Origin of the sequence: Mycobacterium sp., from assembly GCF_032159765.1 — a bacterium.
Taxonomy (GTDB): Bacteria; Actinomycetota; Actinomycetes; order Mycobacteriales; family Mycobacteriaceae; genus Mycobacterium.
This window is the reverse complement of record NZ_JAVHWM010000059.1, coordinates 1-49,369: the sequence shown is the minus strand read 5'-3', so window position 1 is coordinate 49,369 and position 49,369 is coordinate 1. Positions and strand designations below refer to the sequence as shown.

Below are 49,369 nucleotides of genomic sequence, written 5' to 3'. Positions count from 1 at the left end.
CGACCTCTAGGGAGTAACACTCACGATGACTGATGTCGAACAGACACCCTCCGACGTGCCATCTGCTCAAGCGCGTTCCGATCTTGTCGAACATGCGCGCACCGGCATGCAGGCGCCCGCGCTACAGCGGGCGATCACCGATCATCTGCGCTATTCGGTTGGCCGACCGGCCGCGGCACTGCGGCCCGAGCACTATTACCGAGCGCTTGCGTTGGCAGTGCGGGACCGCATGCAGGACCGTCGGGTCGCCTCGACGCAGGTTTCACTCGACCTCGGCCGCAAGGTGACTTGTTATCTGTCAGCCGAATTCCTGATGGGTCCCCAGCTGGGCAACAACCTGCTGAACCTCGGCATGGAACGGGCCGCGAAGACCGCATTGGCGGCAATGGGCCAGGATCTCAACGAGGTTCTGGCGTGCGAGGAAGAACCGGGACTGGGCAACGGCGGGCTCGGCAGACTTGCCGCCTGCTATCTCGACTCGCTGGCCACCCTCGAGCGCCCGGCGATCGGCTACGGCATCCGCTACGAGTTCGGCATCTTCGATCAGGAGATCCACGACGGATGGCAGGTCGAGAAGACCGACAACTGGCTGGTCAACGGCAACCCGTGGGAGATCCCCAAGCCAGACGTGAACTACCGGGTCAACTGGGGCGGCTACAGCGAGCACTACACCGATGCCAACGGCAACGACTGCGTCCGCTGGGTGCCCGGCCGCGTCCTGAAGGGCGTCGCCTACGACACCCCGATCCAGGGCTACGGCGTGAAGACGTGCAACGTGCTGACGCTGTGGAGCGCACGGGCTGTTGAGTCGTTCGCGCTGGAGGCTTTCAACACGGGCGACTACTACAGGGCCGTCGAGGACGAGGTCAACTCCGAAACCGTCACCAAAGTGCTCTACCCCAACGATGAGCCCGAAGCGGGCAAGCGGCTCCGGCTGCTGCAGCAGTACTTCTTCGTCTCATGCTCGCTGCAGCACGTGCTGCACATCATGGACGACCTCGCCGACAAGTCCGTCAGACAACTTCCGGAGCAATTTGCGTTGCAGCTCAACGACACTCACCCGTCGATCGGCGTCGCGGAATTGATGCGGCTGCTTGTCGACGAACGCCATCTGGACTGGGACGAGGCGTGGGACATCACGGTGCGCACCTTCGGCTACACCAATCACACCCTGCTTCCGGAAGCGCTCGAGAAGTGGCCGCTGGAGATCTTCGGCGAGTCGTTGCCCCGCCATCTCGAAATCATCTACGAGATCAACCGCCGGTTTCTCGATGAGGTTGCCGCGAAATTCCCCGGCGACGACGACCGGCTGCGGCGCATGTCACTCATCGGTGAGGACGGCGGCAAGAGCGTCCGGATGGCCCATCTGGCCACGGTCGGCAGCCACGCGATCAATGGCGTCGCAGCGCTGCACTCCGAACTGCTCAAGGAAAGCGTGCTCAAGGACTTCTACGAGTTGTGGCCCGAGCGCTTCTCCAACAAGACCAACGGCGTCACGCCGCGACGGTTCCTGGCGCTGTCCAATCCAGGCCTGCGGGAACTCCTCGACGAGACGATCGGCGAGGGCTGGATGAGCGACCTATACAAGCTACGCGGGCTCGAGCCCTACGCCGAGGACCCAGCGTTCCGCGCCCAGTGGCGCGCGGTCAAGCGTGCCAACAAGGCGCGCCTCGCCGATTACGTGCGGTCGACGGCGGGCGTGGAACTGAACCCCGACTGGATGTTCGACATTCAGGTCAAGCGAATCCATGAGTACAAGCGCCAACACCTCAACGTGTTGCACATCATCACGCTGTATCACCGCCTGAAGCAGAACCCCGGGCTTCCGATTGCCCCTCGCGCCTTCGTCTTCGGCGGAAAGGCCGCGCCCGGCTACTTCATGGCCAAGCGAATCATCAAGCTGATCAACGCCGTTGGCGAGACGGTGAACAATGATCCTGACGTGAACCAGTTCCTGCGGGTCGCGTTCGTTCCGAACTTCAACGTGCAGAACGCCCACATGATCTACCCGGCTGCCGACCTGTCGGAGCAGATCTCCACCGCGGGCAAGGAGGCGTCGGGCACCGGCAACATGAAGTTCATGATCAACGGGGCGCTGACCATCGGCACTCTCGACGGCGCGAACGTCGAGATGCGCGAGGAGGTCGGCAATGAGAACTTCTTCCTTTTCGGCCTCACGGTCGATGAGGTCGAGGCTCTCAAGCGTGGCGGCTACCGGCCCGACGATTACGTCGCGGCCAACCCGGAACTGGCAGCCGTGCTGGGGCTAATCTCCGAGGGCCGGTTCTCGCACGGTGACACCGAGGTGTTCCGTCCGCTGGTCGACAACCTGCGCTACGACGACCCGTTCCTGGTCCTGGCCGACTACGCGTCGTACATCGCGTGCCAGGAGCGGGTCAGCGCGGCGTGGGGTGACGTCGAGGCGTGGACGCGCAAGTCGATCATGAACACCGCGCGAAGCGGCAAGTTCTCATCCGACCGGGCCATCACGGAGTACTGCGATGACATCTGGGACGTCTTGCCAGTGACGGTGCGGTAGCCGGGCTACGCCGCACACGGCCCTGTTCTTTGATGTCGCCGGTCAGCGGAGATCGTGATCTTTATCGCGCCTATGCCGGGCTTAGATAGGCACGATGTGGGGTATTAACGGGCAATGAAATTGCCACGTATGCGCGTCGCCCCAGTTCGCGCCACGCTGTTGCCGCTGGTAACGGCCGCCAGCGCCGTATTGCTTTTGGCTTCAGGCAACATCGCCTCCGCCGCGGCTCCCTCGGGCGCCATTGCGTCGCTCGACGCCCCAGCTGGACAGGTCGGCGTCGCGGCGCCCGTCACCGTGACCTTCGCGCATCCGGTCACCAACCGCGCCGCCGCCGAACGGGCGATCCACCTCACCACCTCCACCGGTCAGAGTGGTCGGGTTGAGTGGCTGAACAATCAACAGCTGCAATGGAATCCCGTCGGCTTCTGGCCGGCGCACAGCCATATCGAAATCACGGGCGCCGGCTACAAGACCGACGTCACCACCGGCCCCGCCGTGCAGGGAGTGGCCAGCCTTTCCGAGCACACCTTTACGGTGAGCATTGACGGACAGGTCGTCCGTGTCATGCCGGCGTCCATGGGCAAGCCGAGCCGTCCCACTCCACAAGGCAGCTTCACCGTCCTCGACAAAGCCGAGACCGTCGTCATGGACTCCCGCACCATCGGCATCCCGCTGAGTTCGCCGGAGGGCTACAAGATCACCGCGCACTACGCCGAGCGGATCACCAGCGGCGGCGTCTACGTGCACTCGGCACCCTGGTCGGTCGATTCGCAGGGGCACACCAATGTCAGCCACGGCTGCATCAACCTGAGCCCTGACAACGCCGCGTGGTACTACAACAACGTTCACGTGGGCGATCCAGTCGTCGTGAAGGCTTAGCACGACGCTGCGTAATTGACGCTGTGAAATTGTTGTGTAACAGCAGCATTCGGCTGCCGTTTGCCTCCTGCTCACCCGCGTGTCCCTCCAACGCTGCGATATTGAGTAGCTGATGGGCGGCGACACACCCGCGCGCACTCGACGGTCGGAGGCCGGCAATGCCCGAAACGTCCCAGGCATACAACAGTGTCTGGCAGCTTCGCGGGGATGCGTGGTGCCGGCTGGAAGAGGCCGCGGACCGACTCACCCGGACGACGACCACGGGCGAGCTCAAGGAGCGCTACATCGGGATCTGCGGCGAGCTGCTCGCCAGCCTCACCCCCATCGAGCCGTACTGGGCATACCCCGGCTTTCCGTACTTCGCCAGGATGCAGCGGCTGTTCAACTCGGGCAGCTACGACAAGTTCTCGCATGCCGTCGCGCGCATCAACCGGGCACTGACCACCGATTCGTACCGCAGCGGCGACGTCGACACCGCCGGCCTCGACAGCACGGACATGTTCCCGACGTACGCGGAGTTCTGCGTGAGCGCGTAGATCTGCACAGGAACCGCGAAGATCGTCAGGTTCGCACCGATCACAGAGAACACACCACATCCACAGGCGGCGAAAGTCGGGCGTGCGCAGTGGCGTGGTGTCGGCGAGCAGGCTCACGTCGATGAGCCGCTTGCGCGAAGAGCATCGGACGTCGATGAGCCGCTTGCGCGAAGAGCGACGTCCATGGCTAGGGTTGCAGACGTTCGATTCGGCCGTCGGAGAGTCGAATTCGGTTGTGCAACCGGTCTTCTCGGCCCTGCCAGAACTCGACGACCTCGGGCGTCACCAAATAGCCGCCCCAGTTCGGCGGCACCGGGACGTCGACGTCGGCGAAACGCGTGGCGACGTCGTCGAGTTGGCGGAGCAGGTCGGCGCGCGACCCGATGGGTCGTGACTGGTGTGACGCCCAGGCGCCGAGCTGCGAGCCCCGCGGCCGTTTGGTCCAGTAGTCGGCGGTCACCTCCGCGGTGACCTTGCTCACAGGGCCGCGCACGTGCACCTGCCTGCCCAGCGCGTACCACGGGAAGGTCGCCGACGCATAGGGGTTTGCAGCGAGTTCTTCGCCTTTTGCCGAGTCGTAATTGGTGAAGAAAGTGATGCCGGATTCGTCCACGGTTTTGCACAACACTGTGCGGCTCATCGGCCTTCCCGCCGCGTCGACTGTGGCCACCACCATCGCGTTGGGCTCTGCAACACCAGCGCGCTCTGCATCCTCAATCCACTTGCGCAGCAACACAACCCAGCCCTCGGCTAGCCAATCGGCATCGAGGTCGGGGCTGCCGTCCTTTTCCGCCGATCCGTATTCCACGCGCATCCTCGCCAAGCGTTCGTCGCCGGGTTGAGCCATCGTCGCAACGCTACGCCGCTGGTCGCGGGCGAGGTTACCGGCCGGTATAAACCACCGACGCAACGGGTGCGAGAATCAGCCTCATGACAGCAGTGCCCGAGAATTTCGTCGGCGGCCTCGAGGGCGTCGTCGCCTTCACCACGGAGATCGCCGAGCCTGACAAAGACGGCGGCGCACTGCGCTATCGCGGCGTGGACATCGAGGAACTTGTCGATCAGCGGGTCACGTTCGGCGACGTCTGGGCATTGCTGGTGGACGCCAAGTTCGGCCAGGGCCTGCGGCCCGCCGAGCCGTTCCCGCTGCCGATCCACACGGGCGATGTCCGCGTCGACGTGCAGGCGGGTCTTGCGATGCTGGCGCCGATCTGGGGGTACGCGCCGATCCTCGACCTCGACGACCAGACCGCGCGTGACCAGCTGGCGCGCGCGTCGGTCATGGCGCTGTCATACGTCGCACAATCGGCGCGCGGCATCGAGCGGCCCGCCATTCCGCAGCACGAAATCGACAAATGTTCCACTGTGACAGAACGTTTCATGACCCGGTGGAAGGGTGATCCCGACCCGCGCCAGGTCGAAGCCATCGATGCGTACTGGGTGTCGGCCGCCGAGCACGGAATGAATGCGTCGACGTTCACCGCAAGGGTGATCGCGTCCACCGGCGCCGACGTCGCCGCGGCATTGTCAGGCGCAATCGGGGCGATGAGCGGCCCGCTGCACGGCGGCGCACCAGCGCGCGTCATCCCCATGATCGAGGAGGTCGAGCGCGACGACGATGCTCGCGGACTCGTCAAGGGGATTTTGGATCGCAAAGAGAAATTGATGGGCTTCGGTCATCGGGTGTATCGCGCCGAGGACCCACGGGCCCGGGTGCTGCGGTCCACCGCTAAGCGCCTCGAGGCGCCCAGGTACGAGGTGGCGGCTGCCCTCGAGCAGGCCGCGCTGGCCGAGCTGCGTGAGCGACGGCCGGATCGCGCCATCGAGACGAACGTGGAGTTCTGGGCCGCAGTCATCCTCGATTTCGCAGGCGTGCCGGCCAGGATGATGCCCGCGATGTTCACGTGCGGACGTACGGCCGGCTGGTGCGCGCACATCCTCGAACAGAAGCGGCTCGGCAAACTCGTTCGTCCGGCGGCGATCTATGTCGGGCCGGAGCCGCGCAGCGTCGAAACGGTGGAGGGCTGGCCGTCGGTCGCGCACGCGTCCGTGTAACTGTTACTTCTTTTCGTTGTCCGGCAGCGGCATGAGTTGCCGCTGGAAGTACGTGTATTCGAGCGCAGTTGTTTTGGCTTCCTCGTCGATGTTGGTGCCGCTTCCGTGGCCGCCCTGGGTCAACTCGTAGAACAGGTACGGGCTGCCGTACTCGGCCAGCCTCGCCGCGAACTTGCGGGCGTGCTGCGGGCCGACGCGATCGTCCTTCGTCGTGGTCCAGATGAAGGGCACCGGGTACTTCACGCCGCGCTTCAATTGCGCGTAGGGCGAGATGGATTCAAGGAATGCCCGCTCGTCGGGGTTCGCGGCCGAGCCGTACTCGCCCGCCCATGACGCGCCCGCAGCGATCTGCTCGTAGCGCACCATGTCCAACAGTGGGATCGCGATGTCGACCGCGTTCCACAGTTCCGGATGCTGGGTGAACTCAACACCCATGAGCAGGCCACCGTTCGAGCCGCCCTCGATACCGAGATAGCGCGGGCTGGTGATCTTGCGCGCGATCATGTCGCGGGCGACGGCGGCAAGGTCGTCGTATGCTGTCTGCCGCTTGGTTTTCAACGCAGCCTCGTGCCAGCGCGGTCCGTATTCACCGCCTCCGCGGATGTTGGCAATGACGTATGCGCCGCCGTGGGCGAGCCAGAGATTGCCGACGACACCGCTGTAGTTCGGCGTCTCCGAGGAAGCGAAACCGCCATACGCCCACATGATTGTCGGTGTCGTGCCGTCGTACTTCATGTCGGCGGCGTGCACGATGAAGTAGGGAACCTCTGTGCCGTCAGTTGACGTGGCCTTCATTTGCTCGACCACGTACCGAGACGAATCAAACCGCGCCGGTGCGGATTTCACGGGTTCTACGCGGACATCAGCGGCGTCCAGTCGGTACAGGGTGGTCGGGGTGACCATCGTTGATACCGTCAGATAGGCGGTTGTGCCGGAGCTGTCCGCGTCCACGCCACCGACTACCGCATTGTCCGGCAAGGGAACCGGCGCTCCCGACCACGAGCCGTCGGGACGTCGGCTGAACACCGTGGCGCGCCCCTTCACGTCATACAGCGAAGTGACGATCACGTGGTCGCGCGTGGTCATCACGCCCTGCAACGCCTCTTGCGGCCCAGGCGCGTACACGACCGTCGGCCGCAGCCGACCGGGATCGCGCGTCATCTCATCGACATCCAGCGACAGCAGCGAACCGGATTGGTAGGTCGTGCCGTCAACAGTCCAGTTTTCGTCGATCGAAACGAGCACCTGATTGCCGACCATCCCGCTGAAGTTGGACTTCGGCGGTAATGCCAACGGCTCCGAACTGTCACCGATCACCAGTCTGAAGTCGTTCTCGAAGAAGGTCCGTCCGCGCACCACCGCGTTGATCCGGCGTCCGGCGCCGTTGTCGACGAGAACTGCGCGGGTGGGAGTTTCATCCGTTCTCTCGCCGCGCGCTACCTCCACGGCCTGGTCGAGCGGCTGCCCGCGCTTCCATCGTTTGACCACGTAGGGGTACCCGGAAACCGTCATCTCGCCCGGTTGCCATTCCCGTGACACCAACAACGTATCAATGTCCACCCAGGACATACTTTGCTTTCCGCGATCGAGTACGAAGCCGTTGGGCACAAATCGCCCAGTTGCTCTGTCGAATTCGCGGACCGAAACTGCATCCTCACCGCCATCGGAGAGTTGCAGCAGGCAGCGCTTGTGCGTGACGGGGTCGCAACTCATCCCGTCCCACACCCAGTTGCGACTCTCGGTCCGTGCTAGCTCATCGAGGTCCAGCACTGTCTTCCAATTCGGCTGCGGCGAAACGTAATCGGCTTCGGTGGTCTCGCGCCAAATCCCCCGCACATGGTCGGCGTCCTGCCAGAAGTTCCCCACCATGCCATCCCCGAGGAGCGCGGGCAGCACCAACCGGTCCGGCGCGCTCATCAGCTCCTTCGCTTTCGCGAAGTTGGCCGCAAAGCGCGGATCGCTCTCCAGAACCCCGAGCGTCTTGGCGTTCTCGGCCGCGATCCACTTCTGCACCTGCGGACTGTCAGTTTCCTCTAGCCACAGGTAGGGGTCGGCGGCGCTGCTCACCTTGCAACAACTTGCGACCAACACAGCCAGCAAGGTCATGATCAGAAGCTGCCGACCGAACCGCGCACGCACGAAGGCGGTCATCTGGCAGCCTTGGTGATACGTCTCGATCGGAACATTCACGCACAGTACAGCGCTGATCTGTCGCCGTGCTGGGTTAGCAATTACCGCAGCCGCGCTGCCAGTTCACCTGGATGTCGGTACCCGATGGTTGCATGAACTCGTAACGATGAGCCGACACCTACGAGAAGGAGATCACCATGGCGATCGACGTAACACCCGCTGTGCTGCCGCACCTGACTGTCGACGACGGAGCCGCCGCCATCGACTTCTACGTGAAGGCATTCAACGGCGTTGAACTAGGCCGTGTTCCGGGGCCCGACGGCAAGAAGCTGATCCATGGAGCGGTGCAGATCAACGGCTCAACGGTGATGCTCAACGACGACTTTCCCGAGATGAACGACGGAAAGTCCGTCACCCCGCCGGCACTCGGCGGCACGCCGGTGACCATTCACCTCGTCGTCGACGACGTGGACGCCAGGTTCCAGCGCGCAATCGACGCCGGGGCCACCGTCGTGATGCCGGTGGAAGACCAATTCTGGGGAGACCGCTACGGCATGCTGCGCGATCCGTTCGGCCACCAGTGGTCGATGGGACAGCCGGTTCGTGAAGTGAGCCCTGATGAAATCCAGAAGGCGGTCAACCAGCAGTAGGCCCTCGCCCGGTCCCGGCGTTCGCGCGAGAGCAGTTCGGGAGCGCATAGCATCGGCTGTGATGTCGATACCTGATCGCGACGAGCTTCCGCCCCCCGAAGGGTCCTCCGCTCCACGCTCCGTTCCGGCTAACGCGCTGCGGACGGTGATCAAGCCGTTCGCGCGCACGGGTCGCTACTACGCGCGCTCGCGGCGTGACTACCGCTCTGGGGAAGCATCCGAGCTTCCGCTGGTGCGGCCGACTTTCCGGCTTGCCGGTCAGGCGCTGCGCGATGAGGTCGTTCTCGTCGGCCTGCAACTGAGCCGACCCGTCAGCAGCGGCGGAGATTTCGACCGGATCACCCACGAGGTGACTGATGCACTCGACTACTACGGGCAGCGGGGATTCCTGGCCAACCCGAAGGCGTTTTTCGCATCACCTCCGCCTCTGACGGAACTTGACCTGCATCAGGTGCATCGACGGCATCGCAGTTATCAGCGGTTCGTGTTCGACAGCGGATACGCCCCGTACACGGGTGAGCCGGGCCGCGAGCGGTGGCTCGGCTATGCCGCCAACAACCGCGAGTACGGCCTGCTCCTGCGACACCCCGAACCGCGGCCGTGGCTGGTGTGCGTGCACGGTACCGAGATGGGCAGGGCCGGGGTTGACCTGAGGCTTTTCCGGGCCTGGCACCTGCATGAGGACCTTGGCCTCAACGTCGTGCTGCCGGTCCTTCCTCTGCACGGTCCACGTAAGCGGGGCCTGCCCAAGACCGCGACACTCCCCGGCGGCGATGTGATGGACAACGTTCACGCCACCGCACAGGCCGTCTGGGACATCCGCCGGGTGTTGACCTGGATCCGCCTGCAGGAACCGCAGTCGGCGATCGGGCTGACCGGCATGTCGTTGGGCGGCTACATGGCGGCACTTGTCGCCAGCCTCGACGGGGGTCTCACATGCGCGATCCTCGGCGTGCCGGTCGCTGATCTCGTAGATGTCCTCTCGCGCCACTCAGGCCTGAGCAGAGACGACCCCCGTCGCGACACCATCGAGATGGCCAGACCCCTGGGCCGGATGGTGTCGCCGCTGTCGCTCACACCCCGAGTTCGGTTGCAGGGCCGCTTCGTCTACGGGGGTCTAGCTGACCGCGTCGTCCATCCGCGCGAGCAGGTGATCCGGCTGTGGGAGCACTGGGGCAAGCCCGAAATCGTCTGGTACCCAGGCGGTCACACCGGATTCTTTCGGTCTCGGCCCGTTCACGACTTCATCGACACGGCCTTGGCGCGCTCAGGGTTGGTGTCGTCAGCGCTGAAATCCGGCGAGTAGACGGCGCCGCGGTCGGCCGGCGGCTGCCGCGTCGAGCATCTCCGGGATCGACGTGAATTTCTCGCGGGGACGTCCGTGAGCCGCGCCGCGTGTTGTCTCTGCGGCATCGATCGCCCGCCAACCCACCGCGTCGATCACGTCCGGTTGGCGCTGGCGCACCAACCGGTTCAGCCCGCGGGCACCCTCCTGCGGATCGGCAAGGAGGCCGGCGTTGTAATCAGCGACGAGAGCGGCGACCGTCTCCTGTGCGCACGATTTGTTGGTCCCGATGAATCCCGTCGGACCCCGCTTGATCCAGCCCGCGACGTAGGAGCCACGATCCGGCGCGCCCGTCTGCGGATCGACCACTCGGCCCTCGCGATTGGGCACCACAGCGGCGTCGTCGTCAAAGGGCAAGCCGGGCACAGGGCGCCCGCGGTAGCCGATGGAGCTCAGCACCAGGCCGGCCTCGACCTCGCGGACCTCGTCACTGCCCGTCACCACGAACTCGACACCTTCCGCACGGCGATCGCCCAGGACCCGTGACGGCGTCAGATGGTATGCCATTCGGATCGTAGGCGACTCGTCGTGCTCGTCGTAGATGTCCAGCGACGCAAGCAATTCCAACTTGTGCCGGGTCAGCTGATCTCCGCACTCGGCGAGGTCCGCGCGTACCCGCTCGTGGTCTGCGGCGCTCAGCACAACGCGTGAGGAGGCTGTCAGGCCGATCATCTCGGGCAGGGTGAAGGCCGACTGCGCGGGTCCGCGGCGCGCGGCGATGACGACCTCACGCACCTTGCTGTCGCGAAGGGCGGCCAGCGCGCCGTGAGCAATGTCGGTGGCAGCCAGCTGGTCTGGATCGGTCGTCAGAATGCGCGCGACGTCGAGTGCGACGTTGCCGTTGCCGACGATGACGACCCGTTCACGGTCGAGGGGTACCGACATCTGCGCGTAATCGGGGTGGCCGTTGATCCACGCGACGACCTCGGTGGCCGTCGCGGTGCCGGGCACGCCGAAGCTATCGATGTCGAGGCGGCGGTCCGACGACGCACCGACCGCGTACAGCACCGCGTGGTGATGGTGCAGCAGCTCGGCATGCGAAAGGTGTTGGCCGATATCGACATTGAGGTAGAACTCGAAACCGCGGTGGCTCGCCATCCGGTCGAACAGCTGCGTCACCCGCTTGGTGATCTGATGGTCGGGTGCCACTCCGGCGCGCACCAACCCGTAGGGCGTCGGCAACTTCTCGAACACGTTGACGCGCACGCCCGGCTGCGTCAGCAATTCGTCGGCGGCGTACATCGCGGCGGGACCGGACCCGACCACTGCCACGCGCAGCGGACCGCGCCCCGGCCGGGTGATCATCGGCGCCTCGATTACCCGCGCCAGCTTCGATGTAGGCGGTAGCTTTTCGCCTTCGGGCCGCTTGGGATAGAACAGGGCATTGATTTCGACGAACGGCAGCTGCTCGGTGGTCAGCTTCGAGTCGGGTGCGATGGCCCCGACCGGGCAGGCCGACACGCACGCCCCGCAGTCGACGCATGCCACCGGATCGATGTGCAGCATTTCGGCGGTCGCGAATCCAGGCTCGTCCGGTGACGGGTGGATGCAGTTGACCGGACACGAATAGACACAGGACCCGTCGCTACAGCACGACTGGGTGATGACGTGCGGCATCCGAACGCCTAGGCGGCCGGCACCGGGAGGTGCGTACGAGCCGGCTCGCTGCGGTAGCGCGATGGGCGGCCGTCGATCTTGCACATGCGCCAGATCAGCCGCGCCGGGCGGTTCATCAATCCAGTTTCTTCGCACAGCATTCGGACGTCACCGAACATGTCGCTGAGCCATTGCCGTGATTCGGGGGAGTCGAAGAACAACTCTTTGCGCACTGACTTCGGGATGTTGAACTCTTTCCAGAAAGCCTTGGGCGGCACCACGATCGCCGAGCATAGCACCCGCATGATGATCGGTACGTGAAGCGAGAGCCAGAACTTGCGGCGGCGATGCATGCGGGGGACCCGCTTGCGCAGATACTCGTGCGCGAACGAGATGTGGCGCGCTTCCTCAGCCACGTGGATGGCCATCACTTTCTCCATGATCGGATGCAGTGACTTGCCTTCGCGCAGAACATTTTTCTGCGTATGGTCAATTGGCTCCTCGCCGGCGAGCACGCCGAAGAAGAACACTATCGGCAGCGGTCCGGCCGCCAGTGGGATGAACGGCGAGATCCAGCGCAGCAGCCGCGGCATGCCCGGGACGTCCACGCCGATGTGATTCACCATCTCCTGGAACATCAGGGTGTGGTTGCACTCTTCGACGGATTCATGCAGACAGTACCGGTACTCGGGTGATCCGTTCGGTACCCAGAACGTGTACTGCATGAGACCGCGGATGAGGATGCTCTCGAAGTGCAGGCCGACCTTGGCGACGTTGGCCTGCCGCCACATTCCGATCGCGATCTGCTTGTCCAACGGCTGCGCCTGGTACCACGGGTGACGGCCGAGGGGGTCGGTCGAGGGCAGCACCCATCGGGTGTCGTTTTCTGTGACCGCAAATTCGGGCGAATCCCAGTCGATGTCGGTATACGGGTCGAAGTTTCGGCGTACTGAGCCTTCAGAGAGGGTGGTCAGCTTCTCGACGTACTCGTGGTCGTCGGTGACCTCCATGTTGCGCTTCCAGCGCTTGACGATACGCGTCCGAGCCATTCGAAGAACCCTCCTATGGGTTTACATCCATGGGCCTAATGTCTAGCAACGGTACCGTAGGTCCCACCAATTTTCTAGGCTCTGTGCGGGGCTGTGCGCGACGGGCACTTGACGCGTGTCACGTGACGTGGGTCACACTTTCGGGCGGGCCGCGCACACGTCCCGGATCTCGCCAGCAGCCAATTCGACGAGATCGTCAAAGCACTTATCGAACCCCGGAATCGCAGCCACATCCGCGTGATCAGCGACTGTTGGGACGCCGTGTTGGAGAAACTCACTGGCGAGCGTGTACAGCGGACCAGTGAACCGCGTACGGAACCGTTCGCCACACTTGATCAGGTCATAAAGCACAGGGGGTGTGGTGGTCTTACTCGGCTCACCCCAATGCATATCGCCAGCAGGCATCTTCCCGATTTCGTCGGCAGTTTCGTTCTGAAGCGCCCGCAAGTATCCGACGATGTCGACGAAGCACCTTTTGTTCCTTTCGCGGCCCTCTTCGTTCGTTCTGAGATCGAGTGATCGCTTTATCTTCAGCAGAGCAGCCTGACACCCGATGAGTTCGCGCATCTTCTCGGAGTAGGACTGGGTCGAACCCAGGGCCTTGATTGTGAGCCGAGCGGTCTCGGTTCGGAGATATACGTCTCTCAACTCGGCAAGTAGCCGTTCGCGAAGCTCATGTTGCTCTTCACGCTTCTTCTGCTTCTGCTGATACCTGTCGAGCAGAAACTTCAGCCCGCCTCCCAGGACGATTCCTGAGCCCAATGTTACGAGTGCGTTCGCGAGGTCTTGGCCAGAAGGCGGGTTGTCGACCCTCCACCGCCAAATCATCCCGCCAACGAGGACTGAAGCTCCTATAAGAAAAATAGCGGTCAACAGACCACGCTCGGTGTCGCTAACCGGTCTCACGTTCGCTGAGTCGTCCGAATTCGGAGACCGGGGATTCGACTGCGCTAGTTCCTGTTCAGCCATCTGCAAACCCTCCCCCTCGTACGCAAATCGAAGCCGCGCCGTACATCTTGCGCCGATTTCTGCAGGAGGCTGCGATATCTGACGATCCACAGCCCAGGTGCAGATCTCGCGAACCTGCTACTTGGGGATGTAGTCGAATTTGTCCGGGTGCGGGCCCCGGCGGCCGTCCTCGCCGCGGTCGAGTCCCGAGATGGCGACCATGTCGTCGGCGCTGAGCTCGAAGTCGAACAGCTCGAAGTTCTCCCTGACGCGCGCGGTAGTGACCGATTTCGGGAACACGATGTCGCCGCGCTGGATGTGCCACCGGAGCACCACCTGGGCGGCCGACTTGCCCACCGACTCGGCGATCGCGGTGATCACCGGGTCGCCCAGCACATCGCCCTGCGCGATCGGTGACCACGCCTCAGTCGCGATCCCATGCTCCCGGTTGTAGGTGCGTACCTCGTCGTTGGCGAGGTACGGGTGGACCTCGATCTGGTTGACGGCGGGCACGACCGAACACTCCTGGGCCAGCTTCTCCAGATGCGCGGGCTCGAAGTTCGACACCCCGACGCTGCGCGAGCGCCCGTCCTTCTGGAATTCTTCGAGCACCTTCCAGGTTGAGACGAAGTCGCCGCCGTAGAGCGTCGGCAACGGCCAGTGGATGAGGAACAGGTCCACATAGTCGGAGTCGAGTTTGCGCAACGTCTCGTCGAACGCGCGACGAGCGTCGTCGGGCTTGTGATAGCCGTTGTTGAGCTTGCTGGTGATGTAGACGTCGCCGCGGCTGACACCCGCTTCCCGGATTCCGTCGGCGACCTCCTTTTCATTGCCGTACATCTCGGCGGTGTCGATGTGCCGGTAGCCGATATCGAGCGCGGCCTTGACGGCGTCGGCCGTCTCGTCGGGCGGAATCTGGAACACTCCGAAACCCAACTGAGGAATGCGATTGCCGTCGTTGAGATCGATCAGTGGAACCGTGGTCATAGGTTGCTCCTCTCGCATCAGGGAAGCTGTGCCCCTTCGCAGAGCGCCACAAACGCTCACTAGCCTGGTGACCATGGCTGCAGAGCTCACTATCCCCGACTCGATCAAACCAAAAGACGGCAGATTTGGCTCAGGCCCGTCGAAGGTGCGTCACGAGCAACTTCAGGCGCTGGTCACTACGGCGGCACCCCTGTTCGGCACGTCGCACCGGCAGGCGCCGGTGAAGAATCTGGTCGGCCGCGTACGTAAGGGACTGGCGGAACTGTTCTCGTTGCCGGACGGCTACGAGGTGGTGCTAGGCAACGGCGGCGCCACAGCCTTTTGGGACGCCGCTGCGTTCGGGCTGATCGACAAGCGCTCGTTGCATCTCGCCTACGGCGAGTTCAGCTCGAAGTTCGCCAACGGCGTCGACAAGAACCCGTTTGTCGGCGAACCGATCATCGTCAAGTCCGACCCGGGAAGCGCTCCCGAGCCGCGTTCGGACCCGTCGGTCGACGTGATCGCGTGGGCGCACAACGAAACCTCGACGGGTGTGGCCGTTCCGGTCCGGCGGCCCGAAGGCTCCGAGCAGGCGCTGATCGTCATCGACGCAACGTCGGGCGCCGGCGGCCTGCCGGTCGATGTTGCCGACGCAGACGCGTATTACTTTGCGCCGCAAAAGAACTTCGCCAGTGACGGTGGTCTCTGGCTGGCGCTGTTGAGCCCTGCGGCGCTGGCTCGTATCGAGTCGATCGCGTCGTCGGGCCGCTGGGTGCCCGACTTCCTGTCGTTGCCGATCGCTGTCGAGAACAGCCTTAAGGACCAGACATACAACACGCCCGCGATCGGCACGCTGGCGTTGCTGGCCGAGCAGATCGACTGGCTGAACGGCAACGGCGGACTGGACTGGGCGGTCAAGCGCACCGCCGACTCGTCGCAGCGGCTGTACTCGTGGGCGGAGGCGTCGCCGTACGCGACGCCGTTCGTGACCGACGTGGCGTTGCGGTCACAGGTGGTAGGCACCATCGACTTCTCCGACGAGGTCGACGCGACCGCGGTGGCGAAGGTGCTGCGGACCAACGGCATCGTGGACACCGAGCCCTACCGCAAACTGGGGCGCAACCAGTTGCGGGTGGCGATGTTCCCCGCGGTGGAGCCCGACGACGTCAGCGCCTTGATCGAGTGCATCGACTGGGTGGTCGAGAGGCTGTAGACCCGCGTCGATGTGGGGCACCACCCGCTTGCGGGGGACAGCTTGCGCGAAGAGCAACAGGCCAGCGTGTCAGCGCCGTTTTAGCCCTCCGCTGCGTTAAAGTGCGCCGAAGGAGGTCGACATGCGGGAACTCACGGTGGTTGGTCTCGACGTCGACGGCAATCACGTCATCTGCGAGAGCAAGAACTCCTCGGAGCGGTTCCTGCTGCGCGCCGACGAACGGCTGCGCGCCGCCGTTCGCGGGGAATCAGCCCGTAGCCAGGCGCGTGAAGTCGACAATGAGGTCACGAACGTGCTCAGTCCCAAGGAGATTCAAGCCCGGATCAGGGCGGGGGCGTCGGTCGAACAAGTTGCCGAGGCAGCCGGTGCCGACATTTCCCGGGTAGAGCGGTTCGCTCACCCTGTTCTGCTCGAGCGGTCGAGAGCCGCCGAGCTGGCAACTGCGTCCCACCCCGTGCTGGCCGACGGGCCTGCCGTCGCGACGCTGCTCGAAACGGTCGCCGGCGCGTTGCTCGCCCGCGGCCTTGATCACGACGCCACGTCGTGGGACGCGTGGCGGAACGCGGACGGACGCTGGACCGTGCAGCTGACATGGCAAGCGGGTCTGTCGGAAAACGTCGCGCACTTCGGGTTCACGCCTGGCGCGCACGGTGGCACGGCGACCGCGCTCGACGACGCGGCTAGCGAGCTCATCGACCCGAACTTCGAGCGGCAGTTACGGCCGCTGGCCCCCGTTCCGCAATTGCCACAACTCGATTTCGACGAAGTGCCCCACGACGAGGAATCCGCTGAGGAGCCAGCACCAGCGCAGCGGAGCCGTCGCCGCAGGCCTCCAGTGCCGGCATGGGAAGACGTGCTGCTCGACATTCGCTCAGGCGGGCGTCACTAGACGTCACGGGCCCTGAAGCGCGGCTGCCAGCAGTGCCAGCCATCCCAGGACGACACCGACGGCACTTCCGAGCACGAACCAGCGCAGCACCGGGACCGTGCGCCATCCCCATAGCGTCGGCGCGAGGCCGCCGACCGCGACGAGGTTCAACCCGACCGCCAGAAGCGGATGAACCCGCGCCACACCAAGACTCAGCACTGTGATCGCCAATGCGACGACCGCAGCGACGAAGCCGGCAACAGTGAGGCCCGTTCCCCACGGCGTCGCGACGTCCTCTTGAGTCACCGACTCGTCGTCTTCAATCACGCGCCGAGCCTAGCCCTTTCGTAGAACGTCAGCGCCGCCGCCGTCGCGACATTCAACGAGTCGGTCTTACCAGACATCGCGATCCGCACCCGCATGTCGCAGGCCCGCATCGCGCGCTCGGTCAGCCCGGGCCCCTCGGCCCCGACAAGAATCGCCACCTTCTCGTCACGCGCGGATGCCATCGAGTCCTCAAGCGTCGTCGCGTCACGATCCGGCGTCATCGCAAGGAGGCGAAAGCCTTTGTCGCGCAATAGTTTCAAGTCCGCGGGCCAGGCTTCGGCCTGGGCGAACGGCACGAGAAGCGCATAACCCATCGACACACGTACGGCGCGCCGATACAACGGGTCGGCGCACCCGGAACCGAACACCACGGCATCGACGCCTAGGCCCGCGGCGTTGCGGAAGATCGAACCGATGTTCTCGTGGTCGTTGACGCCTTCGAGCACAGCCACGGTACGAGCCCCGTCGATGACATCGCGCACGGTGGCCGCCCGCGGTCGTCGCGCCGCAGCCAACACGCCTCGATTGAGGTGAAAACCGACCGCGCGCGCCATCACGTCCGCGTCCACGCGGTAGTAGGGAATGTCGGTCGCCGCGAGGTCGTCACGCAGCTCGCCGAGCCTGCGGTCGGTGCCGATCAACGCGAAGGGCCTGAAGCGCGACACCAACATCCGCTGCACCACCAGCACACCCTCGCCGATCACCAAGCCCTTCCCGCTTGGAAGGTCGGGGCGACGGTCGATGCTGTTGAGATCACGAAAATCGTCGAGGCGTGGGTCGTCGGAGTCGTCGACGTCGATCACTGCGCTCACGCGCGACTCCGCGAACACGGCTGCGAACTCATCTGGCGAACGGTACGGCAGCATCGGATACGTTGGACCCGATGACGGACGAGCCACCAGACGGGGTGCAGCCACCCGCTCTGCCCGATGCGCTGACCGATCCACGACCGGTGATCGGGGTTATCGCATTGTGCTGGGTTGTCGCGGCGGTGCTGGCGTTCACCGTCCCAGCCCTCGAAACCTGGCGCCCCATCGCAGTTGCGGGCCTGGGCCTCACCGTTTTCGGCACGTCGGTGTTTCTCTGGCAACGTCACGCCGCGCGCCGGGGAGCACGCGGTGCACAGACCGGTCTGCACTGACTCCTAGGACTGAGCCGGTTCCACGAGATCGAGCACGCCGTCGTCGTACGGGTCGTGCTGCGGCGAGCCGCTACCCGGGGACGCGGCGGGAGTGTCCGAGTGCGCTCCGCAGCCGTACTGAGAATCGACCACGTGCCCGTCGGCGGACAACTCGTTGGCGCACACGCCGAACATCCCGCCGAGCACGCCGGCAAGCGGCAGATAGAACCCGCAGTCGCGGCACACCCGGCGAACCGACCGCGCCATCGCGGACTGGGGGCCGAAATCACCGTCGTGCCAACGCTGCGCGGCCTCGGCGCGACCGAATTCACTGAGCACCTGCCGACGGCCGAGTCCGAGCTCCACCGTCACATCGTCGATCTCTGGATCGCCGGTGGCTGTGTAGCCGGGCACCAGCCGCGGATCATCCTGCGCCGGCGCAAGGAGGTCACCTGGTCCGAGATCGCCAGGGCGGACGCGATCCTCCCACGGCACCCATCGAGGAGGCAGCAGCGCGGTAGGCCCGGGGACCAGGACGACCTCGCTCACCGTGGCGTTTTCCGCTCCGGGGTGCGCAGCCACGACCACGGCCCACTGCCATCCGTGGTAGCCCGGCAGGTTCGCAAGGAAGCGATGTGTCGCCGAGGTGGTGTCCTCAAAGGTGACGCCGATGTACTCGCCCACGGTGTCGCCGCTGTATTCGGCGATCGCCGCACGCGCCTGCTCCACGGCACCGCCTAACACGACGTCGAGACCCGGTGCCGGTGTTTCGACAGCGTTCGACGCCACAAACAAGCCCTCCATCGCATCCCCATAGTGCCGCACCAGCGCAGCGCTAGCCACACCGGCCAGCTATGCCACCCAGGGACAGCCGATAGTGGAGAATCGGACTCGTGAACGGCTCGCGGCCCGACTACCCGAGTGACGATCCGAAATCAGATCGCCAGTACTACCCGCCCCGGCCTGCTCCGGGCCCCGATGCCGAGCATCCCGGGATGGCCAACTACCCCACCGGCGCCGGCGGCCCTCACAGATCTCGGCGGCCACCCATGCCGAGCGCCAACCGGTATCTGCCGCCGATCGACGAGCCGACGCCGCCGCCCCCGCCGCCGCGGTCAAGTTCTCGAAGGAACTCGGGCGAACGCGTGACCGTCACCCGCGCAGCCGCCATGCGCAGCCGAGAGATGGGCGTGCGGATGTACGGGGTGTTCCGCCGCGCGGCCACCGCCGACGGTGCGGACAAGTCGGGGTTGACCGCCCTCATCTATCCGGTGATGGCCAACTTCGCCGTCGACGCGGCCATGGCTGTCGCGTTGGCCAACACCCTGTTCTTCGCGGCAGCCTCAGGCGAAAGCAAGGGCAAGGTCGCGCTGTATCTGTTGATCACGATCGCTCCGTTCGCCGTGATCGCGCCGTTGATCGGGCCTGCGCTGGATCGGTTGCAGCATGGCCGACGGGTGGCGCTGGCGATGTCCTTCGGGGCGCGGACCGTGCTTGCCGTTGTGCTGATCGCCAACTACGACGGCGCAGCGGGCAGCTATCCGTCGTGGGTGCTGTATCCGGCCGCGCTGTTGATGATGGTGTTCTCCAAGTCGTTTTCCGTGCTGCGCAGCGCGGTGACGCCGCGCGTGACCCCACCGAGCATCGACTTGGTGCGGGTGAACTCGAGGTTGACCGTGTTCGGCCTGATCGGCGGAACCATCGTCGGCGGCGGCATCGCAGCAGCCTTCGAACTTGCGCTGACGAAGTTGTTCGGGGTGCCGGGCGCGTTGTTCATCGTCGTCGCGACGACGATCGTCGGTGCGTACGCGTCGATGAAGATCCCGAGCTGGGTCGAGGTCACGGCCGGCGAGGTTCCGGCGACGCTGTCCTACCACGGCGGCACCGATGACCTTCGGCGCGACAAGAACGGTGACATGCGTTCTCACTCCAAGCGCCCCAGCAAGCCGCGACAACCTTTGGGCCGCAACATCATCACGTCGCTGTGGGGAAACGTGACGATCAAGATCATGGTCGGGTTCCTGTTTTTGTACCCGGCATTCGTGGCCAAGGCGGAGAGTCAGCCCGACGAGGCGTGGAAGACCATTGCACTGCTCGGGTTCATCGGCGCTGCCGCCGGCGTCGGTAACTTCGCCGGGAATGGAGTCGCTGCCCGAATGCAATTGGGCAGGCCGTCGCGTCTGGTGGTTCGCTGCACCATTCCGGTCGCGCTCGCTGCTTTGGTGGGAGCGTTCTTCGGCGGAATGATCTTCTTGGCGATTGCGGCGTTGGTCACGTCGGCCTCCGCCGCGATCGCCAAGGCATCACTGGACGCATCGCTGCAAGACGATCTTCCCGAGGAATCGCGAGCGTCGGCGTTCGGTCGATCCGAGTCGCTACTGCAGCTTGCCTGGGTCGCCGGCGGAGCGGTCGGTGTGCTGGTGCACACCGACCTGCGCGTCGGGTTCACCGCGATCTCGTCGTTCTTGATCGTGGGCTTGGCCCAAACGATCGTCAGTTATCGCGGCGACTCGTTGATCCCCGGCTTCGGCGGCAACCGGCCCGTCATCGCCGCGCAGGAGGGCATGGATCCCAACGGGGCCCATGGGGGCGCCCCGGTCACGGTGCCGTAGTGACCCGAGTCGTCACCGTGATGGCGACGGTCATCGCGCTGATGTGTGCCGTTGTCGCAGCGGGCATTTGGCTGTTGGTGCGTCACCGCCCGCCCCAGTTGCCGGAGATCAGCGCGTACTCCAACGGCCTGTTGACCCGGACAGGACCGTTCACCTATTGTCCTGTGCTCGATTTGACCAACTGCGACAACCCGAACGCGGTCGGCGAACTTCGGGTCACCGACCACTACCCCGTGCAGCTGTCGGTGCCGTCCGAGGTCAGCCGCGGCCTGTGGGTGCTGTTGCGGCTCTACGACAACGCTGACGACAACGGCGAGGACAAGATGCGGCCCGGTACGCTCGCGGCGACCGTGCCGACCGTGGGTCCGCACGGGGGCCGGCTTGACCGGATCGAGGTGCAGCTCGTCACCGTGGCGAGGACGCCGACCGGCGAACTGGCGTACGTCGCCCACGCGGTGTGGTCGATGGCCATGGTGTGGCCTCAACCCAAGGGCGAGTGACCGGGCGGCACGCGCTCCCCTTCCGGCGTCGGGCCGGGTGGCGTACCATCACCAAACGGTCTGCCTCCCAACGACTCTCGGCCATGCGGGGTAAGCCAGTTCGTCAGGTCGGGGCCCTTGGGGACGATCTGGGTGGGGTTGATGTCCTTGTGCACGATGTAGTAGTGCTGCTTGATCTGCACGAAGTCGGTGGTGTCGCCGAAGCCCGGCGTCTGGAACAGGTCCCGTGCATACGCCCACAGAACCGGCATCTCCGCGAGCTTCTGCCGATTGCATTTGAAGTGCCCGTGATACACCGGGTCGAATCGTGCCAGCGTCGTGAACAGCCGAACATCGGCCTCGGTGATCGTGTCTCTCACCAAATACCTTTGACCGCTTAGCCTTTCGGATACCCAGTCCAGCGCGGCGAACAGCCTGTCGTAGGCCTTATCGTAGGCCTCCTGTGATCCGGCGAAGCCGCAGCGATAGACGCCGTTGTTGATCTCGGTGTAGATGCGCTGTGCGACCTCGTCGATCTCTGCGCGCAGCGGTTCAGGGTAGAGCTGCGGTGCGCCGTCGCGGTGGTATTGACGCCATTCGGTGGACAGGTCCAGCGTCATCTGCGCGAAGTCGTTGGTGACGACCTGACCGGTCGGCACGTCGACGATCGCCGGCACGGTGATGCCCTTCGGATAATTCGGGACCCGGGCGAAGTAGGCGTCCTGAAGCCGCGGAATCTTCAGCACGGGGTCGACACCGCCCGGGTCGAGGTCGAAGGTCCAGCTCCGCTCGTCGTGCGTCGGCCCGCAAAAGCCAATGGAGAGCACCGGTTCCAGCCCGAGCAGCCGTCGCACGATGATGGCCCGGTTTGCCCACGGGCACGCCCGCGCCACGATCAGCCGATACCGGTCCGGCTCCACCGGATACCCGTCGCGCCCGTCGGCGGTGATTCGGGTGGTGATGTATTTGGTGTCACGCTCGAACGCGCCGCCGCTGGCGACATACGCAGCCATGGGTTCAGGCTATTCGCTGTTCGACGAACGTCGATTACCAGTCGATGTTTGGGCGGTTTTGGAACCATAAGTCGACGCTCGGCGTCGATGCCCGTATGTCCGATTGGCCGTTTATCGGCACCGAAGCACTGCGCGAGGGCGTCGTCACCGCATATCAGCTCCGCACCAAGTACCAGCAGCTGTATCGGAATGTCTACATTCCTGCAGGGCGCGAAGTCACAGCTGTGACGAAGGCCGTCGCCGCGTGGCTTTGGTCAGGCAGACAAGCAACGGTCGCAGGGCTGTCGGCCGCGGCACTGCACGGCTCGAGATGGATCGATGCCAACCAACCGGCTGAACTCAATCGGCCGAGTCGTGACAAAGTTTCCGGCATCCTTTTGCATAGCGACAAGCTCTGGAATGACGAGACATTGTTCCGCGCAACCATTCCCGTGACCGCGCCGGCCCGCACGGCGTTCGATCTCGGGCGTCGCGCGGGCCTGACGCTGGCGGTCGTCCGGCTGGACGCGCTTATGCGCGCCACAGACCTGAAGGCCGTCGACGTCGAGGCCCTCGCCGCACGGCATCGAGGGGCAAGGGGAATCGTCCAACTCCGGCAAGCACTGAAGTTGGCCGACCCTGGCGCGGAGTCGCCGCAAGAAACACGAACACGTCTGCTTTTCGTCGGAGCCGGCCTCCCTCCGCCGCGCACCCAAATCGAAGTTCACGAGAACGGCCTGTTCGTCGCGCGGCTCGATATGGGCTGGCCCGAATGGAAGGTGGCCGTCGAGTTCGACGGCGCTCACCACTGGACCGACCCTGCCCAGCGCGCGCGGGACATCGACCGCCTCGCGGAGCTGGAGGCGTTGGGCTGGCGGATCGTTCGCGTGAGCGGCGACATGCTTCGATACCGCCGAAGCACCGTCGTCGAGCGGGTGTTCGCTGCGCTGCACGCGTCCGGATACCGCGGTTAGTCGCGACGAACGTCGACCTATTGCGAGAAATCGCCCGAAATGTCGACGGGTAATCGACGTTCGCGCGTCAGGACTGCCCCGAGTGAAATCAGGCGTCGAGTTCCCGGGCGACAGCCTTCACCACGTCTGACACCCGCCGCGCGGTCTTGCGGTCCGGGTAGCGTCCCTTGCGCAGCTCAGGCTGCACCGCACCCTCGAGAAGCGTGATCATGTCCTCGACCATCCCGTGCAACTCGTCCGGCGTGTGCTTGTGCTCTGCCGGGCCGCTCTCTCGGCGGGTACGCAGCGGCGATGGCGGCGGTTCGATCAGCTTGAGGCTGAGCGCTTGTGGACCGCGCCGACCGGACGCGACGCCGAACTCCACCTTCTGACCCGCCTTGAGTGATTCGACCCCGGCAGGCAGCGCCGACGAGCGGACGTAGACGTCCTCGCCATCCTCCTGGGCCAGGAAGCCGAAGCCCTTTTCGGCGTCGTACCACTTCACCTTGCCGGTCGGCACTGTGTCTCACCTGCTTGTCTCGACGGGTCGCTCGCAAAGAACGCGCCCCGCTTCGCAGGACGCGATTACGTGATCCTACTCGGGTCGCCCTCGCCGGAGCAGCTTGTTTAACTCCGCTAATCTGAAGGAACCGCTGGAGGAACAATGCGCCTGGTTTTGAACATCATCTGGTTGATCTTCGGCGGCCTGTGGCTGGCGCTGGGGTACCTGCTGGCGGCGCTGATCTGCTTCCTCTTGTTCTTCCTCGTGATTACGATCCCGTTCGGAATTGCCGCGCTACGCATCGCGTTCTTTGCGCTATGGCCGTTCGGGCGCACGATCGTCGAGAAGCCGGGCTCGGGCACGGCCACGCTCGTCGGCAACATCATCTGGGTGATCCTCTGCGGCATCTGGCTGGCAATCGGTCACGTCGTCACCGCGATCGCGCAGGCGATCACGATCATCGGGATCCCGCTCGCCCTGGCCAACCTGAAGTTGATCCCGGTCTCCCTGATGCCGTTGGGCAAGGAAGTCGTCCCGGTGTCTGACACCCACAAGGCCTGGATATGACGGTTACGCCGCTGGGCTTGCCGTCCACCCTTCGCCGCGGTACCGACGCCCCGGCCGACGGTCCGCTCGTCGACACCTTCGGCCGGGTGGCCACCGACCTACGGGTGTCGCTGACCGACCGCTGCAATCTGAGGTGCACATACTGCATGCCGGCCGACGGCCTCGACTGGCTGCCGAAAACAAGCCTGCTGCGCCCTGACGAGCTGATCCGATTGCTGCGGCTCGCGGTCACGCGGCTGGGCATCACCAGCGTGCGCTTCACCGGCGGTGAGCCTCTGCTCTCGAAGGACCTCGAGACGATCGTCGCGGAGACCGCGCGGTTGCAACCACGTCCCGAGATCGCACTGACGACCAACGGCATCGGGTTGACGCGCCGGGCGGCTCGCCTTGCCGAGGCGGGGCTCGACAGGATCAACATCTCGCTGGACACCGTCGACGCCGCCCGGTTCGCCGCCATCACCCGCCGCGACCGGCTGCCCGACGTCCTCGCCGGGCTGCGGGCTGCCCGTGCCGCAGGCCTCGATCCGGTGAAGGTCAACGCCGTGCTGAACCCCGCGACGGGCCGCGACGACGCGGTCGCGCTGCTGCGGTTCTGCCTCGAGCACGGATATCAGCTGCGCATCATCGAACAGATGCCGTTGGATGCAGGCCACACCTGGAACCGAGCTCAGGCGCTGACCGCCGCGGACATCCTTGCCGCGTTGCGCCGCGAGTTCACCTTGACACCTGACCCGACGCCCCGCGGCTCGGCACCCGCCGAGTTGTGGAGTGTGGACGGCGGCCCCGCGACCGTCGGCGTGATCGCGTCGGTGTCCCAGGCGTTCTGCGCCGCGTGCGACCGCACTCGGCTGACCGCCGACGGACAGGTCCGTAACTGTTTGTTCACCACGGACGAGACGGACCTCAGCGGGCTGCTGCGGACTGGTGCGGACGACGACGCCATCGAGGCCGCCTGGCGCGCGGCGATGTGGGCCAAGGCCGCCGGACACGGCATCAACGACCCCGGCTTCATCCAGCCCGCCCGGCCGATGAGTGCCATCGGCGGCTAGCGATGACCGTTCAGCTGACGAAACTGTCCGTGACCGTGCGCTACTTCGGGGCGGCGAGTGCCGCAGTTAACTCTCAAGCTGAGACGTTGACGCTCGACCCCGCAACGACCGTCGGGCAACTGGCGAGCCGGCTCGGTAGCGAAAACCCCCGCCTGGCTGCGGTTTTGGTGCGTTGTTCATATCTGGTCGACGGTGTCGCCGTGCGCGATACCGGCATGCGGCTCGAAAACAAGCAGACGGTCGACGTTCTTCCGCCATTCGCAGGCGGATGATGGTGATTTGCGTCACATAACGAATTGGTTACAGCGCGTACCAAGGCCTGATGAGCGCAAACCGACCTGGGGGAACGTCGTTCCCTCTTGGGCTTTTCCCGTTCCGAGACGCGCCGAAACGCCGAGGATTACAAAAGGTGACGAAAATGTCTGAACGGGCTACCGTCCTTCCCAAGCCAGCCCGCTCCGGATGTGGTTGGCCCGCCTTCCCTTTCGCGCCGAACTCCATCCATGAGGGAAGACAACGACGAAACCCGTGGATGGAGGCGGGGGACCCACCCGGTCCACCGACATCGGACCTGGAGCCTTGCGGCTCCTTGGGGTGAAGCCGGCGTTGCTTGCCAACACCGGCCGGGCGGCCTCTCATGCCCGAACCCGACAGCTGACCTCGCAGGCGCGTGCAGAGAGGACAAAATCCGCGCATGAGTGGACGGCACCGCAAGCCCACCCAACCTGGTATCAACGTCGCGAAAGTCGCCTTCACGGGCGCAGTCATCGGTGGCAGTGGCCTGGCGCTCAGCGCCCACGCCGCAGCCGCAAGCGATGGCGAATGGGATCGCGTGGCCCGCTGCGAGTCGGGCAACAACTGGGCGATCAACACCGGAAACGGCTACCAGGGCGGGCTGCAGTTCTCGCCGGGCACCTGGAGGGCCAACGGCGGCGGCGACTTCGCCCCCTCTGCCCACATGGCCACCCGCGAGCAGCAGATCGTGGTCGCCGAGCGCGTGCTGGCCCGGCAGGGCCGTGGCGCCTGGCCCGTGTGCGGCACCGGCCTGTCGGGCGCGACACAGCGCACCGCGCCGGCCACCCAGGTATCGAACCCGCTGCCAGCTGACGCCCCCGATATGCCTGACGCTCCGGCCCCCGTCGATCTGCTCGACGCGCAGCTTCCGCCCGCACCCGAGGTGGCGCCTCCGCCGGAGGCTCCACCTGCGCCGCCGGAAGACGCCGTTGTCATCGACACCGCCGCACCGGTCGACGCGCCCGCACCGATGGACGCCCCCGCTCCCCCGGACGGGCTCCCGGCACCGGACGGAGAGGAATTCGCTCAGATCAACCAGACGTCCGGCGAGGTTCCGCTCGCGCCGGCTCCGGCCGACACGCCTGCTCCGGGTCCAGCGTTGCCCGACGTCCCACAGCCCTTGTTCGACGCAGCGAACCAGGCCATGACCGACGGCGCGATCCCCGGGATGCCGGCGGATCTGAGCGGATTGCCTACGCAGACCCCGTATCTGGCGGATCTGCTTGGTGCGATTCGGAATCAGGACGTCAACATGAACGACGCGCTCCTCGGCCTGGCCCAGCCGGCGCAGGCACCGACCGCCTAGTCACCTCAGGCGGATCCGACCCACTCGTCGGAGCCGTCGGCGAAGAACTGGTGCTTCCACACCGGTAACCGTTCCTTGATGGTGTCGACGAGTCGCGCACACGTGTCGAACGCCGCACCGCGATGATCAGCGGCGACCGCGGCTACAAGCGCCGCGTCACCGATGGCAAGCGTCCCGATGCGGTGGCAGGCCGCAATCGCCCGCACGCCTCGCGATGTCGCGGCGATCTCGGAGAGCACCTCGGCGAGCGTGTCCTGCGCGCTTGGGTGCGCGGAGTATTCGAGGCGGATCACCGAGCGCCCGCCGTCGTGGTCACGGATCACTCCGGCGAAGCCCACCACCGCGCCTGCGCCGTGGTGTGCCACCAGCTCCTCCAACTCCGTCAGGTCGACGGGCTCCTCGGTGATCTCAGCGCGCAGGACCTCGGTCACTGGGGGTGGTCCCCTCCGCGGAGCTGATCCAGCGCGTGATCGAGCACGTCGGCCAGCACCGCGAGCCCGTCGCGCACGCCGCCGGGCGACCCGGGGAGATTGACCACCAACGTGCGACCGGCGACCCCGCACACCCCCCGCGACAGCACGGATGTCGGCACTTTGGGAAGACCCGAGCGGCGGATCGCGTCGGCTAGGCCGGGAATCTGGTAGTCAAGGACGACTGCCGTCGCTTCCGGCGTGGCGTCGGTGGGCGAGATCCCCGTACCTCCCGAGGTGATGACGACGTCGGGGCTCTCCGCGATGGCGGCGCGCAGCGCCCGGCTTACGGCGATGCCGTCGGCGACCACGACGGGCGCCGGTGCGTCGACGCCGCGTTGGGCCAGCCAGTCGACGATGATCGGTCCGCAGCGGTCGTCGTAGGTGCCTGCCGCCGCCCGCGTCGAGGCGATCAACACGCGCCCCGACCGGCTCATTGGCGCGTGCTCTTCGCGCAAGCGGCTCATCGGCGGCGCGTCCAGGTTCCGGTGCGCCCGCCCTCCTTGTGCAACACGCGGATGTTGTCGATGCGGGCGGCCTTATCCACAGCCTTGATCATGTCGTAGAGCGTCAGAGCAGCCACGCTGACCGCGGTCAGGGCCTCCATCTCGACGCCCGTGCGGTCAGTGGTGTGCACGGTCGCCGTGATCTCGACATCGGATGTCCCGACCGCGAAGTCGACGTCGACGCCGGTGAGCGCGAGCTGGTGGCACAGCGGCACCAGTTCACTGGTGCGTTTCGCCGCCTGAATGCCCGCGATTCGTGCGGTGGCGAGCGCGTCGCCCTTGGGCAGGCCACCGGCCGAGATGAGCGCCACCACGTCTGGCGTCGTCACCAACAAACCGGCCGCCACCGCCGTGCGCTTCGTAGCGGTCTTCGCGGTGACGTCCACCATGCGGGCCGCACCGTGTTCGTCAACGTGCGAAAGTCGGTCGGAGCGAGGCGTGTCCGAGCGACCAGACTTAGCGGCCTCCGTCGTCTTCGTCCTAACGGTTCACGACCGTCACCGGATGGGTGTACGGCAGCTCGTCGGCGGATACGGGGAACGTGACATCGCCGAACGGCGACAACGCGCCGGTGCGGTCGGCGGCGAGTTCGCTGACGGCATGGGCGCCGTCGCCATGATCGGGCCAGCCGTTGTCGACGTACCGGCTCTTTTGCGGTTTGTTGTCAGCCACGCGGACATTCTGACAGGTGCCGCGCCCCTCCGCGACTATCACCGGCTGCTTTACGCTGGTCAGCAATGAAAGACAACGCCCCGCGCGTTCCGCTGGGTGCCTGGCTGGCCGACCTCCCCGACGACCAGCTGGTCCGACTCCTGGAACTGCGGCCCGACCTCACCCAGCCGCCACCCGGCAGCTTCGCCGCGCTCGCGGCACGGGCCCAGGCGCGGCAATCGGTCAAAGCCGCAAGCGACGACCTCGACTTTCTGACCCTCGCGGTCATCGATGCGCTGCTCGTCCTGCACGCCAACACCGCGCCGGTTCCGCCGTCGAAGCTGGCGGCGCTGATGGGCGACCGGGCCTCCGACGGAGAGCTCGCGGCCGCGCTGGGTCGCCTGCAGGAGCGGGGCATCGTCTGGGGCGAGGAGACGCTTCGCGTGGTCAGCGAGGCCGCCGCCGCGCTGCCATGGCATCCGGGCCAGGCCGTACTCGAGGAGAGCGTGCCTGTCGACGAAATCGCCCGGCGGATGGACCTGCTCGACGACGCTCAGCGCGAGATCCTGGACCGACTGCTGTCGGGCTCGCCCGTCGGTCGCACCCGCGACGCCGCGCCCGGCACCCCGGCTGAGCGACCGGTGCAACGTTTGCTATCCGCTGGACTGCTGCGTCAGGTCGACGACGAAACGGTGATTCTGCCGCGGGCCGTGGGTCAGGTGTTACGCGGCGAGGAACCCGGACCGGTGAGCCTTGTCGAACCGGCGGCCCCGACCTCGGCGGCAATGGTCGCCGACGTTGACGCGGCGGCCGCCGGTGCCGTCGTCGACCTGCTCCGCGAAGTGGAGCTGGTGCTCGAAACCCTCAGTGTCACACCGGTTCCCGAACTGCGGACCGGCGGGCTCGGCGTCCGCGAAGTCAAACGGCTCACCAAGGTGACCGGCATCGACGAGACCCGGCTGGGCCTGATCCTGGAAGTGAGCGCGGCGGCAGGGCTGATTGCGGCAGGCACTCCCCGGCCCGAACCGCTGGACGGCGATGGCCCCTACTGGGCGCCGACGGTCCAGGCCGATCGATTCGGTGAATCGGCCGCCGCCGAGCAGTGGTACCTGTTGGCCAGCACCTGGTTGGATCTGGCGTCTCGGCCCGGATTGGTGGGGCGGCGCGGACCGGACAACAAGCCGATCGCCGCGCTGTCGGCGGGGTTGTTCTCCACAGCCGCACCCCTGGATCGGCGCCTGTTGCTGGGTGCGCTTCAGGATCTGCCGACCGCTGCAGGGATGAGCGCAGCGGACCTCTCGCGGCTGTTGTTGTGGCGACGGCCCCGCTGGGCGCTGCGGCTGCAGCCCGGTCCGGTGGCCGACCTGCTGGCCGAGGCGACCGCGGTGGGGCTGGTCGGACGCGGTGCGCTGAGTTCTCCGGCGCGGACATTGGTCGCCGACGCCGACGGGGCAGATGTGATCGCCGCGATGCGAAAAATCCTGCCCAAGCCGGTCGACCATTTTCTGCTGCAGGCCGACCTGACGGTCGTCGTGCCGGGTCCGCTCGACCGAGAGCTTTCCGAGCGGCTTTCCGAGGTTGCCACCGTCGAGTCGGCCGGCGCGGCGATGGTGTACCGGATCAGCGAATCAACCATCAGGCGTGCCCTCGACATCGGCCGCACAGCGGACGCGCTGCATGCGTTCTTTCAGAAGCACTCGAAAACGCCTGTGCCGCAAGGGCTTAGCTACCTGATCGATGACGCGGCCCGCCGGCACGGCCAGTTGCGGGTGGGGATCGCCGCGTCGTTCGTGCGATGCGACGACACTGCGCTGCTCGCCCAGGTGATGGCAACCCCGTTGGCTGAGGCTTTAGAGCTGCGCCTGCTGGCACCGACGGTAGCCGTGTCGCAGGCTCCGATCGCCGACGCGCTGGTGGCGCTGCGCGACGCCGGTTTCGCGCCGGCCGCCGAGGACGCGAGGGGCGCGATCGTCGACCTGCGGGCCCGGGGAGCCCGAGTGGCTGACGGTGCGCAGCGCCGGTCGTATCGCGGTGCTGCTCCGCTGACGACGCAGACGCTGCGCGCGATCGTTTCGACTCTGCGCAAGGTCGCCACCACAGCGCCGGGTTTGCGCGTCGATGCCAGCACCGCGGTGCTGCTCCTGCAGCAGGCCGTCCGCGACCAGGCATCTGTGGTCATGGGGTATGTCGATCCGGCCGGGGTGGCCACGCAGCGCGTGGTGTCCCCCATCAGCGTGCGGGGGGGACAGTTGGTGGCTTTCGACTCCGCGTCGGGGCGGGTGCGAGATTTTGCCGTGCACCGCGTCACATCGGTGGTGTCAGCGGACGAGGCTTGACGGGGCCCTCGCGTATTTTGGTGAAGTGACTGACGGCCCCCTGATCGTGCAGTCGGACAAGACCGTCCTGCTCGAAGTCGACCATGACCTCGCCGGCGAGGCGCGTGCGGCGATCGCACCGTTCGCCGAGCTGGAGCGTGCACCCGAACACGTGCATACCTACCGCATCACGCCGCTGGCGTTGTGGAACGCGCGCGCCGCCGGGCACGACGCCGAGCAGGTGGTCGACGCGCTGGTCACCTATTCGCGGTACGCGGTGCCGCAGGCACTCCTCGTCGACGTCGTCGACACCATGGCCCGCTACGGCCGGCTGCAATTGGTCAAGTCTCCCGTGCATGGGCTCGTGCTGGTCAGCCTCGACCGCGCAGTTCTTGAAGAGGTGTTGCGCCACAAGAAGATTGCCCCGATGCTTGGCGAGCGAATCGACGAGGACACGGTGCTTGTGCACCCCAGCGAGCGCGGCCACATCAAGCAGATATTGCTCAAAATCGGTTGGCCCGCAGAGGATCTCGCGGGATACGTGGACGGCGAGGCCCATCCCATCAGCTTGCGCCAGGACAACTGGCATCTGCGCGACTACCAGGAGATGGCCGCAGAATCGTTCTGGGCGGGCGGCTCCGGCGTGGTGGTGCTGCCGTGTGGAGCGGGCAAGACCCTCGTGGGCGCGGCCGCGATGGCGAAAGCAGGTGCAACGACGTTAATCCTCGTCACCAATACGGTCGCAGGCAGGCAATGGAAACGCGAGTTGATTGCGCGAACGTCGTTGACCGAAAGCGAGATCGGCGAGTACTCGGGTGAACGCAAAGAGATCAGGCCCGTCACCATCGCCACCTATCAGGTGATGACGCGACGGTCCAAGGGTGAGTACCGGCATCTCGAGCTGTTCGACAGCCGCGACTGGGGACTGATCATCTACGACGAGGTACACCTGCTGCCAGCGCCGGTCTTCCGGATGACCGCCGACCTGCAGTCCCGGCGCCGTCTGGGCCTGACCGCCACGCTGATCCGCGAGGACGGCCGCGAGGGTGATGTCTTCTCGCTGATCGGCCCGAAGCGCTATGACGCACCGTGGAAAGACATTGAGGCGCAGGGCTGGATCGCGCCGGCGGAGTGCATCGAGGTCCGGGTCACACTCACCGACAACGAGCGAATGATCTACGCCACCGCCGAACCCGAGGAACGTTACAAGCTCTGCTCTACGGCACACTCCAAGATCGCGGTGGTCAAGTCGATTCTCGACAAGCACCCTGACGGCCAGCGGCTCGTGATCGGCGCGTACCTCGACCAGCTGGACGAGCTGGGTGAGGAACTCGGCGCACCGGTGATCCAGGGGTCGACGAAGACCGCGGAGCGCGAGGCCCTGTATGACGCGTTCCGGCGCGGCGAAGTGTCCACTCTGGTGGTGTCCAAAGTCGCCAACTTCTCCATCGACCTACCGGAAGCATCAGTGGCAGTCCAGGTTTCGGGCACCTTCGGGTCCCGCCAGGAGGAAGCGCAGCGGCTGGGCAGGCTGCTACGGCCGAAAGCCGCCGGCGGCGGGGCGTTCTTCTACTCGGTGGTCGCCCGCGACACTCTGGACGCCGAATACGCCGCACACCGGCAGCGCTTCCTCGCCGAACAGGGCTACGGGTACGTCATCCGCGACGCCGACGATCTGCTCGGCCCCGCCATCTAAACCTCTTCCCGCGCGACTAGCGGAGCGCGGGGACTACTTCCTTCTCGAACAGCTCGACCCCTGACCGGTCGTAGGCCGCCTCCGGGAAGTACAGGATCACGTATTCGCAGCCGGCGCCGCGTAACTCGCGCAGGTTCTCGGCGACCTTCTCCGGAGTTCCCGCCCCGATCTCGGCCTCTGTGCTTTTTGTCATCGCGTCGGCCCCCTGCTCGCCGACGAAGGGAACCATGCGGTCGCGGATCCGTGCTTGCCTAGCCTGGACGTCGGCATCCGAGTCACCGACCACTGCAGTGATATTCACGGAGCGAACAATCGCGTCGAAGTCTGTTCCCACGTCTTGACAGTGCTGCGCGAGAATCTCCGACTTCCGCTTGAACTCGTCGAGCTTCGGCGTGTAGTTGGTGTACTGCGCATACTTCGCCGCGATGCGCAGCGTCTTCTGCTCTCCACCGCCGGCGATCCAGAGCGGAAGACCGCCGTCCTGCAACGGTTTCGGCTGCACGATCGCGCCGTCCACCTGATAGTGCTTACCGTCGAAGCTCACCACGCCGTCGCGCCATGCGTCGCGCATGATCTGCACGCCCTCGTCGAGTCGGCCGAGCCTCACGCCTGCCGACGGGAACCCGTAACCGTAAGCGCGCCACTCATGTTCGTACCAGCCACCGCCGATACCCATTTGCGCTCGGCCACCGGAGATCACGTCGACCGTGGCCGCCACCTTTGCCAGGTAGGCAGGATTGCGATAGCTCATCGCGGTGCACATCTGGCCGAGTTTGATCCGCGAGGTCGTCGCCGCGTATGCCGCCATCAGGGTCCACGCCTCGTGCGTGGCCTCCGTGCTCGGCACCGGCACGGTGTGGAAATGGTCGTAGACCCACACCGAGTCCCACGCGCTGCCGTCGGCGTACTGTGCGAGTCCGTTCATGACCTCCCAGTGCCGATCCGCCGGAATTCCGACGAGGTCGAGACGCCAGCCCTGGGGAATGAAGAATCCGAATTCCATACAACGGACTTTAGGTCGGGTGGCCCGTGCCGCTCGCGACGACCCCTATGCTGATTCGCGTGCCCCAGGGGCCGTCAGCCAAAGTCGCCTACGAGCGCATCCGCGCCGCCCATCTCGCCGACGTGCAGGCAGCTCTGGAAGACCATGTCGGCCGGTTGGACTGGCCGCGCGAGCAGATCGACCGCTACCGCACACACCGGCTACGAGCGCTTCTCGGCTATGCACGCGAACGGTCACCGTTTCACGCCGAGCGCCTGAAAGGACTTGACCCCACGACCGCCACGGTCGCTGACCTCGCACCGGTGCCGATGATGACAAAGCAGGACGCGCAGGAGCTGTGGGACGCGATCATCACCGTCCCCGGACTCACCCGCGCGGACACAGAACACATTCTTAGTGTGCAGCAATGGTTTTCATATACATCCGGCGACCAGCAGGTGTTCAGCTCCGGTGGCTCCAGCGGCGTCCGGGGCGTCTACGTGTGGGATTGGGAATTATTCGTGTCTGTCGCTTGCCTGGCCTGGCGGATGCAGGCTCGCGAAGAGGCTCACACCGCGACGCAGGGGCCGACCCGCCTGGCCGTACTCGAAGCCGGAGTACCCCCGCACGCCAGCACTCCGCTGTTCGACGTGCCCACGGCCCCAGGCATGGAAACGGTTGTGATAGCCGCTGGGGCGCCGTTCGGCGAGGTGTTGGCCGCGGTCGCGGCGGCCCGGCCAACGCATCTCGTCGGATACGCGAGCGTCATCGGCCGGCTGGCTCGCGCCGCGTTGACGGGTGAGCTGACGCTAAGCCCGGTGCGGGTGAGCACGAACTCCGAGCCGCTGCTCGACGAGGATCGCGCAGCGATTCATGAAGCGTGGAACGTACCGGTTCACAACCTGTGGGGCTCCACCGAAATCGGTGTGCAAGCGGTCGGCTGCGGCCGCGGCGACGGGTTGCATGTCTGCGAAGACGAGGTGGTGCTCGAACGCGTCGACGACAACGGAACGCCCGTGGGCCCCGACCAACCTGCTGCGCGAACGCTCGCGACGGGCCTGGCCAACCGGACCTTCCCGTTCATCCGCTACGACCTCGGTGATTCTGTCGAATGGCTGACAGAGGCGTGCCCGTGTGGCAGCGCATACCTCCGGGTCGCCGACATCGGCGGCCGCCGCGACGACGACTTTCGTTACGGGACAACGACAATCCCAGCCGGCACGTTTCGCCACGTGCTTGGGACGGATCCGCGCGTGTCGGAGTACCAGGTGACACAGACCGTTGATGGCGCGCAGATACTGGTCGTCGGGTCCCCTGACGTCGAGGCCCTGACCGCCGCGGTGAGCGGTGCCGTGCGCCGTCACGGGCTGACGAATCCGCAGATTCTGATTCAGATCGTCGATCGCATTCCCCGCCACGCCGCCAGCGGGAAACTCCGACGTTTCGTCCCGAGGCGGGGTGGTTAGCGTGAATGTATGGCTTTGTCGAAATCCGAGCGCGAAGAATTCCTGTCCGAACCGTATGTCGCCGCACTGTCGGTAGGCGCAGGCGACGGGAGAGCGCCGCTCACGATCCCGATCTGGTACCAGTACGAACCCGGCGGCGAGCCGTGGATTCTCACGGGCGCTGACTCCCGCAAGGCCCGGCTGATCGAGGCGGCAGGCCAGTTCTCGCTCATGGTCAACCGTATCGAGCCCACGATCCGTTATGTTTCGGTCGACGGCCCGGTCAGCCGCATCGAGCCCGGCGGTGACGATCTGCAAGTCGAGCTCGCCCGTCGCTACCTGCCCCCGGACCGAGTGGATGCGTTCTTGGCCTACGCCCGCGCCGAGTTCGGCGCCCAAGTCGTGATCGCGATGTCACCGGCGCACTGGCTGTCAGCCGACCTCGGCGAGTAACCGCAATGTCTTCCAGACGGACACTCTTCCGCGTGCTCTACCAACTGGGTTTCACGCCGTGGGATGGTCACCCCATTTCCGAGAGCCTGCAGGGGCTCGTCGAGGGCGACCACGCACTCACACCCGGTCGGGCCCTTGATGTCGGATGCGGCACCGGCGACAGCTCCATCTATCTGGCGCAACACGGATGGCAGGTAACCGGGCTTGATTTCGTGCCGAAGGCCCTGGCGAAAGCGCGCGCAAAGGCCGACTCGGCAAACGCAAGCGTCGACTTCAAGCTGGGCGACGCGACAAAGCTTTCCGGCGAGGGTGTCGGCGGGGGGTTCAGCCTGTTTCTCGACAACGGCTGCATGCATGGGATGGACGACGCCGATCGCGCCAGCTATGTCCGCGAAGTCACCGCCGCCGCTTCGCCTGGCGCGCATCTCGTCGTGGTCGGGTTCACGCCCGGCGGATCGTCGTCGGTGCGCGGAATCGGCCAACAAGAGATCGAAGAGCGCTTCTCCAGCTGGACGCTGCTGTCGACCGGAGACGAGCCGCACGGCAGTGGTGCGCTTCGCTATTACGTTCTGCAGCGCCATAACTGACCTCCCACCTGCCACACGATCCCCTGCGCGGTTAGATATCGCAAATGCCCGGCTCTTAGCGACAACGGCCGCGTTGATGTCGCTGCCGAGGCACGGCCGGCGTTGATTTCGCGCGGCTGGAAGCCCTGAGCCGCAACGAAAGTTACGATATGGCGACCGTCACCGGCGTGTCGTCTACGTAACGTTAATGTCGACGCGACGCGAGGGGAGAGGACGCGAGGGTAAAGCGCGAGGCAGACGGGCCGGTCGGGACACCGCCCCTGGCTCAGTCGGGCGCTCCCGGCGGTTCCCGTCGTTTCATGGTTCCGTGCGCTCGTGTCCTTGGGCCGTACGGTTGCGCCCATGCCCGGCTCTTAGCGACAAAAGGTTGGCCGCCATTGAAATGTCGCTAAGAGGCGGGCAATTCGCACATCAATCCCGCCGCGTTACACATGTGACCCGTGCGGCGCAGCGTGGGCCCGGTTACGTCAGCGAGGCCGGCGGGTTGAACCGGTCGCCGTACTTGGCGGCCAATTCGCGTGCCCGCGCGACGAAGCCCTCCTTGCCGCCGGGATAGCCGACGACATACTGCGCGGTACCACCCGTCCACGGCGGGAACCCGATGCCCATGATCGAGCCGATGTTGGCGTCGGCCGTCGACGTCAGCACGCCCTCGTCAAGGCACTTCTGAGTCTCCAGCGCCTCGGCGAACAGCATCCGGTCGATCATGTCCTGCAGGGGCGGCTTCGACGTGCCGGACTTGAACGTCTCCCGCAGACCGGGCCAGAGCTCTGTCCGCTTGCCGTCGGCATAGTCGTAGAAACCCTTGCCGCTCAATTTACTTGGCCTACCGAGCTCGATCATCTTGTCGACGACCGCCTCCGCGGGATGCGGCTCATATGTGCCGCCCGCGTCCTCGACGCCCTTGCGGGTCGCCGCGGCGATCTTGGCCATCAGCTCCATGTTGAGCTCGTCGGACAGCTGCAGCGGCGGCGCCGGGTAGCCGGCCTGCGAACCTGCGTGCTCGATGCTGGCCGGCTCCACACCCTCGCCGAGCATCGCGATCGCTTCGTTGATGAACGTGCCGATCACCCGCGAGGTGTAGAAGCCGCGGCTGTCGTTGACGACGATCGGGGTCTTGCCGATCGCGAGCACGTAATCGAATGTGCGGGCCAGCGCCTCGTCGGATGTCTTCTCGCCCTTGATGATTTCCACCAGCGGCATCTTGTCGACCGGCGAGAAGAAGTGTATTCCGACGAAATCCTCCTGCCGCTTCACACCCGTGGCAAGGCCGGTGATCGGCAGAGTCGACGTGTTCGATCCGAGCAGCGCGTTGGGCTCGACGACGTCCTCGATCTCCTGGAATACCTTGTGCTTGAGGTCCTGGTTCTCGAACACCGCCTCGATGACGAAGTCGACACCCGTGAGATCAGCGGCGTCTGCCGTCGGCGTGATCCGGGCCAGTAGCGCGTCGGATTTCTCCTGCGACGTCTTTCCGCGCTCAAGCGCCTTGGCTTCCAGCTTCTCCGAGTAGCCCTTGCCCTTCTGCGCCGCTTCAAGCGAAACATCCTTGAGCACAACGTCATAACCGGCCTTAGCCGAGACATACGCGATTCCGGCACCCATCATGCCCGCCCCAAGCACGCCGATCTTGGTGATCGGGGTCTGGCCGATGCCGTCCGGACGCGAACCGCCGGAGTTGATGTACTGCAGGTCGAAGAAGAACGCCTGGATCATGTTCTTGGCGACCTGCCCGGTGACCAGATGGGTGAAGTACCGGCTCTCGATGCGGCTCGCGGTGTCGAAGTCCACCTGCGCACCTTCGACCGCGGCGTCCAGGATCGCCCGCGGCGCGGGCATCGGCGCACCCTTGAGTTGCTTCTTCAGCAGAGCCGGGAACGACGGCAGGATCGCTGCCAATGCAGGTGACGACGGTGTCCCGCCGGGCATCGTGTAACCCTTGAGGTCCCACGGCTGGGTGTGCGCGTCGGGGTTCGCCTTGATCCACGCCTTGGCTGCGGGCACCAAATCGTCGACGCTGCCGACGATCTCGTCGATCAGGCCGATCTCCTTGGCCTGCGCCGGCTTGAAGCGTGTGCCCTGCGAGAGGATGTTCATGAACGCGTTCTGGATGCCGAACATGCGCACCGTCCGCGTCACACCGCCACCGCCGGGCAGCAGGCCCAGCGTCACCTCGGGGAAGCCGACGACCAGACCCTTGACATCGGCGGCGATGCGGTGATGACACGCGAGCGTGATCTCCAGGCCGCCACCCAGTGCCGCGCCGTTGATCGCGGCCACCACAGGCTTGCCTAAAGTTTCGAGCGCTCGCAGATCCCGCTTGACCGACTCGACGGTATCGAAGGCTTCGCCGGCGTTCTCGGGGCCCAGCTTGACCATGCCCTTTAGATCGCCGCCTGCGAAGAAGGTCTTCTTGGCGCTGGTGATGACAACGCCGATGATCGAATCCTTCTCGGCAACAAGACGTTCGACGGCGTTGTGCATCGACTCCGAGTAATGCTCGTTCATCACGTTGGCCGACCCAGTGGGGTCGTCCAACGTCAGCGTGACGATGCCGTCAGCGTCCTTATCCCACTGAATGGTGTTCTCAGCCATGGTTATTCGAACCCTCTCAGACTCGCTCGATGATGGTCGCGACGCCCATGCCGCCGCCGATGCACAGCGTGATCAGCGCGCGACGGGCGTTGCGGCGCTCGAGCTCGTCGACCATGGTGCCGGTGATCATCGCGCCGGTTGCCCCAAGCGGGTGGCCCATGGCGATCGCGCCGCCGTTCACGTTGAGTTTCTCGTCGGGGATGTTCAGATCCTTCTGGAACTTCAGCACCACCGACGCGAACGCCTCGTTCAGCTCGAACAGGTCGATGTCGTCGATCGTCAGGCCGGCCCGGTCCAGCACCTTGCGGGTGGCCGGGGTCGGGCCGGTGAGCATGATGACGGGGTCCGAGCCGCTGGTCGCGGTGGCGACGACACGGGCCCGGGGCGTCAATCCCTGTGATTCCCCTGCCTTTTCAGAGCCGACCAGCACCAGCGCGGCGCCGTCGACGATCCCGGAGCTGTTGCCGCCCGTGTGAACATGGTTGATCTTCTCCACCCAGTGGTACTTCTGCAGCGCCACATCGTCGAAGCCGCCCATGGAACCGATGCCGTCGAACGCGGTCTTCAGCTTCGCCAGGCCCTCCATCGTCGTGTCAGGGCGCATGTGCTCGTCGTGGTCGAGAATCTCTAGGCCATTCTGATCACGCACAGGCACAACGGATTTCGCGAAGTATCCGCCTGACCACGCCTCAGCTGCCTTCTCTTGCGACCGCAGCGCGTAGGCGTCGACGTCCTCGCGGGAGAACCCCTCGATGGTCGCGATGAGATCGGCGCCGATGCCCTGCGGGACAAACCCAATGGTGTAGTTGGTCTCGGGGTCGGTGGCCCACGCGCCGCCGTCACTGCCCATCGGCACCCGGCTCATCGACTCGACACCGCCGGCGAGCACCAGGTCGTCCCAGCCGGAGCGGACCTTCTGCGCTGCGGTGTTGACGGCCTCCAGTCCGGAGGCGCAGAACCGGTTCAGCTGCACGCCGCCGGTCGTATCGGGAAGACCCGCGGCGAGCACCGCGGTGCGGGCAATGTCACCGCCCTGGTCGCCTACGGGTGACACCACGCCGAGGATGAGGTCGCTGATCATGTTCTCGTCGAGATCGGGGAACCGGCGGCGCAGCTCGTCGACCAGGCCGGTGACCAGGTTGATCGGCTTGACCTCGTTGAGGGCGCCGTTCTTGTTCTTTCCCCGGGGGGTGCGGATGGCCTCGTAGATGAAGGCTTCTTCGGACATGACTGTTCCTTCTCGGTTCTCGACTTGTGGTCAGAAGGCGGCGCGTTACGAAGGAGCGCATAGGCCTCTGTGTGGGCAGCCTAGCAGTGACCCAAACCAACCTGTTGGTTGGGGCTCGGCGTGACGGACGTTGCGCCTACGCTCAACGGCTATGACGGTTTCGCGGCTGACGCCGTTCGCCACCACGGTGTTCGCCGAAATGTCGGCGCTGGCCGCACGAATAGGCGCCGTCAACCTCGGACAGGGATTTCCCGACGAAGACGGACCGCCCGCGATGCTCGAGGCCGCCCGCCAGGCCATCGCCGACGGCGTCAACCAGTACCCGCCCGGACTGGGCATTGCGCCGTTGCGCGAGGCGATCGCGGCCGACCGCCAGCTGAAGTACGGCGTCACCTACGACCCGGAGCACGAGATCCTCGTCACGGTCGGCGCTACCGAGGCCATCGCCGCCGCCGTGATCGGACTCGTCGAGCCAGGCTCGGAAGTACTGCTCATCGAGCCGTTCTACGACTCCTACGCACCAGTCCTCGCAATGGCACAGGCGGTGCGCAAGACCGTGCCGCTGGTGTCGGACGGGCGGGGATTCGTTCTGGACCTCGACGAACTGCGGCACGCGATCACGCCGCGAACGAAGGCCCTGATCGTCAACTCCCCGCACAACCCCACCGGAGCGGTGCTGACGGACACGGAGTTGACCGCCATCGCCGAGGTAGCAGTCGAAGCCGACCTGCTGGTGATCACCGACGATGTGTATGAGCACTTGGTGTTCGACGATGCGCGCCACGTGCCCCTGGCGACGCTGCCGGGCATGGCCGACCGGACCGTGACGATCTCCAGCGCCGCCAAGATGTTCAACTGCACTGGCTGGAAGATCGGATGGGCTTGCGGCAACCCCGATTTGATCAAAGGCGTGCGCGCCGCCAAGCAGTTCCTCACGTACGTCGGCGGTGCGCCGTTCCAGCCTGCGATCGCGCTGGCGCTGGGCACCCAGCAGGACTGGGTGACCGAGTTGCGAAAGACGTTGCAGGCGAGGCGGGATCGGCTATCGGCGGGCCTGGCCGAGATCGGCTTCGACGTCCATCACAGCGGTGGCACCTACTTTCTGTGCGCCGACCCGCGCCCGCTCGGTTACTCAGACAGCAGCACGTTCTGTGCGGAGCTGCCGCATCGTGCGGGCGTGGCCGCGATCCCGTTGTCGGCGTTCTGTGACCTTGACGGCGCGCACGCCGCATCCTGGAACCACTTGGTGCGCTTCACATTCTGCAAGAAAGACGGGACTCTCGACGAGGCGCTGCGCAGGTTGTCGGTGCTCAAGAAGGCCTGACTGCCGCCTGAGTCCACGTCACGTTGAGGGGTATCGGGCCGTTCGGCAGCCACGGCTGCTCATTGATAGTGTCCTCGACGTTCCATGTGCCACGCTCGATTACGCCAAGTGCCGCGTCGATCACCTTGTATTCCTGGACCCTGCGCTGAATCGGCTGCGACTCCACCCACACCACGATCAACTCGCCCGGCTCGAACTGCGCCTCGTCCTGGACGGCCTCGATCAGATCCTCGTCGTGCAGATGGCCGTCGCCGAAATTGAAGCCGATCAACGTGTTACACACCACCTCGGCCTCCCGCACCGTTCTGCGGTCGATGTCGGGCAGGTTCTTCAACAACACCGAGAACAGCCCGCGTCCCTGGCTGTGCATGGCCCGCCACGCGATGGTCTGCTGCGCGAAAAGCTCAGCTTCGCCAGGGTCGTAGCCGAAGTCGATCATCTGGTCGACCTGATTGCCGGCCGATCGGGTGACCCTGTTCAGCTTCTCCTCCGCTCCTGGGGCGAATGCCCATGTGGCAGAAGCCCAGTTGCCCGCGTACTGGCGCATCGCGGGCAGGAACGAGACGAGGTCCGGACGCAGGTTTCCCAGCACCGGGAAGAAGCACAACGCAACGAAGACGACGACCGTCAGCCACGGCGAGGACATGTCCGCGAGACTGTAGCCGTTCCAGTTCGGATACCCCACGAACAGGAAGATCACCGCGTAGGCAAACAGCGCATTCCATTCCACCGGGACAGCCAGCGGGAACGTCGAGATGATGAACAGGTGGAACGACACCATGATCGCGACGGCGATGTACGTCAGCCACGGCCATGGTGACAGAAGTAGGGTCAGCGGCGCGATGATCTCGACGACGGTGCCGGGGCCATGCGCCATGAAACTCGCGACGTGAGAGGGACGCAGATCGTCGGGGTACTTGCGATAGTGCATCCGCTTGATCCACTTGATCGGCATCGTCGGGCTATTGCTCACCATCGGCGGGATGACGCTGGTGAAATGCAGGCCGAACTTCGAGATACCCGCCCAGAACCAGACGGTGAAAATCAGGATTTTCAGCGCGACGATCATGTCGACGAACGGCAGCCCCGCGAAGAAGACCAGCGCCGGCAGGTACTGCTCCCCGCGAGCCGCCAGGAACACGGTCTTATCGCGCAGGCCGATCAGTACGAGCAACACGATCGGCGCGATCAACACCGCGGGGTTGACCAGACCGGAGGTGTTCGCCGGCACTGCCGCCGACAGCGAATCGCTGTGCACCCCAGGCAGAACCAGCGCCACCACCAAGACGGCGATCAGCGCCAGGTAGAGCACGACGTCGAACCAGGTGCGCCGGTTGCCTGAGGTGAGTGGTACCCAGCGCCAGGGCCGGAGCCGAATTGTGTTGGGACGCGCCCAGAACCGGTAACCGCCGGTCATCGGTTTGGTCTTGCCTGCGAGCGGTCCCCACGACCCCGCGAGACCGATCAGCTCCAGCAGAACGGTCCACAGGATCGCCTTCTGGTACACGATCGGCTGGTTCCACCACTGGGATACATGCCAGAACGCGGGCAAGCCTGACGTCACGGTGGCGATCGCGATTCCGCCGATCGCATAGAAGACCACCAGCTTGGCGATGTAGAGGACGTGGATCATGCGCGGCACGCCGTATCCGTAGTCGACCCATTTGAGTGCCATCACCCGGATGCGTTCCATCAGCGGTCGCGTGAGAAATTCCTCCGGATCCACCTTCGGAAGGTTCGGTGTCGTGAATCCCATGCTGAGCTCCTTCGACTGGATCTCATGCTAGGGAGTCGCCGCTGCTGGCGCGGCGATTTCAGCAGTCCGCTACCCTAACTGCTCCTCGCGTCCGCAAGCCCTAACTGCTCCTCGCGTCCGCAACCGCCTGTTTCGCCGCGTTGTACCCCGGAATGAACGTAATCCCCGGGCCGCCATAGCATCCCGCGTTGGCGAGATAGAGCCCGTCGATGCCGATCGGCTGATCGGCGTAGCCGGTGGGTCCTGGCCGGTTGACGCCGATCTGATCCGGATGCAGCAGGCCGTAGCAGTAGTCCCCGCCCGGTGCACCGAACATCGTCCCCATGTGCTTCGGGGTGAATGTGGTGTGGAGGGTGATGAGACTCTCGAAGTTCGGCGCGATGCGGCAGACCTTGTCGATCACCCTCTGCCCCATCTCGGCCTTCATGCGCCCGTAGTCGTAGTCGGGGGCATCGGTTTCGATGGGGAACCACAGCGAGAACACCGATGCGGCATGCTTGCCGGGCGGCGCCAAATCCGAGTCGTGCACCGACGGGATCTGCAGAGCCACCGCAGGATCGGCGGGCACGATGCCGTTGCGGCAATCCTCCCATTGTTGCTGCAGTTCTTCAGGAGTGGAGAACATGCCGATGTTCGCCTGCAATCCGGGATCGTTGAGCATTTCGTACGGGGCGACGAACTCGGGAATCCCGTCGAGTGCGAAATGCATCTGAAGGTAGCTGCCCCGGTGGTCGACCCGCGAGAACCGTTCTCGGACGTCGGCGGGCACGGCCGCAGGGTCGACCATGGCGTTGACGGTGAGGTCCGGGGCGACCGCTGAGATGACGATTGGTGCGCCAAAGGTGGCGCCGTCTTCGGTGCGCACGCCGGCCACGCGTCCGTCGGCGAGCAGGATCTCCTCGACCTTCGTCCGCAGCCGAAGCTCGCCGCCATTCGAGATCAGCAGCTGTTCAAGGTGTTTGGTGAGCGCACCGATGCCGCCGCGCAGCTTCCTGGTCAGCACCGCGTTCTCATTGGGCACGGCCAATCCGAACGCGAACGCGGCCGCCGTGCCAGGCGTCGCGGGTCCGCGGTAGGTGGTGTTCACCGCCAGAAGCGCCAGCATCCCGCGCAGGGCGCCGTGCTTCTCGCGGTCAGGCAGGTACCGATCGAGCACGTCGGTCACCGAGCCGAACAGCATGTCGGTGATCGTCGACCGTTCGAATTCGTTTGTCGCGCTGGCATACATCTCATCGAGAGTCTTCGGCGGCTGGCCGGCGTCGAAGCGACCCAACGCGCGCGCCGGCGCCTGGCTCCAGGCCATCAAACCGGCCATCCCGTTGACGGCCTCGGCGCCGTGGACTTCGCCGAGGTGCGTCAGAAGTTTCATCGGGTCGGTGTAGTAGACGAGCGGCTCGTCGCCGACCCCGCGCAGCGAGACCGACATCACGTCGAGGTCGACGGTGGGCAGCGAATCGAGGCCCAGTTCATGGCTGACCACCGCCGAGGTCGTCAGCTGCAATGAGCCGGCGATCTCGAACCGGTAGCCGTCGAACAATTCGACCGTCGAAGCCATGCCGCCGGCATAGAGCTTGGACTCAAGGCACAGGGTGCGCAGCCCGGCCTTCTGCAGCAATGCCGCCGCGGTCAGCCCGTTGTGGCCTGCGCCGATCACAATCGCGTCGAAATCGCTCACTCGAGGGACGCTGTCATCACCGGCGTGTTTTGTCAATATTGACGAAACAACGGAGCATCAAGCCACGCGAGCACGGTCTGGGTGATCCTCGCCAGATCGGCCAGGGACCTTTCGTCGGCCACCATCCACAGCTCCAACGCGCCAAAGGTGGCCGCCGCGATACACCGTGCCGTCACCGTGATCTGAAGCGAGTCGTCGAGGTTATGGGGCGGTCGGCGGCGCCGCAGGTGCTCGGCGATCGCGTCCGCGAAATCGGCCTCGACACGGCGAATGTGGCGGACGATCCGCTCCGGGTCGAGTTCGGAGGCGCGGAAGGAAGCGATCTGACTGACGACGTCAACGTCGTAGGGGAAGGCGAAGATTGCCGCTTGAACGGACTCGATGAGCGGCTCGTCCACCGGCCGGGAGGCCAGTGCTGTGCGGAACCAGTGCAAGCCGGCGTCGTAGTCCGCGAACAGCAGATCGTGCTTAGTCGAGAAGTGCCGGTAGAACGTGCGCAGCGTCACCCCGGCGTCCGCTGCGATCTGCTCGGCCGACGTGGATTCCACGCCTTGATCCAGAAAGCGAAGCAGCGCAGCGCGCCTCAATGCCTCGCGTGTGCGTTCGCTGCGCACCGTCTGGGCAGGCCGGACCATACCGGAACGGTACCGCGGACGCGAGGAGCAAAAAGGCTTCAGCAGAAAGTTATGTCAATATTGACATAACTGGATCGGCGGCGCAGACTCCGGCACCATGGTTGCGCTCATCATTCACCTCGTCATTGCCATCGCGGTCATCGCGACCATCGTGGCATTGAATCCGCAGATCTTCAGGCAGGCAGCGACTCCCAAGGTGTCTGCGTTGGAGATCGTCTTGTATGCCGCAGGCATCGCGGCGACCGTGATCGGTTACTACTACAACCTGAAGTACGTCAATGAGTACTCGCAGGGCACGCACAACGCGCTCTGGGGAGACCACGGCAGCTGGAAGGAATTCATGCAGCTCGGGTGGGCCAACCCCGCAGTCGCCTCGGCGAGTTCGGATTACTACATCATGAGCCTGATCCTGTTGCCGCTGTTCGTCATCGTCGACGCTCGTCGACGCGGGATCCGACACGGATGGCTTTACCTGCTTTTCGTACTGACCGCCAGCTCGTCGTTCGGATGGGCGTTCTACCTTGCCACCGTCGAGCGCCAGCGCCGCCTCTCAAAGGTCAACGAGCCGGCGCCCGTCTAGCGCTCTCCCGCGAGCAGACACAAAACGCGCGAAACTGCGCGTTTTTGTGCGATTTTGCGTCTGCTCGTCAGTGGGAGGTGCGCCGGAAGAGGAATTCAGCGATGGTCGGCGTCGGCGGCCCGGCATGCAGGCCCGTGGAGCACGCGGCTACGCAAACCCTCCGTGGCGATGTCGAGCACAGTCTTGGTGGCGCGGCGCATCAAGAACTCGGGCACCGGCGCGCGCAGTTCCATGGTCACGTCAAAGCGCACCCGGGTTTTATCCACCTCCGGGCGCAGCGTGTACTCGACGTGCTGGGCATGCTGCTGGAACGTCTTCTCGGCGTCCCACACCATCCAGTCCGGACCCCAGTGGTACTCGAGCACTTCCTTGTCGCTAATTCCCATCAGCCGGTAGTGCACCTTGACGTGATGGGGTCGGCCGTCATCGTAGGTGTCGAGAACTTGGACGCGCTTGTGCATCGGCGACCACGCGGGCACGGATTCGATGTCGGCGAGCGCATCCAGGATCGCCTCGGGAGGAGCTTCGATCACCACTTCACGTGACGCGCGGACAGCCACATTCCCGAGGGTAGCCCTTTTGCTGAATTTGCGGAAGCAATTTACCGCTGACGGCGTCAGCTAATTTCTACCAACCGATATCCTCGAACCGCGTTGTGTCCGTGGGCGGCGGACCGAATTCAGATGCTGGGGTGCGGGAGAACCGCGGAGCGGGGGCTGCCTGATCGAAGCCGTTGCGATGGACGATCGTCGACCGAGCCCTCAGGTGCTCGCCCTCCGACGCCTCGCTCCAAGTCAATACGGGTGTGACGCATGCGTCAGTTCCGGTAAAGATCTCCGTCCACTCGTCGCGGGTCTTGCTCGCGAACCGTTCGGTGAAGAGCTTGAGCATTTGCGGGAAGGCGCCGAGGTCCATTTGATTGGGGACGTCGTCAGCCGACAATCCGAGCCCAGAGAGCAATTGGGCGAAGAATTGCGGTTCGATCGCGCCGACCGCCATGTATTTGCCGTCGGATGTCTCATACACCCGGTAGAACGGTGCGCCACCGTCCAGCAGGCTGGATTCGCGTTCGTCGGACAGCGTGCCGACGGCCTTCATGGTCCACTGCATCTGCGCGAGGATGCTGACCCCGTCGACCATCGCGGCGTCGATCACCTGACCCTTGCCGGACTTCTCCCGCTCATAGAGCGCAGCGACGATTCCGAGCAGTAGCAGCATCGAACCGCCGCCGAAGTCGGCGACGAGGTTCATCGGCGGCAACGGCGGACGGTCGCGGTAGCCCATCGACCCGAGCGCGCCCGTCAGCGACAGGTAGTTGATGTCGTGGCCGGCGGTCAGCGCCATCGGGCCGTCCTGCCCCCAGCCCGTCATGCGCGCGTAGATGAGTCGCGGGTTGACGGCGGCGCAGTCGTCGGGCCCGATGCCGAGGCGTTCGCATGTGCCGGGCCGGAACGGATCGAGCAGCACGTCGGCCTTCGCCGCGAGATCGAGCAACTTCTGCGGCTCGCCCTTGACGTCGAGATCGACGATCCGCTTCCCGCGATGCATCAGATCCCGGTCCTCGCGCGGCATCGCCAACCCGCCAGGCCGGCGCACCCGCACCACGTCGGCGCCGAGATCCGCGAGCACCATCGCGGCGTGCGGTCCGGGCCCGATACCGCCCAGTTCGATAACTTTCACCCCGGCCAGGGGTCCGCTGTTCGTCACGCGGCGAAGCTTATCGGGCACCCTTCTTCAGCGACAGGACACGCTTGCGCAACCCGTCGGTGGCGTCGTTCATCGCGCCCTTGATGGCCCGCTTCATGACGAAGCCGGGGACGGGGATTTTCGGATCGACGGTCAGCTGGAACGTCACCCGTGTGTTGTCTCCGTCGGGGGTGAGGGTGTAGCTCGCGTCCTGCCGCTTCTGCGCCGAGGAGCTGACGAGCGACCAGCTGATGACGTCGTCAGTCCACGTGTACTCGACGACGCATTCGTCGGTGATGCCTGCCGACTTGACCTTCATCTTCACTCGCTGCGGACGGCCCTCGCCGTCGGTGTCGACGATTTGCACCTGCTGCTGAGCCGGTGACCACTCTGGGGCCGACTCGACGTCGGCGATCACTTCGAGAACCTCGTCCCGGCTCGCCTCGATGACCACTTCTTTGGAATCACTGACTGCCATGCGAGCGACACTATCGGCGGCGGCTGCGCAGCGTGCCAAGATGGACAACGTGGCCAAGGTCATCGATCCCAAAGTTCCGCCGAGTGGCATCGGTTGCGCCGAGTGCGACGAAGCCGGGGGCTGGTGGTTTCATCTGCGGCGGTGTGCCGAGTGCGGTCACATCGGTTGCTGCGACGACTCTCTCGCTCGCCACGCCACCGCGCACTGGCGCGCCACGGGCCACCCGATCATCCAGTCGTTCGAGCCGGGTGAGGACTGGTTCTGGAACTACGACACCAACGACTACGCCGACGGCCCCGAGTTGGCAGCGCCCACCAGCCATCCCGACGATCAGACGGTCCCCGGCCCGCGCGATCGCGTGCCCCGCGACTGGATGCGCCAGCTGCGCGACCGCTAACGTCCTCGCCGTTACTTTCGCAAGCCCTGGCCCAGGCGCAGCATCGGCAAGAGCACGCTGCGGGGCGCGAACCGGCCGCCGATGCTGGCGATCTTCGGCACGATTCCCGGTACCACACTTCGCTTTCCCTCGAGCATGCCGTCGATCGCCGCCTCTGCGACTGCCGGAGGCGAGACCTGGGCGATACCGATGCTCCACTGATCGGCGTCGGCGATATCGGCCCATTCGGTGGGAACCGGACCCGGGCACAACACCGTGCACGACACTCCCGTCCCGTGCAATTCTTCGTGAACCGCCTCCGAAAATGTCTGGACGAACGCCTTGGTGGCGGAGTAGACCGCCATGCCGGGTAACGGCTGAAAGCCTGCGACCGAGGCGATGTTGAGCACCGCGCCCGCGCCGCGGTTTACCATCCCCGGCAGGGCAGCGTGTGTAAGCTCCATCAGCGCAAGGGAATTGAGGATGACCTCCTCACGTTCCCGCTCGATCGGAAGCGTGCGAAACGGCCCACTGGTGCCAAACCCGGCGCTGTTGCAAAGACCCCCGACGGGATTACCGCCGAGGTACTCGGCGAGTTCGGCGCGCTGCGCCTCATCGCCGAGGTCGAGCGGTAGCACGTCAACTCTGACGGCGTGCTTTTCGCGCAACTCGTCGGAAAGTTCGACCAGCCGCTCGCGGCGCCGGGCAACGAGCACGACGGGGTAGCCGCGGCGGGTGAGACCTCGGGCCAGCTCGGTGCCGATCCCGGAGGACGCTCCGGTGATGACGACGCTCGCGTCGGCGCTTGGTTTGGGAAGGCTCATAGTTAGTCCTCAGATTGATCGGGCTACCAATGGATTCCGCGAGTGGCCCGCACGAACGCCTCGCTGCGCTTGTCGAATTTCGCTGTGTCGTCTTTCGATTCGTCACCCTGCGCCGCGGCTGAATCGCCGAAC

At 65.3% G+C, this 49,369-nt stretch carries 49 protein-coding genes, 1 pseudogene and 1 riboswitch; of the genes and pseudogenes, 24 read left to right on the top strand and 26 right to left on the bottom strand.

Annotated features, from left to right (window positions below):
* Window positions 1–106 precede the first annotated feature (106 nt).
* The 3 genes from QOH60_RS06055 (at window position 107) to QOH60_RS06045 (ending at window position 3,954) form a co-directional block, all read left to right on the top strand.
* Entirely contained in the window at window positions 107–2,539 is a 2,433-nt protein-coding gene (locus QOH60_RS06055) for a glycogen/starch/alpha-glucan phosphorylase (protein ID WP_526418151.1), read from the top strand.
* 114 nt (window positions 2,540–2,653) lie between these two features.
* Entirely contained in the window at window positions 2,654–3,418 is a 765-nt protein-coding gene (locus QOH60_RS06050; RefSeq protein ID WP_526418139.1) for a L,D-transpeptidase, read from the top strand.
* Between the two features lie 158 nt (window positions 3,419–3,576).
* Window positions 3,577–3,954: a hypothetical protein gene (locus QOH60_RS06045; protein WP_526418153.1), complete on the top strand. Its 378-nt coding sequence runs from the start codon at window positions 3,577–3,579 to the stop codon at window positions 3,952–3,954.
* 187 nt (window positions 3,955–4,141) lie between these two features.
* Here QOH60_RS06045 and pdxH read toward each other — a convergent pair whose 3' ends face one another.
* Window positions 4,142–4,801 (bottom strand): pyridoxamine 5'-phosphate oxidase, encoded by a 660-nt coding sequence (gene pdxH, locus QOH60_RS06040; protein ID WP_526418137.1) that lies wholly within the window; start codon window positions 4,799–4,801, stop codon window positions 4,142–4,144.
* Window positions 4,802–4,884: 83 nt separating this feature from the next.
* Between pdxH and QOH60_RS06035 the strand changes: the two genes are divergently transcribed.
* A complete protein-coding gene (locus QOH60_RS06035; protein ID WP_526418135.1) occupies window positions 4,885–6,009 on the top strand; it encodes a citrate synthase in 1,125 nt (374 codons plus the stop codon).
* Between the two features lie 3 nt (window positions 6,010–6,012).
* Here QOH60_RS06035 and QOH60_RS06030 read toward each other — a convergent pair whose 3' ends face one another.
* The gene (locus QOH60_RS06030; RefSeq protein ID WP_526418133.1) at window positions 6,013–8,160 is read right to left on the bottom strand and encodes a prolyl oligopeptidase family serine peptidase; all 2,148 of its coding nucleotides are present in this window, start codon (window positions 8,158–8,160) and stop codon (window positions 6,013–6,015) included.
* A 176-nt stretch (window positions 8,161–8,336) separates the two neighbouring features.
* Between QOH60_RS06030 and QOH60_RS06025 the strand changes: the two genes are divergently transcribed.
* On the top strand, window positions 8,337–8,789 hold the full coding sequence (locus QOH60_RS06025) for a VOC family protein (RefSeq protein WP_526418131.1): 453 nt from the start codon (window positions 8,337–8,339) through the stop codon (window positions 8,787–8,789).
* A gap of 61 nt (window positions 8,790–8,850) precedes the next feature.
* A complete protein-coding gene (locus QOH60_RS06020; protein ID WP_526418129.1) occupies window positions 8,851–10,095 on the top strand; it encodes an alpha/beta hydrolase family protein in 1,245 nt (414 codons plus the stop codon).
* Here the strand turns inward: QOH60_RS06020 and QOH60_RS06015 are convergent.
* From QOH60_RS06015 to QOH60_RS06000, 4 genes are all read right to left on the bottom strand, one after another.
* Window positions 10,072–11,751, bottom strand: coding sequence for an FAD-dependent oxidoreductase (locus QOH60_RS06015; RefSeq protein WP_526418127.1), 1,680 nt, complete (start codon window positions 11,749–11,751; stop codon window positions 10,072–10,074). The genes QOH60_RS06020 and QOH60_RS06015 overlap by 24 nt on opposite strands.
* Before the next feature lie 8 nt (window positions 11,752–11,759).
* Window positions 11,760–12,779 carry a diiron oxygenase gene (locus QOH60_RS06010; protein WP_526418125.1) on the bottom strand — a complete coding sequence of 340 codons (1,020 nt, stop codon included), beginning with the start codon at window positions 12,777–12,779 and terminating at the stop codon, window positions 11,760–11,762.
* A gap of 132 nt (window positions 12,780–12,911) precedes the next feature.
* Complete coding sequence (locus QOH60_RS06005; protein ID WP_526418123.1) at window positions 12,912–13,748, bottom strand: hypothetical protein; 837 nt, start codon at window positions 13,746–13,748, stop codon at window positions 12,912–12,914.
* A gap of 117 nt (window positions 13,749–13,865) precedes the next feature.
* A complete protein-coding gene (locus QOH60_RS06000; RefSeq protein WP_526418121.1) occupies window positions 13,866–14,714 on the bottom strand; it encodes an aldo/keto reductase in 849 nt (282 codons plus the stop codon).
* Window positions 14,715–14,787: 73 nt separating this feature from the next.
* On the opposite strand from QOH60_RS06000, the gene serC reads away from it, so the two are divergent.
* Complete coding sequence (serC, locus tag QOH60_RS05995) at window positions 14,788–15,906, top strand: phosphoserine transaminase (protein WP_526418119.1); 1,119 nt, start codon at window positions 14,788–14,790, stop codon at window positions 15,904–15,906.
* A 121-nt stretch (window positions 15,907–16,027) separates the two neighbouring features.
* The gene (gene sepH, locus QOH60_RS05990; protein ID WP_526418117.1) at window positions 16,028–16,795 is read left to right on the top strand and encodes a septation protein SepH; all 768 of its coding nucleotides are present in this window, start codon (window positions 16,028–16,030) and stop codon (window positions 16,793–16,795) included.
* 3 nt (window positions 16,796–16,798) lie between these two features.
* Here sepH and QOH60_RS05985 read toward each other — a convergent pair whose 3' ends face one another.
* Complete coding sequence (locus QOH60_RS05985; protein ID WP_526418149.1) at window positions 16,799–17,080, bottom strand: DUF2537 domain-containing protein; 282 nt, start codon at window positions 17,078–17,080, stop codon at window positions 16,799–16,801.
* A 17-nt stretch (window positions 17,081–17,097) separates the two neighbouring features.
* Complete coding sequence (locus QOH60_RS05980) at window positions 17,098–17,913, bottom strand: TrmH family RNA methyltransferase (RefSeq protein WP_526418115.1); 816 nt, start codon at window positions 17,911–17,913, stop codon at window positions 17,098–17,100.
* Window positions 17,914–17,984: 71 nt separating this feature from the next.
* Between QOH60_RS05980 and QOH60_RS05975 the strand changes: the two genes are divergently transcribed.
* Entirely contained in the window at window positions 17,985–18,242 is a 258-nt protein-coding gene (locus tag QOH60_RS05975; RefSeq protein WP_526418113.1) for a DUF2530 domain-containing protein, read from the top strand.
* Window positions 18,243–18,245: 3 nt separating this feature from the next.
* Here the strand turns inward: QOH60_RS05975 and QOH60_RS05970 are convergent, their stop codons facing one another.
* Window positions 18,246–19,025, bottom strand: coding sequence for a DUF3027 domain-containing protein (locus tag QOH60_RS05970; protein ID WP_526418147.1), 780 nt, complete (start codon window positions 19,023–19,025; stop codon window positions 18,246–18,248).
* Window positions 19,026–19,216: 191 nt separating this feature from the next.
* Between QOH60_RS05970 and QOH60_RS05965 the strand changes: the two genes are divergently transcribed.
* Both QOH60_RS05965 and QOH60_RS05960 read left to right on the top strand, forming a co-directional pair.
* Window positions 19,217–20,833: an MFS transporter gene (locus tag QOH60_RS05965; RefSeq protein ID WP_526418145.1), complete on the top strand. Its 1,617-nt coding sequence runs from the start codon at window positions 19,217–19,219 to the stop codon at window positions 20,831–20,833.
* Complete coding sequence (locus tag QOH60_RS05960) at window positions 20,833–21,333, top strand: DUF2771 family protein (protein ID WP_526418111.1); 501 nt, start codon at window positions 20,833–20,835, stop codon at window positions 21,331–21,333. Before QOH60_RS05965 ends, QOH60_RS05960 begins: the two co-directional genes overlap by 1 nt.
* On the opposite strand, the gene QOH60_RS05955 is transcribed toward QOH60_RS05960, so the two are convergent.
* Window positions 21,315–22,325, bottom strand: coding sequence for a glutathione S-transferase family protein (locus tag QOH60_RS05955; RefSeq protein WP_526418109.1), 1,011 nt, complete (start codon window positions 22,323–22,325; stop codon window positions 21,315–21,317). The genes QOH60_RS05960 and QOH60_RS05955 overlap by 19 nt on opposite strands.
* Before the next feature lie 95 nt (window positions 22,326–22,420).
* Here QOH60_RS05955 and QOH60_RS05950 point away from each other — a divergent pair, with 95 nt between their 5' ends.
* Window positions 22,421–23,278 carry a DUF559 domain-containing protein gene (locus QOH60_RS05950; RefSeq protein ID WP_526418107.1) on the top strand — a complete coding sequence of 286 codons (858 nt, stop codon included), beginning with the start codon at window positions 22,421–22,423 and terminating at the stop codon, window positions 23,276–23,278.
* A gap of 88 nt (window positions 23,279–23,366) precedes the next feature.
* Here the strand turns inward: QOH60_RS05950 and QOH60_RS05945 are convergent, their stop codons facing one another.
* The gene (locus QOH60_RS05945) at window positions 23,367–23,777 is read right to left on the bottom strand and encodes a cold-shock protein (RefSeq protein WP_526418105.1); all 411 of its coding nucleotides are present in this window, start codon (window positions 23,775–23,777) and stop codon (window positions 23,367–23,369) included.
* 144 nt (window positions 23,778–23,921) lie between these two features.
* Here QOH60_RS05945 and QOH60_RS05940 point away from each other — a divergent pair, with 144 nt between their 5' ends.
* The 4 genes from QOH60_RS05940 to QOH60_RS05925 all read left to right on the top strand — a co-directional run bounded on the left by QOH60_RS05940 (window position 23,922) and on the right by QOH60_RS05925 (window position 26,975).
* A complete protein-coding gene (locus QOH60_RS05940) occupies window positions 23,922–24,326 on the top strand; it encodes a YccF domain-containing protein (RefSeq protein WP_526418103.1) in 405 nt (134 codons plus the stop codon).
* On the top strand, window positions 24,323–25,375 hold the full coding sequence (gene moaA / locus QOH60_RS05935) for a GTP 3',8-cyclase MoaA (RefSeq protein ID WP_526418101.1): 1,053 nt from the start codon (window positions 24,323–24,325) through the stop codon (window positions 25,373–25,375). Before QOH60_RS05940 ends, moaA begins: the two co-directional genes overlap by 4 nt.
* 2 nt (window positions 25,376–25,377) lie before the next feature.
* On the top strand, window positions 25,378–25,647 hold the full coding sequence (locus QOH60_RS05930; RefSeq protein WP_526418099.1) for a MoaD/ThiS family protein: 270 nt from the start codon (window positions 25,378–25,380) through the stop codon (window positions 25,645–25,647).
* A 235-nt stretch (window positions 25,648–25,882) separates the two neighbouring features.
* A riboswitch (cyclic di-AMP (ydaO/yuaA leader) is annotated at window positions 25,883–26,060 on the top strand.
* A gap of 9 nt (window positions 26,061–26,069) precedes the next feature.
* The gene (locus tag QOH60_RS05925) at window positions 26,070–26,975 is read left to right on the top strand and encodes a transglycosylase family protein (protein WP_526418097.1); all 906 of its coding nucleotides are present in this window, start codon (window positions 26,070–26,072) and stop codon (window positions 26,973–26,975) included.
* Window positions 26,976–26,980: 5 nt separating this feature from the next.
* Here the strand turns inward: QOH60_RS05925 and QOH60_RS05920 are convergent, their stop codons facing one another.
* The 4 genes from QOH60_RS05920 to QOH60_RS05905 form a co-directional block, all read right to left on the bottom strand.
* Window positions 26,981–27,406, bottom strand: a complete 426-nt coding sequence (locus QOH60_RS05920; protein ID WP_526418095.1) for a molybdenum cofactor biosynthesis protein MoaE — start codon at window positions 27,404–27,406, stop codon at window positions 26,981–26,983.
* Window positions 27,403–27,882 carry a MogA/MoaB family molybdenum cofactor biosynthesis protein gene (locus tag QOH60_RS05915; RefSeq protein ID WP_526418143.1) on the bottom strand — a complete coding sequence of 160 codons (480 nt, stop codon included), beginning with the start codon at window positions 27,880–27,882 and terminating at the stop codon, window positions 27,403–27,405. The genes QOH60_RS05920 and QOH60_RS05915 overlap by 4 nt, the downstream gene beginning before the upstream one ends.
* Before the next feature lie 26 nt (window positions 27,883–27,908).
* The gene (gene moaC, locus QOH60_RS05910; protein ID WP_526418093.1) at window positions 27,909–28,340 is read right to left on the bottom strand and encodes a cyclic pyranopterin monophosphate synthase MoaC; all 432 of its coding nucleotides are present in this window, start codon (window positions 28,338–28,340) and stop codon (window positions 27,909–27,911) included.
* Between the two features lie 91 nt (window positions 28,341–28,431).
* Complete coding sequence (locus QOH60_RS05905) at window positions 28,432–28,623, bottom strand: hypothetical protein (RefSeq protein WP_526418091.1); 192 nt, start codon at window positions 28,621–28,623, stop codon at window positions 28,432–28,434.
* Between the two features lie 65 nt (window positions 28,624–28,688).
* Here QOH60_RS05905 and QOH60_RS05900 point away from each other — a divergent pair, with 65 nt between their 5' ends.
* Both QOH60_RS05900 and QOH60_RS05895 read left to right on the top strand, forming a co-directional pair.
* Complete coding sequence (locus QOH60_RS05900) at window positions 28,689–30,938, top strand: helicase-associated domain-containing protein (RefSeq protein WP_526418089.1); 2,250 nt, start codon at window positions 28,689–28,691, stop codon at window positions 30,936–30,938.
* Window positions 30,939–30,963: 25 nt separating this feature from the next.
* Window positions 30,964–32,613: a DNA repair helicase XPB gene (locus tag QOH60_RS05895; RefSeq protein ID WP_526418087.1), complete on the top strand. Its 1,650-nt coding sequence runs from the start codon at window positions 30,964–30,966 to the stop codon at window positions 32,611–32,613.
* Between the two features lie 16 nt (window positions 32,614–32,629).
* On the opposite strand, the gene QOH60_RS05890 is transcribed toward QOH60_RS05895, so the two are convergent.
* On the bottom strand, window positions 32,630–33,616 hold the full coding sequence (locus QOH60_RS05890; RefSeq protein WP_526418085.1) for an LLM class F420-dependent oxidoreductase: 987 nt from the start codon (window positions 33,614–33,616) through the stop codon (window positions 32,630–32,632).
* 47 nt (window positions 33,617–33,663) lie between these two features.
* Between QOH60_RS05890 and QOH60_RS05885 the strand changes: the two genes are divergently transcribed.
* The 3 genes from QOH60_RS05885 to QOH60_RS05875 are packed head-to-tail and all read left to right on the top strand — an operon-like array spanning window position 33,664 to window position 36,080.
* On the top strand, window positions 33,664–35,061 hold the full coding sequence (locus QOH60_RS05885) for a phenylacetate--CoA ligase family protein (RefSeq protein WP_526418083.1): 1,398 nt from the start codon (window positions 33,664–33,666) through the stop codon (window positions 35,059–35,061).
* 9 nt (window positions 35,062–35,070) lie between these two features.
* Complete coding sequence (locus QOH60_RS05880; RefSeq protein ID WP_526418081.1) at window positions 35,071–35,493, top strand: pyridoxamine 5'-phosphate oxidase family protein; 423 nt, start codon at window positions 35,071–35,073, stop codon at window positions 35,491–35,493.
* Between the two features lie 5 nt (window positions 35,494–35,498).
* On the top strand, window positions 35,499–36,080 hold the full coding sequence (locus QOH60_RS05875; protein ID WP_526418078.1) for a class I SAM-dependent methyltransferase: 582 nt from the start codon (window positions 35,499–35,501) through the stop codon (window positions 36,078–36,080).
* A 462-nt stretch (window positions 36,081–36,542) separates the two neighbouring features.
* Here the strand turns inward: QOH60_RS05875 and QOH60_RS05870 are convergent, their stop codons facing one another.
* Both QOH60_RS05870 and QOH60_RS05865 read right to left on the bottom strand, forming a co-directional pair.
* Window positions 36,543–38,675 (bottom strand): 3-hydroxyacyl-CoA dehydrogenase NAD-binding domain-containing protein, encoded by a 2,133-nt coding sequence (locus QOH60_RS05870; protein ID WP_526418076.1) that lies wholly within the window; start codon window positions 38,673–38,675, stop codon window positions 36,543–36,545.
* Between the two features lie 16 nt (window positions 38,676–38,691).
* Window positions 38,692–39,903, bottom strand: coding sequence for an acetyl-CoA C-acetyltransferase (locus QOH60_RS05865; RefSeq protein WP_526418074.1), 1,212 nt, complete (start codon window positions 39,901–39,903; stop codon window positions 38,692–38,694).
* Between the two features lie 151 nt (window positions 39,904–40,054).
* On the opposite strand from QOH60_RS05865, the gene QOH60_RS05860 reads away from it, so the two are divergent.
* Window positions 40,055–41,227 (top strand): pyridoxal phosphate-dependent aminotransferase, encoded by a 1,173-nt coding sequence (locus QOH60_RS05860; protein ID WP_526418072.1) that lies wholly within the window; start codon window positions 40,055–40,057, stop codon window positions 41,225–41,227.
* Here QOH60_RS05860 and QOH60_RS05855 read toward each other — a convergent pair.
* From QOH60_RS05855 to QOH60_RS05845, 3 genes are all read right to left on the bottom strand, one after another.
* Window positions 41,214–42,983, bottom strand: coding sequence for a DUF3556 domain-containing protein (locus QOH60_RS05855; protein ID WP_526418070.1), 1,770 nt, complete (start codon window positions 42,981–42,983; stop codon window positions 41,214–41,216). The genes QOH60_RS05860 and QOH60_RS05855 overlap by 14 nt on opposite strands.
* Window positions 42,984–43,083: 100 nt before the next feature.
* Complete coding sequence (locus tag QOH60_RS05850; RefSeq protein ID WP_526418068.1) at window positions 43,084–44,658, bottom strand: phytoene desaturase family protein; 1,575 nt, start codon at window positions 44,656–44,658, stop codon at window positions 43,084–43,086.
* A 32-nt stretch (window positions 44,659–44,690) separates the two neighbouring features.
* Complete coding sequence (locus QOH60_RS05845) at window positions 44,691–45,293, bottom strand: TetR/AcrR family transcriptional regulator (protein ID WP_526418066.1); 603 nt, start codon at window positions 45,291–45,293, stop codon at window positions 44,691–44,693.
* A gap of 97 nt (window positions 45,294–45,390) precedes the next feature.
* Between QOH60_RS05845 and QOH60_RS05840 the strand changes: the two genes are divergently transcribed.
* Window positions 45,391–45,873, top strand: coding sequence for a DUF2834 domain-containing protein (locus tag QOH60_RS05840; RefSeq protein WP_526418064.1), 483 nt, complete (start codon window positions 45,391–45,393; stop codon window positions 45,871–45,873).
* A 95-nt stretch (window positions 45,874–45,968) separates the two neighbouring features.
* Here QOH60_RS05840 and QOH60_RS05835 read toward each other — a convergent pair whose 3' ends face one another.
* The 3 genes from QOH60_RS05835 to QOH60_RS05825 form a co-directional block, all read right to left on the bottom strand.
* Window positions 45,969–46,433, bottom strand: coding sequence for an SRPBCC family protein (locus QOH60_RS05835; RefSeq protein ID WP_526418062.1), 465 nt, complete (start codon window positions 46,431–46,433; stop codon window positions 45,969–45,971).
* A gap of 67 nt (window positions 46,434–46,500) precedes the next feature.
* On the bottom strand, window positions 46,501–47,580 hold the full coding sequence (locus tag QOH60_RS05830; RefSeq protein ID WP_526418060.1) for a CaiB/BaiF CoA transferase family protein: 1,080 nt from the start codon (window positions 47,578–47,580) through the stop codon (window positions 46,501–46,503).
* A 10-nt stretch (window positions 47,581–47,590) separates the two neighbouring features.
* Window positions 47,591–48,037: an SRPBCC family protein gene (locus tag QOH60_RS05825; RefSeq protein ID WP_526418058.1), complete on the bottom strand. Its 447-nt coding sequence runs from the start codon at window positions 48,035–48,037 to the stop codon at window positions 47,591–47,593.
* A gap of 40 nt (window positions 48,038–48,077) precedes the next feature.
* On the opposite strand from QOH60_RS05825, the gene QOH60_RS05820 reads away from it, so the two are divergent.
* Complete coding sequence (locus QOH60_RS05820) at window positions 48,078–48,434, top strand: UBP-type zinc finger domain-containing protein (protein WP_526418141.1); 357 nt, start codon at window positions 48,078–48,080, stop codon at window positions 48,432–48,434.
* Window positions 48,435–48,445: 11 nt separating this feature from the next.
* Here the strand turns inward: QOH60_RS05820 and QOH60_RS05815 are convergent, their stop codons facing one another.
* Together QOH60_RS05815 and QOH60_RS05810 are read right to left on the bottom strand one after the other, a co-directional pair.
* Complete coding sequence (locus QOH60_RS05815) at window positions 48,446–49,237, bottom strand: SDR family NAD(P)-dependent oxidoreductase (RefSeq protein WP_526418056.1); 792 nt, start codon at window positions 49,235–49,237, stop codon at window positions 48,446–48,448.
* A 23-nt stretch (window positions 49,238–49,260) separates the two neighbouring features.
* A pseudogene (locus QOH60_RS05810) lies at window positions 49,261–49,369 on the bottom strand (SDR family NAD(P)-dependent oxidoreductase); the annotation flags it as partial.

Coding starts and splice junctions, on each gene's coding strand:
- moaC (WP_526418093.1), bottom strand. CDS start 28,340: ATGGTGGACGTCACCGCGAAGACCGCTACGAAGCGCACGGCGGTGGCG.
- QOH60_RS05955 (WP_526418109.1), bottom strand. CDS start 22,325: ATGGCTGCGTATGTCGCCAGCGGCGGCGCGTTCGAGCGTGACACCAAA.
- QOH60_RS05900 (WP_526418089.1), top strand. CDS start 28,689: ATGAAAGACAACGCCCCGCGCGTTCCGCTGGGTGCCTGGCTGGCCGAC.
- QOH60_RS06025 (WP_526418131.1), top strand. CDS start 8,337: ATGGCGATCGACGTAACACCCGCTGTGCTGCCGCACCTGACTGTCGAC.
- QOH60_RS06050 (WP_526418139.1), top strand. CDS start 2,654: ATGAAATTGCCACGTATGCGCGTCGCCCCAGTTCGCGCCACGCTGTTG.
- QOH60_RS05975 (WP_526418113.1), top strand. CDS start 17,985: ATGACGGACGAGCCACCAGACGGGGTGCAGCCACCCGCTCTGCCCGAT.
- QOH60_RS05875 (WP_526418078.1), top strand. CDS start 35,499: ATGTCTTCCAGACGGACACTCTTCCGCGTGCTCTACCAACTGGGTTTC.
- QOH60_RS05925 (WP_526418097.1), top strand. CDS start 26,070: ATGAGTGGACGGCACCGCAAGCCCACCCAACCTGGTATCAACGTCGCG.
- QOH60_RS05940 (WP_526418103.1), top strand. CDS start 23,922: ATGCGCCTGGTTTTGAACATCATCTGGTTGATCTTCGGCGGCCTGTGG.
- QOH60_RS05845 (WP_526418066.1), bottom strand. CDS start 45,293: ATGGTCCGGCCTGCCCAGACGGTGCGCAGCGAACGCACACGCGAGGCA.
- QOH60_RS06020 (WP_526418129.1), top strand. CDS start 8,851: ATGTCGATACCTGATCGCGACGAGCTTCCGCCCCCCGAAGGGTCCTCC.
- QOH60_RS06000 (WP_526418121.1), bottom strand. CDS start 14,714: ATGACCACGGTTCCACTGATCGATCTCAACGACGGCAATCGCATTCCT.
- QOH60_RS05870 (WP_526418076.1), bottom strand. CDS start 38,675: ATGGCTGAGAACACCATTCAGTGGGATAAGGACGCTGACGGCATCGTC.
- QOH60_RS05950 (WP_526418107.1), top strand. CDS start 22,421: ATGTCCGATTGGCCGTTTATCGGCACCGAAGCACTGCGCGAGGGCGTC.
- serC (WP_526418119.1), top strand. CDS start 14,788: ATGGCTGCAGAGCTCACTATCCCCGACTCGATCAAACCAAAAGACGGC.
- QOH60_RS05840 (WP_526418064.1), top strand. CDS start 45,391: ATGGTTGCGCTCATCATTCACCTCGTCATTGCCATCGCGGTCATCGCG.
- QOH60_RS06005 (WP_526418123.1), bottom strand. CDS start 13,748: ATGGCTGAACAGGAACTAGCGCAGTCGAATCCCCGGTCTCCGAATTCG.
- moaA (WP_526418101.1), top strand. CDS start 24,323: ATGACGGTTACGCCGCTGGGCTTGCCGTCCACCCTTCGCCGCGGTACC.
- QOH60_RS05885 (WP_526418083.1), top strand. CDS start 33,664: ATGCTGATTCGCGTGCCCCAGGGGCCGTCAGCCAAAGTCGCCTACGAG.
- QOH60_RS05915 (WP_526418143.1), bottom strand. CDS start 27,882: ATGAGCCGGTCGGGGCGCGTGTTGATCGCCTCGACGCGGGCGGCGGCA.
- QOH60_RS06030 (WP_526418133.1), bottom strand. CDS start 8,160: ATGACCGCCTTCGTGCGTGCGCGGTTCGGTCGGCAGCTTCTGATCATG.
- QOH60_RS06035 (WP_526418135.1), top strand. CDS start 4,885: ATGACAGCAGTGCCCGAGAATTTCGTCGGCGGCCTCGAGGGCGTCGTC.
- QOH60_RS05865 (WP_526418074.1), bottom strand. CDS start 39,903: ATGTCCGAAGAAGCCTTCATCTACGAGGCCATCCGCACCCCCCGGGGA.
- QOH60_RS06015 (WP_526418127.1), bottom strand. CDS start 11,751: ATGCCGCACGTCATCACCCAGTCGTGCTGTAGCGACGGGTCCTGTGTC.
- QOH60_RS05970 (WP_526418147.1), bottom strand. CDS start 19,025: ATGGAGGGCTTGTTTGTGGCGTCGAACGCTGTCGAAACACCGGCACCG.
- QOH60_RS05965 (WP_526418145.1), top strand. CDS start 19,217: ATGGCCAACTACCCCACCGGCGCCGGCGGCCCTCACAGATCTCGGCGG.
- QOH60_RS05825 (WP_526418058.1), bottom strand. CDS start 48,037: ATGGCAGTCAGTGATTCCAAAGAAGTGGTCATCGAGGCGAGCCGGGAC.
- pdxH (WP_526418137.1), bottom strand. CDS start 4,801: ATGGCTCAACCCGGCGACGAACGCTTGGCGAGGATGCGCGTGGAATAC.
- QOH60_RS06045 (WP_526418153.1), top strand. CDS start 3,577: ATGCCCGAAACGTCCCAGGCATACAACAGTGTCTGGCAGCTTCGCGGG.
- sepH (WP_526418117.1), top strand. CDS start 16,028: ATGCGGGAACTCACGGTGGTTGGTCTCGACGTCGACGGCAATCACGTC.
- QOH60_RS05815 (WP_526418056.1), bottom strand. CDS start 49,237: ATGAGCCTTCCCAAACCAAGCGCCGACGCGAGCGTCGTCATCACCGGA.
- QOH60_RS05860 (WP_526418072.1), top strand. CDS start 40,055: ATGACGGTTTCGCGGCTGACGCCGTTCGCCACCACGGTGTTCGCCGAA.
- QOH60_RS06010 (WP_526418125.1), bottom strand. CDS start 12,779: ATGGCTCGGACGCGTATCGTCAAGCGCTGGAAGCGCAACATGGAGGTC.
- QOH60_RS05930 (WP_526418099.1), top strand. CDS start 25,378: ATGACCGTTCAGCTGACGAAACTGTCCGTGACCGTGCGCTACTTCGGG.
- QOH60_RS05855 (WP_526418070.1), bottom strand. CDS start 42,983: ATGGGATTCACGACACCGAACCTTCCGAAGGTGGATCCGGAGGAATTT.
- QOH60_RS06055 (WP_526418151.1), top strand. CDS start 107: ATGCAGGCGCCCGCGCTACAGCGGGCGATCACCGATCATCTGCGCTAT.
- QOH60_RS05880 (WP_526418081.1), top strand. CDS start 35,071: ATGGCTTTGTCGAAATCCGAGCGCGAAGAATTCCTGTCCGAACCGTAT.
- QOH60_RS05890 (WP_526418085.1), bottom strand. CDS start 33,616: ATGGAATTCGGATTCTTCATTCCCCAGGGCTGGCGTCTCGACCTCGTC.
- QOH60_RS05820 (WP_526418141.1), top strand. CDS start 48,078: ATGGACAACGTGGCCAAGGTCATCGATCCCAAAGTTCCGCCGAGTGGC.